Origin of the sequence: Microbacterium sp. CFBP 8801 (assembly GCF_014839455.1) — a bacterium.
GTDB lineage: Bacteria > Actinomycetota > Actinomycetes > Actinomycetales > Microbacteriaceae > Microbacterium.
Genome location: NZ_JACYNU010000009.1, coordinates 57,069 through 113,927 on the forward strand (window position 1 = coordinate 57,069; position 56,859 = coordinate 113,927).

58 protein-coding genes (2 of these 58 running past the window's edge) are annotated in these 56,859 nt (G+C 70.0%); 44 read left to right on the forward strand and 14 right to left on the reverse strand.

Annotated features, from left to right (window positions below):
* Positions 1-420 carry the 3' portion of a lysophospholipid acyltransferase family protein gene (locus IFR11_RS11655; RefSeq protein ID WP_070408134.1) on the forward strand. It extends 294 nt beyond the left edge of the window, so 420 of the gene's 714 nt are visible here — the last part of the coding sequence; its start codon lies beyond the left edge, outside the window; the stop codon is at positions 418-420.
* 9 nt (positions 421-429) lie between these two features.
* Entirely contained in the window at positions 430-1,767 is a 1,338-nt protein-coding gene (locus IFR11_RS11660; protein ID WP_191916268.1) for a class II 3-deoxy-7-phosphoheptulonate synthase, read from the forward strand.
* A 109-nt stretch (positions 1,768-1,876) separates the two neighbouring features.
* Here IFR11_RS11660 and pknB read toward each other — a convergent pair whose 3' ends face one another.
* Together pknB and IFR11_RS11670 are read right to left on the reverse strand one after the other, a co-directional pair.
* Positions 1,877-3,826, reverse strand: a complete 1,950-nt coding sequence (gene pknB / locus IFR11_RS11665; RefSeq protein WP_191916269.1) for a Stk1 family PASTA domain-containing Ser/Thr kinase — start codon at positions 3,824-3,826, stop codon at positions 1,877-1,879.
* Between the two features lie 54 nt (positions 3,827-3,880).
* Positions 3,881-4,903 (reverse strand): lytic transglycosylase, encoded by a 1,023-nt coding sequence (locus tag IFR11_RS11670; protein WP_191916270.1) that lies wholly within the window; start codon positions 4,901-4,903, stop codon positions 3,881-3,883.
* Between the two features lie 149 nt (positions 4,904-5,052).
* Between IFR11_RS11670 and IFR11_RS11675 the strand changes: the two genes are divergently transcribed.
* The gene (locus IFR11_RS11675; RefSeq protein WP_055835502.1) at positions 5,053-5,397 is read left to right on the forward strand and encodes an Rv2175c family DNA-binding protein; all 345 of its coding nucleotides are present in this window, start codon (positions 5,053-5,055) and stop codon (positions 5,395-5,397) included.
* A gap of 35 nt (positions 5,398-5,432) precedes the next feature.
* Here IFR11_RS11675 and IFR11_RS11680 read toward each other — a convergent pair whose 3' ends face one another.
* Positions 5,433-6,524, reverse strand: a complete 1,092-nt coding sequence (locus tag IFR11_RS11680) for a polyprenyl synthetase family protein (protein ID WP_191916271.1) — start codon at positions 6,522-6,524, stop codon at positions 5,433-5,435.
* Between the two features lie 64 nt (positions 6,525-6,588).
* On the opposite strand from IFR11_RS11680, the gene IFR11_RS11685 reads away from it, so the two are divergent.
* The 24 genes from IFR11_RS11685 (at position 6,589) to IFR11_RS11800 (ending at position 33,616) form a co-directional block, all read left to right on the forward strand.
* Positions 6,589-6,975 carry a DUF3040 domain-containing protein gene (locus tag IFR11_RS11685; RefSeq protein WP_055937361.1) on the forward strand — a complete coding sequence of 129 codons (387 nt, stop codon included), beginning with the start codon at positions 6,589-6,591 and terminating at the stop codon, positions 6,973-6,975.
* A 331-nt stretch (positions 6,976-7,306) separates the two neighbouring features.
* Positions 7,307-7,738: a division/cell wall cluster transcriptional repressor MraZ gene (gene mraZ / locus IFR11_RS11690; protein ID WP_055835511.1), complete on the forward strand. Its 432-nt coding sequence runs from the start codon at positions 7,307-7,309 to the stop codon at positions 7,736-7,738.
* Between the two features lie 99 nt (positions 7,739-7,837).
* Positions 7,838-8,791: a 16S rRNA (cytosine(1402)-N(4))-methyltransferase RsmH gene (gene rsmH / locus IFR11_RS11695; RefSeq protein ID WP_055835514.1), complete on the forward strand. Its 954-nt coding sequence runs from the start codon at positions 7,838-7,840 to the stop codon at positions 8,789-8,791.
* Entirely contained in the window at positions 8,788-9,441 is a 654-nt protein-coding gene (locus tag IFR11_RS11700; RefSeq protein ID WP_191916272.1) for a hypothetical protein, read from the forward strand. The genes rsmH and IFR11_RS11700 overlap by 4 nt, the downstream gene beginning before the upstream one ends.
* A gap of 5 nt (positions 9,442-9,446) precedes the next feature.
* Positions 9,447-11,240 (forward strand): peptidoglycan D,D-transpeptidase FtsI family protein, encoded by a 1,794-nt coding sequence (locus IFR11_RS11705; protein WP_070408129.1) that lies wholly within the window; start codon positions 9,447-9,449, stop codon positions 11,238-11,240.
* A 64-nt stretch (positions 11,241-11,304) separates the two neighbouring features.
* Positions 11,305-12,717, forward strand: a complete 1,413-nt coding sequence (locus IFR11_RS11710) for a UDP-N-acetylmuramoyl-tripeptide--D-alanyl-D-alanine ligase (RefSeq protein ID WP_055835523.1) — start codon at positions 11,305-11,307, stop codon at positions 12,715-12,717.
* The gene (gene mraY / locus IFR11_RS11715; protein WP_055835525.1) at positions 12,714-13,820 is read left to right on the forward strand and encodes a phospho-N-acetylmuramoyl-pentapeptide-transferase; all 1,107 of its coding nucleotides are present in this window, start codon (positions 12,714-12,716) and stop codon (positions 13,818-13,820) included. Before IFR11_RS11710 ends, mraY begins: the two co-directional genes overlap by 4 nt.
* Positions 13,817-15,337: a UDP-N-acetylmuramoyl-L-alanine--D-glutamate ligase gene (gene murD / locus IFR11_RS11720; RefSeq protein WP_055835528.1), complete on the forward strand. Its 1,521-nt coding sequence runs from the start codon at positions 13,817-13,819 to the stop codon at positions 15,335-15,337. The genes mraY and murD overlap by 4 nt, the downstream gene beginning before the upstream one ends.
* A gap of 10 nt (positions 15,338-15,347) precedes the next feature.
* Positions 15,348-16,610, forward strand: coding sequence for a putative lipid II flippase FtsW (ftsW, locus tag IFR11_RS11725; protein ID WP_055835531.1), 1,263 nt, complete (start codon positions 15,348-15,350; stop codon positions 16,608-16,610).
* 192 nt (positions 16,611-16,802) lie between these two features.
* Entirely contained in the window at positions 16,803-17,876 is a 1,074-nt protein-coding gene (locus tag IFR11_RS11730) for a glycosyltransferase (RefSeq protein ID WP_191916273.1), read from the forward strand.
* A gap of 62 nt (positions 17,877-17,938) precedes the next feature.
* A complete protein-coding gene (murC, locus tag IFR11_RS11735) occupies positions 17,939-19,345 on the forward strand; it encodes a UDP-N-acetylmuramate--L-alanine ligase (RefSeq protein ID WP_055835535.1) in 1,407 nt (468 codons plus the stop codon).
* 2 nt (positions 19,346-19,347) lie between these two features.
* Positions 19,348-20,325 carry an FtsQ-type POTRA domain-containing protein gene (locus IFR11_RS11740; protein WP_191916274.1) on the forward strand — a complete coding sequence of 326 codons (978 nt, stop codon included), beginning with the start codon at positions 19,348-19,350 and terminating at the stop codon, positions 20,323-20,325.
* A 215-nt stretch (positions 20,326-20,540) separates the two neighbouring features.
* Positions 20,541-21,740 (forward strand): cell division protein FtsZ, encoded by a 1,200-nt coding sequence (gene ftsZ, locus IFR11_RS11745; protein WP_055835541.1) that lies wholly within the window; start codon positions 20,541-20,543, stop codon positions 21,738-21,740.
* Between the two features lie 64 nt (positions 21,741-21,804).
* Positions 21,805-22,488, forward strand: a complete 684-nt coding sequence (locus tag IFR11_RS11750; RefSeq protein WP_191916275.1) for a YggS family pyridoxal phosphate-dependent enzyme — start codon at positions 21,805-21,807, stop codon at positions 22,486-22,488.
* 31 nt (positions 22,489-22,519) lie between these two features.
* Positions 22,520-22,990 (forward strand): cell division protein SepF, encoded by a 471-nt coding sequence (locus IFR11_RS11755; RefSeq protein ID WP_055835547.1) that lies wholly within the window; start codon positions 22,520-22,522, stop codon positions 22,988-22,990.
* A gap of 6 nt (positions 22,991-22,996) precedes the next feature.
* Positions 22,997-23,299: a YggT family protein gene (locus IFR11_RS11760; RefSeq protein ID WP_055835550.1), complete on the forward strand. Its 303-nt coding sequence runs from the start codon at positions 22,997-22,999 to the stop codon at positions 23,297-23,299.
* A 121-nt stretch (positions 23,300-23,420) separates the two neighbouring features.
* A complete protein-coding gene (locus tag IFR11_RS11765) occupies positions 23,421-24,053 on the forward strand; it encodes a DivIVA domain-containing protein (protein WP_055937393.1) in 633 nt (210 codons plus the stop codon).
* 9 nt (positions 24,054-24,062) lie between these two features.
* Entirely contained in the window at positions 24,063-24,650 is a 588-nt protein-coding gene (lspA, locus tag IFR11_RS11770) for a signal peptidase II (protein WP_055835556.1), read from the forward strand.
* A gap of 1 nt (position 24,651) precedes the next feature.
* Positions 24,652-25,575 carry an RluA family pseudouridine synthase gene (locus IFR11_RS11775; RefSeq protein WP_191916276.1) on the forward strand — a complete coding sequence of 308 codons (924 nt, stop codon included), beginning with the start codon at positions 24,652-24,654 and terminating at the stop codon, positions 25,573-25,575.
* Between the two features lie 170 nt (positions 25,576-25,745).
* A complete protein-coding gene (gene dnaE, locus IFR11_RS11780) occupies positions 25,746-29,210 on the forward strand; it encodes a DNA polymerase III subunit alpha (RefSeq protein WP_070408123.1) in 3,465 nt (1,154 codons plus the stop codon).
* A gap of 105 nt (positions 29,211-29,315) precedes the next feature.
* A complete protein-coding gene (locus IFR11_RS16385) occupies positions 29,316-30,698 on the forward strand; it encodes a hypothetical protein (RefSeq protein ID WP_244630740.1) in 1,383 nt (460 codons plus the stop codon).
* 76 nt (positions 30,699-30,774) lie between these two features.
* Complete coding sequence (hisD, locus tag IFR11_RS11790; RefSeq protein WP_191916277.1) at positions 30,775-32,076, forward strand: histidinol dehydrogenase; 1,302 nt, start codon at positions 30,775-30,777, stop codon at positions 32,074-32,076.
* A 12-nt stretch (positions 32,077-32,088) separates the two neighbouring features.
* A complete protein-coding gene (nrdR, locus tag IFR11_RS11795) occupies positions 32,089-32,580 on the forward strand; it encodes a transcriptional regulator NrdR (protein WP_055835570.1) in 492 nt (163 codons plus the stop codon).
* A 10-nt stretch (positions 32,581-32,590) separates the two neighbouring features.
* Complete coding sequence (locus IFR11_RS11800; RefSeq protein ID WP_191916278.1) at positions 32,591-33,616, forward strand: quinone-dependent dihydroorotate dehydrogenase; 1,026 nt, start codon at positions 32,591-32,593, stop codon at positions 33,614-33,616.
* Between the two features lie 137 nt (positions 33,617-33,753).
* Here IFR11_RS11800 and IFR11_RS11805 read toward each other — a convergent pair whose 3' ends face one another.
* Positions 33,754-34,326 (reverse strand): DUF3043 domain-containing protein, encoded by a 573-nt coding sequence (locus IFR11_RS11805; RefSeq protein WP_191916279.1) that lies wholly within the window; start codon positions 34,324-34,326, stop codon positions 33,754-33,756.
* A 46-nt stretch (positions 34,327-34,372) separates the two neighbouring features.
* Here IFR11_RS11805 and IFR11_RS11810 point away from each other — a divergent pair, with 46 nt between their 5' ends.
* The 8 genes from IFR11_RS11810 to IFR11_RS11845 all read left to right on the forward strand — a co-directional run bounded on the left by IFR11_RS11810 (position 34,373) and on the right by IFR11_RS11845 (position 41,193).
* The gene (locus IFR11_RS11810) at positions 34,373-35,767 is read left to right on the forward strand and encodes a dipeptidase (protein WP_191916280.1); all 1,395 of its coding nucleotides are present in this window, start codon (positions 34,373-34,375) and stop codon (positions 35,765-35,767) included.
* 70 nt (positions 35,768-35,837) lie between these two features.
* The gene (locus IFR11_RS11815; RefSeq protein ID WP_055835582.1) at positions 35,838-36,203 is read left to right on the forward strand and encodes a HesB/IscA family protein; all 366 of its coding nucleotides are present in this window, start codon (positions 35,838-35,840) and stop codon (positions 36,201-36,203) included.
* Between the two features lie 164 nt (positions 36,204-36,367).
* On the forward strand, positions 36,368-37,249 hold the full coding sequence (gene ctaC, locus IFR11_RS11820; protein WP_082509361.1) for an aa3-type cytochrome oxidase subunit II: 882 nt from the start codon (positions 36,368-36,370) through the stop codon (positions 37,247-37,249).
* 2 nt (positions 37,250-37,251) lie between these two features.
* Positions 37,252-39,015, forward strand: a complete 1,764-nt coding sequence (gene ctaD / locus IFR11_RS11825; RefSeq protein ID WP_055835588.1) for an aa3-type cytochrome oxidase subunit I — start codon at positions 37,252-37,254, stop codon at positions 39,013-39,015.
* Between the two features lie 2 nt (positions 39,016-39,017).
* Positions 39,018-39,434 (forward strand): cytochrome c oxidase subunit 4, encoded by a 417-nt coding sequence (locus IFR11_RS11830; protein WP_191916281.1) that lies wholly within the window; start codon positions 39,018-39,020, stop codon positions 39,432-39,434.
* A gap of 4 nt (positions 39,435-39,438) precedes the next feature.
* A complete protein-coding gene (locus IFR11_RS11835; protein ID WP_191916282.1) occupies positions 39,439-40,230 on the forward strand; it encodes a protein phosphatase 2C domain-containing protein in 792 nt (263 codons plus the stop codon).
* A 94-nt stretch (positions 40,231-40,324) separates the two neighbouring features.
* Positions 40,325-40,657 carry a hypothetical protein gene (locus tag IFR11_RS11840; RefSeq protein ID WP_206755304.1) on the forward strand — a complete coding sequence of 111 codons (333 nt, stop codon included), beginning with the start codon at positions 40,325-40,327 and terminating at the stop codon, positions 40,655-40,657.
* A gap of 179 nt (positions 40,658-40,836) precedes the next feature.
* A complete protein-coding gene (locus IFR11_RS11845; protein ID WP_191916284.1) occupies positions 40,837-41,193 on the forward strand; it encodes a hypothetical protein in 357 nt (118 codons plus the stop codon).
* A gap of 218 nt (positions 41,194-41,411) precedes the next feature.
* Here IFR11_RS11845 and IFR11_RS11850 read toward each other — a convergent pair whose 3' ends face one another.
* The 5 genes from IFR11_RS11850 to ctaE all read right to left on the reverse strand — a co-directional run bounded on the left by IFR11_RS11850 (position 41,412) and on the right by ctaE (position 46,514).
* Positions 41,412-41,819: a rhodanese-like domain-containing protein gene (locus tag IFR11_RS11850; RefSeq protein WP_191916285.1), complete on the reverse strand. Its 408-nt coding sequence runs from the start codon at positions 41,817-41,819 to the stop codon at positions 41,412-41,414.
* A gap of 258 nt (positions 41,820-42,077) precedes the next feature.
* The gene (qcrB, locus tag IFR11_RS11855) at positions 42,078-43,919 is read right to left on the reverse strand and encodes a cytochrome bc1 complex cytochrome b subunit (protein WP_055835604.1); all 1,842 of its coding nucleotides are present in this window, start codon (positions 43,917-43,919) and stop codon (positions 42,078-42,080) included.
* On the reverse strand, positions 43,916-44,974 hold the full coding sequence (gene qcrA / locus IFR11_RS11860) for a cytochrome bc1 complex Rieske iron-sulfur subunit (RefSeq protein ID WP_191916286.1): 1,059 nt from the start codon (positions 44,972-44,974) through the stop codon (positions 43,916-43,918). Before qcrA ends, qcrB begins: the two co-directional genes overlap by 4 nt.
* A gap of 39 nt (positions 44,975-45,013) precedes the next feature.
* Positions 45,014-45,826: a cytochrome bc1 complex diheme cytochrome c subunit gene (gene qcrC / locus IFR11_RS11865; protein WP_191916287.1), complete on the reverse strand. Its 813-nt coding sequence runs from the start codon at positions 45,824-45,826 to the stop codon at positions 45,014-45,016.
* Between the two features lie 16 nt (positions 45,827-45,842).
* On the reverse strand, positions 45,843-46,514 hold the full coding sequence (gene ctaE, locus IFR11_RS11870) for an aa3-type cytochrome oxidase subunit III (protein ID WP_055835614.1): 672 nt from the start codon (positions 46,512-46,514) through the stop codon (positions 45,843-45,845).
* 133 nt (positions 46,515-46,647) lie between these two features.
* On the opposite strand from ctaE, the gene trpD reads away from it, so the two are divergent.
* Both trpD and IFR11_RS11880 read left to right on the forward strand, forming a co-directional pair.
* Entirely contained in the window at positions 46,648-47,709 is a 1,062-nt protein-coding gene (trpD, locus tag IFR11_RS11875; protein WP_055835617.1) for an anthranilate phosphoribosyltransferase, read from the forward strand.
* Between the two features lie 6 nt (positions 47,710-47,715).
* A complete protein-coding gene (locus IFR11_RS11880; protein WP_191916288.1) occupies positions 47,716-48,708 on the forward strand; it encodes a PHP domain-containing protein in 993 nt (330 codons plus the stop codon).
* A gap of 3 nt (positions 48,709-48,711) precedes the next feature.
* Here the strand turns inward: IFR11_RS11880 and IFR11_RS11885 are convergent, their stop codons facing one another.
* Entirely contained in the window at positions 48,712-49,623 is a 912-nt protein-coding gene (locus IFR11_RS11885) for a 5'-3' exonuclease (protein WP_055835621.1), read from the reverse strand.
* Between the two features lie 48 nt (positions 49,624-49,671).
* Between IFR11_RS11885 and IFR11_RS11890 the strand changes: the two genes are divergently transcribed.
* From IFR11_RS11890 to IFR11_RS11900, 3 genes are all read left to right on the forward strand, one after another.
* A complete protein-coding gene (locus tag IFR11_RS11890; RefSeq protein WP_191916289.1) occupies positions 49,672-50,070 on the forward strand; it encodes a YchJ family protein in 399 nt (132 codons plus the stop codon).
* Positions 50,071-50,154: 84 nt separating this feature from the next.
* Entirely contained in the window at positions 50,155-50,829 is a 675-nt protein-coding gene (locus IFR11_RS11895) for an SDR family oxidoreductase (protein ID WP_191916290.1), read from the forward strand.
* The gene (locus tag IFR11_RS11900; RefSeq protein WP_191916291.1) at positions 50,826-51,602 is read left to right on the forward strand and encodes an isocitrate lyase/PEP mutase family protein; all 777 of its coding nucleotides are present in this window, start codon (positions 50,826-50,828) and stop codon (positions 51,600-51,602) included. The genes IFR11_RS11895 and IFR11_RS11900 overlap by 4 nt, the downstream gene beginning before the upstream one ends.
* Before the next feature lie 103 nt (positions 51,603-51,705).
* On the opposite strand, the gene IFR11_RS11905 is transcribed toward IFR11_RS11900, so the two are convergent.
* From IFR11_RS11905 to IFR11_RS11915, 3 genes are all read right to left on the reverse strand, one after another.
* The gene (locus IFR11_RS11905) at positions 51,706-52,356 is read right to left on the reverse strand and encodes an LON peptidase substrate-binding domain-containing protein (protein WP_055835636.1); all 651 of its coding nucleotides are present in this window, start codon (positions 52,354-52,356) and stop codon (positions 51,706-51,708) included.
* Positions 52,357-52,435: 79 nt separating this feature from the next.
* Entirely contained in the window at positions 52,436-53,467 is a 1,032-nt protein-coding gene (locus tag IFR11_RS11910; protein WP_191916292.1) for an FUSC family protein, read from the reverse strand.
* A 27-nt stretch (positions 53,468-53,494) separates the two neighbouring features.
* Entirely contained in the window at positions 53,495-53,863 is a 369-nt protein-coding gene (locus IFR11_RS11915; RefSeq protein ID WP_191916293.1) for a winged helix-turn-helix transcriptional regulator, read from the reverse strand.
* A 92-nt stretch (positions 53,864-53,955) separates the two neighbouring features.
* On the opposite strand from IFR11_RS11915, the gene IFR11_RS11920 reads away from it, so the two are divergent.
* Positions 53,956-54,816: an SDR family oxidoreductase gene (locus IFR11_RS11920; protein ID WP_191916294.1), complete on the forward strand. Its 861-nt coding sequence runs from the start codon at positions 53,956-53,958 to the stop codon at positions 54,814-54,816.
* Positions 54,817-54,889: 73 nt separating this feature from the next.
* Here IFR11_RS11920 and IFR11_RS11925 read toward each other — a convergent pair whose 3' ends face one another.
* Positions 54,890-55,243 carry a DUF2834 domain-containing protein gene (locus IFR11_RS11925; protein WP_055835647.1) on the reverse strand — a complete coding sequence of 118 codons (354 nt, stop codon included), beginning with the start codon at positions 55,241-55,243 and terminating at the stop codon, positions 54,890-54,892.
* 52 nt (positions 55,244-55,295) lie between these two features.
* Here IFR11_RS11925 and IFR11_RS11930 point away from each other — a divergent pair, with 52 nt between their 5' ends.
* The 3 genes from IFR11_RS11930 to IFR11_RS11940 all read left to right on the forward strand — a co-directional run.
* Entirely contained in the window at positions 55,296-55,649 is a 354-nt protein-coding gene (locus IFR11_RS11930; RefSeq protein ID WP_191916295.1) for a TraR/DksA family transcriptional regulator, read from the forward strand.
* A 9-nt stretch (positions 55,650-55,658) separates the two neighbouring features.
* Positions 55,659-55,874 carry an SCO4848 family membrane protein gene (locus IFR11_RS11935; RefSeq protein WP_191916296.1) on the forward strand — a complete coding sequence of 72 codons (216 nt, stop codon included), beginning with the start codon at positions 55,659-55,661 and terminating at the stop codon, positions 55,872-55,874.
* Between the two features lie 122 nt (positions 55,875-55,996).
* Positions 55,997-56,859: the 5' portion of an MFS transporter gene (locus IFR11_RS11940; protein ID WP_191916297.1), read on the forward strand. It continues 427 nt past the right edge of the window; only the first 863 of its 1,290 coding nucleotides appear in the window; it begins with the start codon at positions 55,997-55,999; its stop codon lies beyond the right edge, outside the window.

The following is a 56,859-nucleotide window of genomic DNA, read 5'->3' on the forward strand; positions in this document are numbered from 1 at the left end:
GCATCGCTCAACACCGGTCTCGGCGTGCTCGGCCGGGGCGAGCTGCTCGGCATCTACCCCGAGGGCACCCGCAGCCCCGACGGCACCCTGTACCGGGGTCGCACGGGCATCGCGCGCATGGCGCTCGAGGCGCGCGTCCCCGTCGTCCCGGTCGTCATGGTCGACACCGGCGCCGTCATGCCCATCGGTCAGCGCCTGCCGCGGGTGGGACGCGTCGGCATCGTCATCGGCGAGCCGCTCGACTTCTCGCGTTTCGAGGGCATGGAGGGCGATCGCTACGTGCTGCGGTCGGTCACCGACGAGATCATGGTGGCGCTGCAGCGCCTCGGCGAACAGCGGTACGAAGACGTGTACGCGTCGACCGTGAAGGACCGCCTGGCCACCGCGCAGGCGGCGAAGGCGCCCGCGGCGCGCCACTAGACTTCAGGGGTGAATCAGCAGCTCCACGACCTCGACCACTGGCGAACCCTGCCCATCAAGCAGCAGCCCCGGTGGTATGACGAGGCCGCGGTCGACGCGGCATCCGCAGAGCTGGCGACCCTCCCGCCGCTGGTCTTCGCCGGCGAGGTCGACAATCTGCGCGATCGCCTCGCGCGCGCCGCCGCCGGTCAAGCGTTCCTCCTGCAGGGCGGTGACTGCGCCGAGACGTTCGCCGGCGCGACCGCCGAGCAGATCCGCAACCGCATCAAGACGGTCCTGCAGATGGCCGTCGTGCTCACCTACGGGGCGTCGATGCCGGTGGTGAAGATGGGCCGCATGGCGGGCCAGTTCGCCAAGCCCCGTTCGAGCGACGTCGAGACGCGCGGTGACGTGACGCTGCCCGCCTACCGCGGCGACATCGTCAACGGGTACGACTTCACCGAGGAGTCCCGCAAGGCCGACCCGGCGCGGCTGCTCAAGGGCTACCACACGGCCGCCTCGACGCTGAACCTCATCCGCGCGTTCACGCAGGGCGGCTTCGCCGACCTGCGCGAGGTGCACAGCTGGAACAAGGGCTTCGCCAGCACCCCGGCCAACCAGGCCTACGAGAGCATGGCGACCGAGATCGACCGCGCGATCAAGTTCATGGAGGCCGCCGGCGCCAACTTCGACGAGCTCACGCGCGTCGAGTTCTACACCGGCCACGAGGGTCTGCTCATGGACTACGAGCGCCCCATGACGCGAATCGACTCGCGCACGGGCATGCCGTACAACACCTCGTCGCACTTCCAGTGGATCGGTGAGCGCACGCGCGAGCTCGACGGCGCGCACGTCGACTACTTCTCGAAGATCCGCAACCCCATCGGGGTGAAGCTCGGCCCCTCGACCACGCCCGAGACGGCGCTCGCCCTCATCGACAAGCTCGACCCCGAGCGCGAGCCCGGTCGCCTGACGTTCATCACGCGCATGGGCGCGGGCAAGATCCGCGACGCCCTGCCGCCGCTGCTCGAGGCCGTCCGCGATTCGGGCGCCACACCGCTTTGGGTGACCGACCCGATGCACGGAAACGGCATCACCACGCCCACCGGGTACAAGACGCGTCGCTTCGACGACGTCGTCGACGAGGTGCGCGGGTTCTTCGAGGCGCACCGCTCCGTCGGCACGCACCCGGGTGGCATCCACGTCGAGTTGACCGGCGACGACGTCACCGAGTGCCTGGGCGGCTCCGAGATGATCGACGAGGCCACCCTCGCGACCCGCTACGAGAGCCTGTGCGACCCGCGTCTGAACCACCGGCAGAGCCTCGAGCTGGCGTTCCTCGTCGCCGAGGAGCTCGAGAAGCGCTGAGCCGCGTCTCTGTCGCCTCGACGCCCCCGATCCGCTGTGGTCGGGGGCGTCGTGCGTGTGCGTGTGGTGTCGCAGCCCGCGCGCGCCGATCAGCGCACGGACCCGCGCGCTACAGCGTCGGGGTCAGGGTGATCGTCGAGCCCTGGGGCGCGGTGCCGCCGGCCTTCGGGTTCGTCGCGCGCACCTTGTAGATGTCCCAGTACTTGAACCCGAGCGGCAGTGTGCCGTCGTCGATGCCCGCGTTGACCTGGAATCCGAGGTTCTCGAGCGCGTTCACCGCGTCGCGGATCGTCATGCCCACGATGTTGCCGGGGATCTCCACTGGGCGCGGCCCGATCGAGACACTCAGGGGAACGGTGTCGCCGGGGCGCCAGTTGCCGCCGCCGTCGCGGTCGCCGATGCCGATGATGTTCCCGGATGCCACGGAGTTGCTGTACTCCTCGGTCGTCGACGTCTCGAGTCCCACGGCGTTGAGCGCCCGCTCGGCCTGCGACTGCGAGCGGCCGGTGACGTCGGGGATCGGCCCGAGCGAGACGACCAGTGAGGCCGCGTCGCCTTCGTAGACCGTGCAGCCCGAGGTGCAGTCGATCGCGTTCGCGCCGGAGCGGGGGATGACCGACGCCGATAGCACGGTGCCGTCGCCGGCATCCGCGAACTCCCGCGTCGGGTCGCCGACGCCCACGACGGCCGCCTGGAGGATGCCGGTGACCTCGTCGGCGCTCTTGCCGGCCAGTTCGGGAATCTGATGGGTCGCGGGCCCGATCGACACGAAGACGGTGACGACCGTGTCTTTGTCGAGTCGTTCTCCCGCGGCCGGGTCGGTTCCGACGGTCGTTCCCGCCGGGATCTCACGATCGGTGACCTCTTGCGCCTGTCCGCGCAGGTGCTCCTGCACGAGTAGCGCCTCGGCGTCGGCGAAGCTGCGCCCCGAGACGTCGGGCACGGCGACGAGCGATCCGGGGCCGGAACCGAAGTACCAGCCCGTGCCGGCGGCGCCCGTGGCGAGCAGCAGCACGAGCATGAGCATCCAGATGCCGCGGGCGGTGCGGCGGCGGGTCTTCGTGCGGAGCCGGGCGGCGTTGTCGGGCTCGTCGGCGGGCGCCGACGGCAGGGACGCGGTCTGGGGCAGCACCTTGGTGAGCTCTCGAGACTCCGCCGCGGTCGCCGGGCTCGTCGTGCCGACCGAGACGGCGCGGGCCACCTGCGGGGCGAGGCCCAGCTCCTTCTCGACGGCGCGCAGGCGCTCGAGCATCACGGCGGCGTCGAGCGGCCGGTCGTCGGGCTCGCGCTCGGTCGACCACAGCACGAGCTCGTCGAGCTGCTCGGGGACGGAGGGGTTCTTCGCGCTCGGGCGGGGCACGGAGTCGGTGGCGTGCTGGTAGGCGATCTGCATCGGCTGCTCGCCCTTGTAGGGCTGCTCGCCGGTGAGCATCTCGTACAGCATGATGCCGAGCGAGTAGATGTCACTGCGGGCGTCGGCGGTGCCGCGCGTGACCAGCTCGGGAGCCAGGTAGGCGATCGTCCCCATCAGCTGGGCGCCGCTGGCGGTGTTCGCCGTGGTGGCTCGGGCGAGACCGAAGTCGCCGATCTTGATGCGGCCGTCCTCGGCCAGCAGCACGTTCTCGGGCTTCACGTCGCGGTGCACGATGCCGGCGCGGTGCGCGGCGGCCAGCCCCGAGAGGATGGCATCCATGATCGTCAGGGTCTGATCGACCGTGAGGCGCTTGTGCTCGCGCAGAAGCTCGCGCAGCGTGATGCCGGGCAGGTACTCCATGACCAGGTAGGCCATCTCGCCGTCCTGGCCCTGGTCGAAGACGTTCACCACGTGCGGGTCGCTCAGGCGCGCCGCCGAGCGGGCCTCCTGGATGAACCGGCTCTGGAACACGGTGTCGTCGCTGAGGTGCCCGTGCATGACCTTCAGCGCGACGCGGCGCTCGAGGCGCAGATCGGTCGCGACGTACACGGTCGCCATGCCGCCGCGCGCAATGCGCGCGCGGACCCGGTACCGGCCGTCGACGAGACGGCCGATCAGCGGGTCGGCCTGCTGACTCGTGCTCACGGGTCGAGTCTACGGAGCGCCCCCTGGGAGCCCGGGCAACGGCTCACCGCCACCTCAGCCGAGAACGGCGAGCCAGGTGGTCGCGGGCTGCTCCCATTGCGCGTAGCGATCGGGGTAGGCCGAGATCTGCACGGCCTGAGCCGCGTCGGCGTACGACAGCTGCTCCCAGCCCTCGATGTCGAGCAGTCCGCGCGTGTCGGAGCCGTTGGGGTCGGCGGATCCGCCGTAGAAGGCCCGGGTCGACCGGTCGGGGTCGAGGATCTGCTCGGGCGAGCCCCACCCCGTGCTGGGCCGCTGCTGGAAGAGACCGCGCGAGTCGCGGTCGCCCCCGTCGAGGTTGCGCAGCCACGACTCCTGCATCGCGGTGCCGAGGGCGATCCGGATGCCGTGATCCGACACGCCGAGCTCCCGCCCGATCCGGATGATGAGGCGCGCGTTCTCGGACTGCTCGGCGTCGAGTCCGGGAGCGGTCGCCGGGGGGAGCGCCGCCGGGGCGGGAGCCGCCGGAGCGGAGCCGGAGGGGATCCGCAGCACCTCGCCGGGGTAGATGATCGACGAACGCGTGAGGTCGTTGGCCGCGAGGACGGCGTCGATCGAGACGCCGTGGGCGGCGGCGATCGCCGAGACGGTGTCTCCCGGTCGCACCTCGTAGGTGGGCGTCGGGGCGTCAGCGGGAGCCGCCGGTGGCGCGATCGCGGCGACGAGGGCGAGGACCTGCCCGGGGCGGATGACGGCGGAGGCGTCGAGCCCGTTGGCCGCGAGCACCGCCGCGGTGTCGAGGCCGTGGGCACGGGCGATGCCCCAGACGGTGTCGCCCGGCTGCACGGTGTAGGTGGCGGATGCCGCGAGCGCGGCCGTGGCGGGAACGTCGAGCGCGCGGGGCGCCGGCGGCAGCGCCGCGAGGGGCGGGGCGGGTGGTGCCGCGTGCGCGGCGTGCTCGCCCGTGAGGGCCAGGGCGATGGAACCGGCCACCGCGGCCGGCCAGATCGCGGCGACCCGCTTTGCCGTGGAGATCTTCGCGGTGGGCGGCGTCGACGCGGCCGGGGCCGGCGCGGCGAGAGAGGGGAGTCGTTGCATGGTGGGGGATGTCCGTTCTTCCGACTTCCTTCGACGCTCGCACGGGCTGTGAGAGATGTCAACGCGTGGGGCTCGTGTGACGCGTGTGACCCGCCCGGGCCTGGCGGCGCTGGCACTCCTGCCCGCGCGGAGGGTGAGATAGTGGCATCGTGACCGACACTTCCCCCTATGAGACCGCCTGGCTGACCCTCCCCGATCTGGTGGAGATCCTGGACGAGCCCCTCGGCCGGGTGCGTCGTCTGCTCGACGAGAACTACCTGGTCGGCTCGCGTCGGCACGGTGCGCTGCGTGTTCCCGAGGTCTTCCTGGTCGACGGTCGTCCCCTCGCGTCGCTGCGCGGCACGATCATCGTGCTGCACGACGCCGGGTACGACGAGGACGAGACGATCGACTGGCTGCTGACGCCCGAGGACAGCATCGGCGTCGCCCCCATCGAGGCGCTGCGCGCCGGTCGCAAGAGCGAAGTGCGCCGCGTCGCGGCGTCGCTCGCCTGAGCCCACCGCCCGCTCGGGCGCCGGATGTCGCCGCGTCAGGCGGAGCGTTCGGTGGCCGCCCGCGCCAACGCACGCAGTTCGCCGACGGCCGAGGCGCCCAGGCGCGTGTCGGTCAGGGCGGCGTCGGCCCGACGGGCGTAGTCCGCGATGAGCTCCTCGGTGCGAGCCAACGCGCCGGTGTCGACGATCGTGCGCTGCAGGCCCGCGATCCGGTCGGCGTCGAGGGTGGCGTCGCCGAGCAACGCGTCGATCTCGCGGCGTTCGGCCTCGGGCAGCGATTCCCGGGCGTAGGCGACGAGCACGGTGCGCTTGCCCTCGCGCAGGTCGTCGCCGACGGGCTTGCCGGTGACGGCGCTGTCGCCGAACACGCCCAGCACGTCGTCGCGCAGCTGGAATGCCATTCCCACGTCGTGCCCGAAATGCCCGAGGGCCTCGAGCTGCGCGTCGTCGGCCCCGGCGAGTTCCGCGCCGATGAGCAGCGGCTGCTGGATGCTGTAGCGCGCCGACTTGTACGACGCGATGCGCAGTGCCCGCTCGGCGTGGGTGTCGTCGGGGTAGACGACGTGGGCCGACTCCTCGGTGACGTCGAGGAATTGCCCGATCGTGACGTCGCGGCGCATCCGCGCGTAAGCCCGCCGGGTGGCGCCGGCGGTCGCGGCTCCGTCGAGTCCTTCTTCGAGCAGGTCGTCGCTCCAGGCGACGAGGAGGTCGCCCAACAGGATGGCGCCCGAGCGTCCGAAGGTCTCGGGGTCGCCGGTCCACCCGGCTTCGCCGTGCGCGTTCTGCAGGGCGCGGTGCGCGGCGGGCTGACCCCGTCGCGTGTCGGAGTTGTCGACGAGGTCGTCGTGCACGAGGGCCGCGGCGTGGAACACCTCGAGCGAAGACGCCACCGCGAGGGCGGCGTCGTCGAGGCCGTGCGCGTCGGGGTGGTCGAGCTCGTCGACCGCGCGCCAGCCGGTGAGGCAGAAGCGCGCGCGCAGGCGCTTTCCACCGCGAAGGGCGGCTGCACCGGAGCGGGTGAGCGCCTCGGCCTCGGGGCCGAGCATGGCCGCGTACGATAGCTGATCAGAGAGGAACTTGTCGAGTCGCTGGGAAACAGCTTCGATCGGTTCCGGGGAGGCTGGCACGGGCCTAGCCTAGTGATCCACGCCGCGCGTAGAATCGTCCGCACCGAACAACAGAGGGGGATGCATGCCACTCTCCGAACAGGAGCAGCGTCTGCTGGATGAGATGGAGCGCCATCTCATGAGCAACGACACCGATGTCGTCACCGCCCCCAGTCGCGCCCTGAGCTATCGCAACATCGTCCTCGGCTCGATCCTCGTTCTCGCGGGGCTCGGAGCGCTGGTGGTCGGTGTGTCGATCGGCTTCAACACCGGGTTCCTCGGCATCGCCATCGGGGTCGTCGGATTCCTGCTCATGGTGGGCGGCGTCGTCTTCGCCGTCACGCCGATGCGCGGCTCCGCTCCCACGGCGCCCGTCGCCTCCGCACCGGGTGCTCGCGCCCCTCGCGCGGCGAGCACGTCGTTCATGGACCGCATGAACGATCGGTGGGACCGCCGCCGCGAAGGGCACTGACCCTCCCGCATCCTGAATCAGCACCGGCTCTTCCGAGCCGGTGCTTTTTCGTGCGCCCGGGGAGCGGGTTGCGACGGAATGGGGCGAGTGGGGGAGTGCCCCTTTTTCGCCGTGCCCCCTCCCTTTTGCTCCACCGGCCGTCTTCACACGGTGTTCGACCGTTCTCGAGCCGCGGAAAGACGCGGATCTCGTCGCGCCGTCGAGGGAGGGCCAGCAACAGTACACGGCGGCATTCCTTCGCGGAAGATCGCAGGATTCGATAGCTAAGTGGAGGGCAGTGGAGTAAAGTGGGGGAAACTTCGCTGGCCGGACGAAGGGGGTGGACGCTCGGATGCTGCTCGGAACGCACAGCCCCAAGCTCGACGACAAAGGGCGCGTCATCCTGCCCGCGAAGTTCCGTGACGATCTCGGAGCCGGAGTGGTGATCACCCGGGGGCAGGACCGCTGCCTCTACGTGTTCAGCACCGAGGAATTCGAGCGCGTGCACGAGCGGATCCGCGAGGCCCCGCTCAGCAACAAGCAGGCCCGCGACTTCCTGCGCATGTTCCTCTCGGGGGCCAGCGCCGAGAAGCCCGACAGCCAGAACCGCATCACCGTTCCCCCGGCGCTGCGCGCCTACGCCGGGCTCGGTCGCGAGCTGGTCGTCACGGGTGTCGGCGCCCACGCCGAGATCTGGGATGCCGAGGCCTGGAACGCCTACGCCGAGAGCAACGAAGACACGTACGCCGAGATGGAGCAGGAGGTGATCCCGGGACTGTTCTGACCCTCCGGCTGTGATGTCCAGCCGCACGCCCTGACGCACTTCCCCGGCGCCAGGTCCTGCGGATGGGCATCAGAGCCCGAGGATTCGGAGCCCGACATCATGGACATCCGCGACATCCACACCCCCGTTCTTCTCGAACGCTGCGCCGAGCTGCTGGCGCCCGCGCTCCAGCGCCCCGGCTCCGTCTTCGTCGACGGCACGCTGGGCATGGGCGGGCACTCCGAGGCCTTCCTCGAGCGCTTCCCGACGACCCGCCTGATCGGCCTCGATCGCGACACCGACGCCCTGCGCATCGCGGGGGAGCGGCTGGCCCGCTTCGGCGACCGCGTCACCCTCGTGCACACCGTCTACGACGGCATCGCCGAGGCCGTGGCATCCGCGGGGGTGAAGAAGGTCGACGGCATCCTCTTCGATCTCGGAGTCTCGTCGCTGCAGCTCGACGAGGCCTCCCGCGGCTTCGCCTACGCGCAGGACGCCCCGCTCGACATGCGCATGGACCAGACCAGCGGCATCACCGCCGCGCACGTGGTGGCCACCTACGGCGAGGGCGATCTGCGTCGCATCTTCGAGCGGTACGGCGAAGAGAAGCTCGCCGGCCGCTACGCCCGGGCGATCATCGCCGCTCGCGCCGTCGCGCCCCTGGAGCGCTCGGGTCAGCTGGTCGACGTGCTGCAGGCCGCGACCCCCGCCGCCGTGCTGCGTGAGCGCCACCCCGCCAAGCGCGTCTTCCAGGCGCTGCGCATCGAGGTCAACGCCGAGCTGTCGGTCCTCGAACGCACGATCCCCGCGGCCCTCGGCACCCTCTCGGTCGGCGGGCGCATCGTCGTGCTGTCGTACCAGTCGCTCGAGGATCGCCTCGTCAAGCGCGTGTTCGCCGACGCCTCGACCTCGACCGCCCCCCGGGGGCTTCCCGTCGAGCTGCCCGAGCACGCGCCGAAGTTCCGCCTGCTCGTCCGCGGAGCCGAGCTCGCCGGAGACGACGAGCGGGCCGTCAACCCCCGTGCCACCCCGGTGCGTCTGCGCGCGGCCGAGCGAATCCAGGAGGACGCATGAGTGCCACCCAGACCGTCGATGCGGACTTCCTCCCGGATTTCCCGGCGCCGGTGCGCGAACCGCGCCGACTCCACGTCGTCGCCCCCGCGCGTCGCCGCGCTCCGCGCCGCCTGTTCGGCGTGATCGCCGTCACCGGCGCGCTGGCCATCGTGCTCGTGCAGATGGGTCTCGGCATCCTGACCACTCAGAGCTCGTTCGAGATCGCGTCGCTCACCCAGCAGCAGCGCGACCTGACGTACCAGAAGCAGATCCTCGCCGACGACAACGCCGGGCTCAGCTCGCCCCAGTACCTCGCGGCCAACGCCGCCGCCCTCGGCATGGTCATCGACGAGTCGCCGACCTACCTGCGCCTGAGCGACGGCGCCGTCATCGGTAGCGACAAGCCCGCGGACGCCGTCTCGTCGGTGGATGCCATGGGCCGAGGTTCGGTGCGCAACGCCCTGATCGCCGACAAGCCGCTCGTGACCAACCCGCAGGCGCCCGTCGCCCCCGCGGCCGCGGCGCCGACGGACCCCGCGGCGGCGGCGCCGACGGACCCGGCGGCGGCGGCGCCGACGGACCCGGCGGCCCCCACCGACGCCACGCCCCCCGCCGAATCGGCGACACCCCCGTCGATCAGCGACGGTCTGCCGACTCCCGCGACACGATGAGACCCATGACGACGACTACCCACCGGTCCCCTCGGCGTCGCACCGTCGTCGCTCTCGCGATCGTCCTCACCGTCCTGCTCGCCTTCGTGGTGCGCCTCGTCGACATCCAGGTCGTCAACGCGAAGGAGCACGTCGACGACTCGCTCGCCATGGGGCTCCAGAACTCCCGCGTCGAGTACGCCTCGCGCGGCTCGATCGTCGACGAGAACGGCGTGATCCTGGCGTCGAGCGTGAACCGCTACGACGTGCAGGTCGACCCCATGCTCGCGATCAAGGGCGTGACCACCCGCGACGACGACGAGAACGAGACCACGACGGGATGGCCCGAGATCGCCGCGAAGATCGCGGCCGTCACGGGGCAGGATGCCGCCGACGTCGAGGCCAGCGTCACCGACGCCGTCGCCGAGAACCCCGACTCGCGCTACGCGATGATCACCAAGAACGTCTCGACCGAGCAGTACCGCGCGCTGGTCGCCCTCGGTCTGCCGTTCCTGAGCTTCCCGCCCCAGGCCGGCCGCGTGTACCCCGACGGCGCCGTCGGCGGAAACCTCATCGGCTTCGTCGGCAGCGACGGTCAGCCCCTCGCCGGGCTGGAGGCGGCCGACAACGACTGCCTCGCCTCCACCAACGGCAAGGTCGTCTTCCAGCAGAGCCGTGACGGCGTGGTGCTGCCGGGCACCGAGACCGTGGCCGAGCCCGCGGTCGACGGCGGCACGCTCAAGCTCACCGTCGATCGCGACCTGCAGTGGTACATGGGCCAGCTCATCGCCGAGCAGGTGCAGAACACGGGATCGCTGCGCGGCACGATCACCGTCGTCGAGGCCAAGACGGGCAAGATCCGCGCGCTGGCGGAGTACCCCACCGTCGACCCGAACAACCCCACCGCGACCCCGTCGGAAGACCGGGGGAGCCGGGCGTTCTCGAGCCCCTTCGAGCCGGGCTCCACGTTCAAGGCGCTCACCACCGCGATCGGTCTGGACAGCGGCTCGTACACGCCCGAGACGACCGTCACCGCGTCGTCGCGCGAGGTGCTCGGCGGCGACGCCCGCGTCTCCGACGCGTTCTCGCACGGCCCCAACGTCTACACGCCCGCGGGCGTGCTCATCGACTCCTCGAACGTCGGCATCTCGAAGTTCGGCGAGATGATCCCCAAAGAGACGCGCTACGACTACCTGCAGAAGTTCGGCATGGGCTCGCTCAGCGCGATCGACTTCCCGGGCGAATCCGGCGGCATCCTGCACCCGGCCCAGGACTGGGACACGCAGACCTTCTACAACACGACCTTCGGTCAGGGCCTGTCGGTCACCGTGCCGCAGCTCGTGGGCGCGTACCAGACCATCGCCAACGGCGGGCTCAAGATGCCGCTGTCGTTGGTCGAGGGGTGCACCGCCGCCGACGGCACCGTCACCGACGTCCCGTCGACCGAGGGCACGCAGGTGGTCTCCACCGACACCGCGCGGGCGGTGTCGCTCATGCTCGAGAACGTCGCTACCCAGGGGGAGCTGGCCTCGAAGATCGCCATCCCCGGCTACCGCATCGCGATCAAGACCGGAACCGGCGAGAAGGTCGACGAGAACACCGGGGCGTACAAGCCCGACGCGTATTTCACGACCATGATCGGCTTCGCCCCCGCCGACGACCCGCAGTACGTCGTCGCGGTCAACCTCGACGAACCGCGGACGGTAAAATCGTCGGCGGCCACCGCCCCCGCGTTCCAGAAGGCCCTCACGCAGGTTCTCAAGACCTACCGCGTGATCCCGTCCGGAACCACGACCCCCGAACTGCCCAAGTTCGGCTGAGACACCGCCGACGCCGGTCTCGTCTCGGTAACGAATGCGACACGGAAAGGGCGTCCGCACAGCAATGATCTCCACCAGCCTCTCCCACCTCGCCGACGTCCTCGGCGGGCGCCTCGTCGTCCGCGGCACCGACACCCCCGACACCACCGTCTCGGGCGACGTCGACACCGACTCGCGCCTGATCGAGCCCGGCGGCATCTTCGTCGCCAAGCCCGGCGAGGCCACCGACGGCCACCTGTTCGTCGCCGCCGCGGTCGAGCGCGGGGCGGCGCTGGCGATCGTGGAACGCGAGCTCGACGACGCGGTGAGCCAGATCGTCGTCGCCGACGCCGTGGCCGCGCTCAGCGACCTCGCCCGCGACGTCGTGGGTCGCGTGCGCGCCGGGGGAGACCTGCGGATCGTCGGCATCACCGGCTCCAACGGCAAGACGACGACCAAGAACCTGCTGGCCCGCATCCTCTCCGACGAGGGCGACACCGTCTCGCCCCGCGCCTCGTTCAACAACGAGGTCGGCGCTCCTCTCACGATGCTCCGCGTCACCGACGACACCCGCTACCTCGTGAGTGAGTTCGGCGCGAGCGGCCCCGGGGCCATCGCCCACCTCGCCGGCCTCGTCACCCCCGACATCGGCGTCGTGCTGATGGTCGGCATGGCGCACGCCGGGGGCTTCGGCGGCATCGAGTCGACCTTCCACGCCAAGAGCGAGCTCGTGCGGGCGACGCGTCCCGGCGGCCTCGCCGTGCTCAACGCCGACGACCCCCGGGTCGCCGCGATGGAGCCGATCGCGCGCGAGCGCGACCTCGAGGTGCGGTGGTTCGGCCGGGGCGAGCGCGCGCAGGTGCGGGCCGTCGACGTCGAGGTCTCGGCATCCGGCACCCGCGCCGATCTGCTGGTCGACGGCGAGCCCCACACCCTCACCCTGCACGTGCTCGGCGAGCACCACGTCATGAACGCTCTCGCGGCCCTCACGGCGGCCATCGCCCTGGGCGTGTCGGCGGCCGACGCGATCGCGCGTCTCGAGACCGTCGAGATCGCCGAACGGTGGCGCATGCAGCCGCTCGGCTCCGACCGGGTGCGCATCATCAACGACGCGTACAACGCCAGCCCCGACTCCATGGCGGCGGCTCTTCGCACCCTCGCGCAGATCACCGGGCCCGACGAGCGCACGGTCGCGGTCCTCGGAGCGATGAGCGAGCTCGGCGAGTACGCCGACGAAGAGCACGATCGCGTGGGTCTGCTCGCGGTGCGCCTGCGCATCCAGCGCATCGTCATCGTGGGGCCCGAGGCGCGGCGCATGTTCCTCGAGGCCATCGCCCAGGGGTCCTGGGACGGCGAGGCGGTCTTCTTCGCCGACGCCGACGCCGCCTACGACTACCTCTCGACCGAACTGCGCGACGGTGACCGCGTGCTGGTGAAGTCGTCGAACTCGGCGGGGCTCCGGCATCTCGGCGACCGTCTGGGAGACTTGTTCGCGTGAGATCACTTCTGACGTCGGCGGCGATCTCGCTGGCCTTCACCCTCTTCCTCACCCCGGTGTTCCTCCGGTGGTTCCGGAAGTGGGGCTGGGGCCAGGTCATCCGCACGCCCGAGAACGTGCACAACCCCTCGCACGGGGCCAAGCGCGGCACGCCCACCATGGGCGGCACGATCTTCATCCTCGGCACGATGATCGGCTACTTCATCGGCTCGTACGCGGGCAACAACCCGCCCACGATCTCGGGCCTGCTCGTGCTGTGGCTCATGCTCGGCTTCGGCGTGGTCGGCTTCATCGACGACTACATGAAGATCCGCCAGCAGCGCAGTCTCGGCCTCTCGGGCTGGCGCAAGATCGCCGGCCAGGTCATCGTCGTCGTACCCTTCGCGATCGTGGCGCTGAACGCCCGGAACGCCTTCGGCCAGGCCCCCGCGTCCGAGTACATCTCGGTCTTCCGCGACATCCAGGTGCTGTCGCTGTTCGCCCTCGGCCCGATCCTCGGGTGGCTGCTGTACCTCGCGTGGATCTCGCTCATCGGCACGGCGGCGTCGAACTCCGTCAACGTCGCCGACGGCCTGGACGGGTTGGCCGCGGGATCGGGCATCTTCGTCGTCGGCGCGTACAGCCTGATGGCCTTCTGGCAGAACAAGCAGATGTGCGCCGACGTGCTCGACGCCTCGGTGCAGGCCGGATGCTATGCCGTCCGCGACCCGTTCGACCTCGCCATCGTCTCGGCGTCGTTCGTGGGCGCCCTGGTCGGATTCCTCTGGTGGAACGCCCCCAAGGCCAAGGTCTTCATGGGCGACTGCGGGTCGATGGCCATCGGCGGCGTCATCGCCGCGATGGCGATCTTCACCCGCACCGAACTGCTGCTCGTGCTCATCGCCGGCGTCTACGTCATCGCGTCGGGGTCGGTCATCCTGCAGCGCGCGTACTTCAAGATCACGCGCGGCAAGCGCCTGTTCCTCATGAGTCCGCTGCACCACCACCTCGAGATGAGGGGGTGGCCCGAGGTCACCATCGTGGTGCGCATGTGGATCATCGCGGGGCTCCTCGCCGTCTCCGGCATCGGTTTCTTCTACGTCGAATGGCTCGCACGCGTATGACCTCTCTCGCCTCCCTCACCAGCTGGCACGCCGACTGGAAGGGCCTGCGCGTCGTCGTGCTCGGCCTGTCGGTCACCGGGTTCTCGGCCGCCGACACGCTCAGCGAGCTCGGCGCCGACGTGCTCGTGGTGACCGAGCGGGCGGATGCCGAGTACTCGCGGTTGCTGCCCGTGCTCGGCGTGCGGCTGCACGAGGGCCCGCTCGACACCGTCCCGCACGAGCTCACCGCGTTCGCGCCCGACGTGGTCGTGGCCTCGCCCGGATTCGCGCCCCACCACCCCGTCATCCGGTGGACTCAGGAGCAGGGCATCGCGCTCTGGGGCGACGTCGAGCTCGCGTGGCGCGTGCGCGACAAGGTGGTGCGTCCCGACGGCCGCCCCGCCGACTGGGTGCTCATCACCGGCACCAACGGCAAGACCACCACGACCCGGCTCACGGCCGAGATGCTCGTGGCGGCGGGCCTGCGCGCCGCTCCCGTGGGCAACATCGGCACCCCGGTGCTCGATGCCGTGCGCGATCCCAACGGGTTCGACGTGCTCGTCGTCGAGCTGTCGAGCCACCAGCTCTGGTACCTCAACCTGCAGACCGGCGACGACGCGCTGTCGCCGCACGCGGCGGTGTGCCTCAACCTCGCCGACGACCACCTCGAGTGGCACGGCGGGGCCGACGCCTACCGCGACGCCAAGGCCGGCGTCTACGCCCGCACGCGCGTGGCGTGCGTCTACAACAAGGCCGACGATGCCACCCGCGAGATGGTCGAAGACGCCGAGGTCGTCGAGGGCGCCCGCGCCGTCGGCTTCGACCTGGGCGTTCCGGGGCCGAGCGACGTCGGTGTGGTCAACGGCATCCTGGTCGACCGCGCCTTCCTCGAGGAGCGCGCCACCTCGGCCCTCGAGCTGACGACCGTCGCCGACCTGGCCGCCCGCGGCCTCGCCGCCCCCCACGTCGTCTCCAACATCCTCGCCGCGAGCGCCCTCGCGCGCTCGCTCGGCGCGACGCCGGCGCAGATCCACGACGCGCTCGAGCGGTTCCGTCTCGATCCGCACCGCATCCAGGTCGTCGGCGCTCACGCGGGCGTCACCTGGGTCGACGACTCGAAGGCGACCAACCCGCACGCGGCGGCCTCGTCGCTCGCCGCGTACCCGGGCTCGGTCTGGATCGTCGGGGGTCTGCTGAAGGGCGTCGACCTCGGCGAACTCGTCCGCGCCCGCGGTGGTGCGGTGCGCGCCGCGATCGTGATCGGCACGGTGCGCGACGATATCGTCGCGGCGTTCGCGCGACACGCCCCCGCGGTGCCGCTGTTCGAGGTCGACCACGCCGAGACTGAAGACGTCATGGCGCAGGTCGTGGAACTGGCGGCGGCCGTCGCCCGGGACGGAGACACGGTTCTCCTCGCCCCGGCAGCGGCGTCGTTCGATCAGTTCTCGTCCTACTCCGACCGCGGCGAACGCTTCGCCGACGCGGTGCGGACGTGGATCTCGCGGCACGACGACGGAGCATCTCGATCGCAGGACTGAGGGGACACGCGTGACCACGACGGCGCCTCGTTCCCGGCAGACCCCCGACGAGCCCGCCCGCGCGGGTCTCGCGGCGCGGGTGTCGCTCGGTCGGGCCTTCCGGCCGGTGCCGAGCGAGTTCCTGCTCATCACGTCGGCGGCGCTCCTGCTCACCGGCTTCGGCCTGGTGATGGTGCTGTCGGCCACCTCGGCTCTCGACGGTGCGCAGAGCCCGTTCGAGCACGTGCTCAAGCAGGGCGTGTTCGCCGTCATCGGCATCCCGCTCATGTTCGTGCTCAGCCGCGCCCCGCTGAAGTTCTGGAAGCGCATGGCGTGGCCGGCGTTGATCCTGGCCACGATGTTCCAGCTGCTGGTGTTCACCCCGCTGGGCATCTCGGCCAACGGAAACCGCAACTGGATCAACCTCGCGGGTATCCAGGCCCAGCCCGCGGAGTTCCTCAAACTCGCGCTCGCGCTGTGGCTGGGCTACGTGCTCTTCCGCAAGCAGACGCTGCTCGGCAACTGGCGCCACGTCTTCATCCCCATCGTTCCGGTGGGGGCGCTCGTCATCGCCACCGTCATGGGGGGCAAAGACCTCGGTACCGCCATGATCCTCGTGCTCGTGCTGCTCGGGGCGCTGTTCTTCTCGGGGGTGCGACTGCGCATCTTCCTGCTGCCGGCGATCGGGGCGATCGGGGCGGTGGCGATGCTCGCCATCACCAGCGCCGACCGCATGCGGCGCATCATGAGCTTCCTCGACCAGGACTGCATCGCGAACTACCTCGGCGACTGCTACCAGCCGCTGCACGGCATCTGGGGTCTGGCCGCCGGGGGAGTGTTCGGGGTGGGCCTGGGCAACTCGGCCGAGAAGTACGACTGGCTCCCGGCCGCGGCCAACGACTACATCTTCGCCATCGTCGGCGAGGAGCTCGGTCTGATCGGCTGCATCGTCGTGCTCGCGCTGTTCGCGCTCTTCGCCGTGGGGGCGTTCCACATCATCCGCCGCACCGACGACCCGTTCGTGCGCATCGTGTGCGGCGCGATCACCATCTGGATCATCGGCCAGGCCCTGATCAACGTCGCGGTCGTGCTGCGCGTGTTCCCCGTGCTGGGTGTGCCGTTGCCGTTCATGTCGCAGGGCGGAACCTCGCTGCTGTCGGTGCTGATCGCCTGCGGTGTGCTGCTGTCGTGCGCGCGCACGCTGCCCGACCGGCGCGCCGTCGCCGAGCTTCCCGCGCGTGCCCCGCGGCGCCGTGCGGCGACCGCCCCGGCGACGAAGACCCGCACGCGCTGAGACGCGGGGAGCCGGCGCCGGGCTGCACCGGGTCGCCCGAAACGCGCTCCCGCGTCGCTGAGTAGGCGAACAGCGCACCCGGCGTCCGCCCCACGCCGCCCGGAACGCGCTCCCGCGTCGCTGAGTCGGCGAACCAGCGCACCCGGCGTCCACCCGCGCGGAACGCTCCGCGGTTCTGGCTAGGGTCGTACGGTGACGACTTACCTCCTCGCCGGCGGCGGTACCGCCGGGCACGTGAACCCCCTCCTCGCCGTCGCCGACGGTCTGCGCGCGCGCGATGCGTCGGCCGACGTGCTGGTGCTGGGCACCCGCGAGGGTCTCGAGGCCCGCCTCGTGCCGCTTCGGGGCTACGAGCTGCTCACGGTGGCGAAGGTGCCGTTCCCGCGTCGACCCAACCGGGCAGCGGCCGTGTTCCCGGCCCAGTTCCTCCGGGCGGTCGCGGTGGTGCGCCGCCTGATCCGCGAGCGTGGTGTCGACGTCGTGGTGGGCTTCGGCGGCTATGCCGCAGCCCCCGCGTACGTCGCGGCGCGCCGCGAGCGGGTGCCCTTCGTGGTGCACGAGGCCAACGCCAAGCCGGGGCTGGCGAACGTGCTCGGAGCGCGGGGGGCGGCGGGGGTGGGCGTGGCCTTCGAGGACACACCGCTGCGCGGCGCGCGCGTGGTGGGCATGCCGCTGCGGCGCGAGATCGTCGAGCTCGACCCTGCGGCCCTCCGCGACGAGGCCGCCACCCATTTCGGGTTGGATGCCGCCCGCCCCACGCTCCTCGTCTTCGGCGGCTCGCTCGGGGCGTTGCGACTGAACGCGGCGTTCGGAGAGGCATGGCGAGACGTGCTCGACGCCGGTTGGCAGCTGCTGCACGTCACCGGACAGAACTCCGACCTGCCCGACCCCGGCGTCGACGGGTACGCCGTCGTGCGGTACGTCGACCGCATGGACCTCGCGTTCGCCCTCGCCGACTTCATCGTCTCTCGCTCGGGTGCGGCCACCGTGAGCGAGATCAGCGCTCTCGGCATCCCCGCCGTGTACGTGCCCTACGCCGTCGGCAACGGCGAGCAGCGGCTGAACGCCGCGGCGGCGGTCCGCGCGGGCGCCGCTCTGCTCATCGACGACGCGGACCTCACCCCCGAGCGCGTGCGGAGCGAGGTGGTGCCGCTGCTGCGCGACGACGAGCGCCGCAACACCATGCGCTCCGCGGCCGCACGCACCGGCATCCGGGTCGGGACCGAGAACGTCATCGCCCTCGTCGACGAGGCGCTCGCCCGCTGACGCACGCTCCCGGGCGCGCCGAGGCCTGGGCCCCGGGTGGGCGACGTAAACTCGCATTCGCCATGATCAGACCCGACCTGAGTCTCCCCCTCCCCGAGTCCATCTCCTCCGCGCACTTCATCGGTGTCGGCGGCTCGGGCATGTCCGGACTCGCGCGCATGTTCCTCGACCGCGGCATCCGGGTGTCCGGGTCCGATCGCTCCGACAGCGCGGCGCTGCGCGACCTCGCCGCGCGCGGAGCCACGGTGCACGTCGGCCACGACGCGGCGCACCTCGGCGACGCCGACACGGTCGTGCACACGGGGGCGATCTGGCCCGAGAACCCCGAGTTCGTCACGGCGAAGCAGCGGGGGCTGCACGTCATCCACCGCTCGCAGGCGCTGCACTGGCTCATCGGTGGTCGCCGTCTCGTGTCGGTCGCCGGCGCGCACGGCAAGACCACGTCGACCGGCATGATCGTCACGGCGCTGCGTGCCCTCGACGAGGACCCGACGTTCGTCAACGGCGGCGTGATCGCCGACCTCGGCGCCTCCAGCGGCACGGGGGGCGACGAGCTGTTCGTGATCGAGGCCGACGAGTCCGATGGCACGTTCGAGCTGTACGACACCTCGGTGGCGCTCATCACCAACGTCGACCCCGACCACCTCGACCATTACGGCTCGCGCGATGCGTTCGACGCCGCCTTCGCCCGCTTCGCCGATGCCGCGCGCGAGGCCGTCGTCATCTCGTCCGACGACGCCGGCGCCCGCGCGGTGCGCGAGCGCATCACGCATGCCCACGTCGTCACCTTCGGCGAGGATCCCTCCGCCGACGTCCGGCTGACCGGCATCCGCACCGACGGCCCCGTCGCCTTCACGCTCACCGCCGACGGCGAGAGCGTCGAGGTGCAGCTGCGCGTCCCCGGTGCGCACAACGCGGTCAACGCCGCGGGTGCCGTCGCGGTGCTGCGCGTGCTCGGCCACCCGCTCGCCGCCGCTGCCCGCGCCGTCGAGGGCTTCGGCGGCACGGTGCGTCGCTTCGAGTTGCACGGGGTGTCGCAGGGCGTCAGCGTCTATGACGACTACGCGCACCACCCCACCGAGGTCGCCGCGGCCCTCTCCGCCGCGCGCACGGTCGTGGGAGAGGGGCGCATCATCGCGATCCAGCAGCCGCACACGTACTCGCGCACGCAGGAGATGTACCGCGAGTTCGCCGAGGTGCTCGAGACGCACGCCGACCACACCGTCATGCTCGACGTCTACGGCGCCCGGGAAGACCCGGTGCCGGGAGTGACGGGCGAGCTCGTCAGCGGCGCCTTCGCCGATCCGGCGCACGTGCACTATGTGCCCGACTGGCAGGCGGCTGCCGACTACACGGCCGACATCGCCCGCCCCGGCGACTACGTCATCACCCTCGGGTGCGGCAACGTCTACCAGATCATCCCGCAGGTGCTCGAGGCGCTCTCCCGCACCGAGGCCGCGGCGGTCTGAGCGTGCGCCGGCCGTCGCCCCTGCCCCCGCCCCCGGCGTCGGAGCAGCCCTCCCGCCGCCGGGTCGAAGAGCCCGTCTCCGCACCGCCGACGCGGCATCCCGATCCCGCCGACGAGACCGCGCCCGTGGTGCCGCTCGTGCGGCCGAGCGTCTCGGATGCGAACGGTTCCGAGCCGACCGGCTCCGCGTCGTTCGCGGCGACTCCGGATGCCGAGGGCGCGAGCCTGCGCGACGTCTGGCGTGCCTCGCGCGCCCGTCGTCGTGCGCTCTCCGCCGAGGTGCGGCGCTTCACGGTGCGTCAGCGTCGGCGCCGGCGCGTGTGGATCGGGGTGGCGGCGGCGTTCCTCGTCATGGTGCTCGGCACGGCGGGCGCGGCGTACAGCCCCCTGTTCGCGGTCGAGCGCATCGAGGTCGTGGGCGCGTCCCAGCTCGATGTCGCCGCGGTCACCGACGCCCTCGACGGGCAGGTCGGTACGCCCCTGGCGCTGGTCGACGACAGCGCCGTGAAGGCGGCGCTGGTGCGCTTCCCGCTCGTGGAGTCGTACACGCTCGAGGCGCGGCCCCCGCACGACCTCGTCGTGCGGGTGGTGGAACGCACTCCCATCGGCGTGCTGCAGAGCACCGCCGGCTTCACGGTGGTGGATGCCGCGGGCGTCGCCCTGTCGACCACGCCCGACGCGCCCGCGGGCCAGCCGTTGCTCGAGATCGCCGGCGGCACCGATTCCGACGCGTTCCGCGCGGCGGGGCGCGTCATGCGGGCGTTGCCCGATGCCGTGCGCGCGCAGGTGACCGGGGTGTCGGCCTCGACCCCCGACGACGTCACACTGACGCTCGGCGCGACCGGATCGCGTGTGGCCTGGGGCAGTTCCGACCGCTCGGCCGAGAAAGCCGTCGTGCTCGACCGACTGATGGCGAAGAGCCCGCCCGACCGCACGAAAGAGTACGACGTGACCTCGCCCGAGGCGGGCGTCGTCCGCTGATTCCGCCTCGGTCTCCGCGACCGTCTGCGCGCGACCGCTGCCGCGTCCGCGCGCGCCGAAGGGATTTTCCCGATGATCGTCGGGCGCCCCGCGTGTCGCCCCGGTGGCGTCGGGCTGGCCGCATACCTTCGAGCTAAGGAATTGCATACCGGGCAATTCTTTAACCCTCAACATGAGGTTTAAAGTTTCGGGTTCGGGGACAAACGGAGGCCGGCATGAGCCACAACCAGAACTACCTCGCTGTGATCAAGGTCGTCGGCGTCGGCGGTGGCGGCGTCAACGCCGTCAACCGCATGATCGAGCTCGGCCTGCGCGGCGTGGAGTTCATCGCGATCAACACCGACGCGCAGGCGCTGCTGATGAGCGACGCCGACGTCAAGCTCGACGTCGGACGCGAGCTCACGCGCGGCCTCGGTGCCGGCGCCGACCCCGAGGTCGGCCGTCGCGCCGCCGAGGATCACGCGGAAGAGATCGAAGAGGCGCTGCGCGGCGCCGACATGGTCTTCGTCACCGCGGGCGAGGGCGGCGGCACGGGCACCGGCGGTGCGCCGGTGGTCGCCAAGATCGCCAAGTCGATCGGCGCCCTCACCATCGGTGTGGTCACCAAGCCGTTCTCCTTCGAGGGGCGTCGCCGACAGAGCCAGGCCGAGGCCGGCGTCGGACGCCTGAAGGAAGAGGTCGACACCCTCATCGTCGTCCCCAACGATCGTCTGCTCGAGATCAGCGACCGCGGCATCTCGATGATCGAGGCCTTCGCGACCGCCGACCAGGTGCTGCTCGCCGGTGTGCAGGGCATCACCGACCTCATCACGACGCCCGGTCTCATCAACCTCGACTTCGCCGACGTGAAGTCGGTCATGCAGGGCGCGGGATCGGCCCTCATGGGCATCGGCTCGGCGCGGGGAGCGGATCGCGCCATCAAGGCCGCCGAGCTCGCCGTCGAATCGCCCCTTCTCGAAGCCTCGATCGAGGGTGCGCACGGCGTGCTGCTGTCGATCCAGGGCGGATCAAACCTCGGCATCTTCGAGATCAACGACGCCGCCCAGCTGGTGAAGGAGGCCGCGCACCCCGAGGCCAACATCATCTTCGGAACGGTCATCGACGACACCCTCGGCGACGAGGTGCGCGTCACGGTCATCGCCGCCGGATTCGACGGGGGAGAGCCCTCGCTGCGTATCGACGCCGTCGGAGCGCAGCGCTCGGTCGCCGCCCCCGTGGTGCCCGTGATCCCGAGCGACGACGTCGCGCGCGATCTCGACGCCGCCGAGGAGCAGAAGGCCTCGACCGATCGCCCCGCCGAGCGCGCCCCCGAGCGTCGCCCGGAGCCGGCCCCGGTCGCCGCCCGCGTTCCCGAGACGTCGTACGACAGCGGTTACGCCGACGACGACCTCGACGTGCCGGACTTCCTCAAGTAAGCACGAGCGTTAGATGCAGCGGGTCCGGTGATCACCGGGCCCGCTGCGTCGTCGAAGGAGCACCATGGATGCCGCCCTGTCCGATCGCCTCGCCGCCGTCGACGCCCGCATCGCGGATGCCGCCCGCGCGGCGCATCGTGACCCGCACGAGATCACGCGGATCGTCGTGACGAAGTTCCATCCCGTGTCGCTCATCGCCGACCTGTACGCCCTCGGGGTACGCGACGTGGGGGAGAACCGCCAGCAGGAGCTCACCGCCAAGCGTGCCGAGACCGGCGGGCTCGACGGTCTCGTCTGGCATTTCATCGGCCAGGCGCAGACGAACAAGGCCCGCGCGGTGCGGGCGGCGTCGCACGCCGTGCACTCCGTCGACCGGACGCGGATCGCCGACGCCCTCGACGCGGCCGAGGGCGACGGCATCCTGGACGTCCTGTTGCAGGTGAACCTCACCGACGACGCCGGTCGCGGAGGGGTGGCACCCGACGGGGTCGAGATGCTCGCCGCCCATGTCGCGGGGCTCGAGACGGTGCGCCTGCGGGGTGTCATGGCCGTCGCCCCGCTCGACGAAGCGGCCGCTCGCGCCTTCGAACGTCTGCGCCGCTCGTCCGACGTCGTGCGTCGGGTGGTCGACGACGCGCACTGGATCTCGGCCGGAATGACCGGTGACTTCCCCGAAGCCGTCGCAATGGGCGCGACACACCTGAGGATCGGTTCCGCAATCACGGGCCCGAGGCCCCCGCGCGACTAGCCTCGGATCAGACGAGCGAACGGAGGATGCGATGTCGAACCCCCTCAAGAAGACGATGGTGTACCTGGGCCTCGCCGACGAGGAAGAGACCTATGAGGAGACTGCGCCGCAGCCCATTGCGCGGAAGCAGCCTCAGCAGACGGCTCCGGTCGAGAAGGCTGCTCCGGTGACCCCGCTGCACCGTCCCGCCGTGGTGCGTCAGCCCTCGGTGGGCCCCGTCAGCGAGATCCTCACCGTGCACCCCAAGCAGTACCGGGATGCGCAGACGATCGCCGAGAATTTCCGCGAGGGAATCCCGGTCATCATCAACCTGTCGCAGATGAGCGACGCCGACGCGCGTCGCCTGATCGACTTCGCGAGCGGCCTGTCGCTCGGGCTGTACGGCCGTATCGAGCGGGTGACGAGCAAGGTCTTCCTGCTCTCGCCCGAGAACATCGCCGTCTCCGGCGATGGAGCGATCGCGCAGGCCGACCCCGAGGGTGCGCCCTTCGCGCCCCAGTAACCCCTCGTGGCCGTACTGAGCCTGGTCGGCTCGATCCTCAGCGCGATCCTGTTCATCTACATCGTCCTGCTTCTCGCGCGCCTCGTGCTCGAGTACATCCCGATGTTCAACCGGGAATGGCGTCCGCGTGGCGCCACCCTGGTGGCCGCAGAGATCGTCTACACCGTGACGGATCCGCCGATCAAGCTGATCCGCCGCATCATTCCCCCCCTGCGCATCGGGGGTATCGCGTTCGATTTCGGTTTCGCGATCACCCTGTTCGTCTGCTTCATGCTTCTCAGCGTCACCCGGTCGCTCGCGGCCGCCTGACATCCATAGCCGTCGCCCTTCGACACCGACGAAGGGCGACGGCTATGCTGTTCCGAAGCGGTACGCCCCGGTGCGACACCCTTAACAGTTCCGACTCAGAGCTCTCGAAAGAGGAAACACCATGGCACTGACCCCCGATGACGTCGTCACCAAGCAGTTCCAGCACGTCCGCTTCAAGGAGGGCTTCGACCCCGACGAGGTCGACGACTTCCTCGACGAGATCGTCGTCGAGTGGCGCAAGACGATCGCTGAGAACGAAGAGCTGAAGACGAAGCTCGCCGCTCTCGAGTCCGGTGAGGCCGCGCCCGCCGCTGCCGCTCCGGTGGCCGAGACCGCCCAGGTCGAGGAGCCCGTCGTCTCCGAGGTGCCGGCTCCGGCTCCCGTCGCCGCCGCGCCCGCAGCCTCCACCGCCGACGACGCGGCCCCCGTGGCCCAGAGCGCCGGCATCATCGAGCTCGCTCAGCGTCTGCACGACGAGCACGTCGCCGAGGGTAAGGCCCAGCGCGACCAGCTCATCGGCGAGGCGCAGGCACAGGCGGCGTCCATCGTCGCCGAGGCCGAGCAGAAGGGCCGCGAAGAGCGCGCCCGTCTCGAGAAGGAGCGCACCACGCTCGAGGGACGCATCACCGAGCTCCGCAACTTCGAGCGCGACTACCGCTCGCAGCTGCGTTCCTACATCGAGGGTCAGCTCCGCGACCTCGACACCACGGCATCGTCCTCGGGCTCGACGCCGGTGTCGGCGATCGGTCTGTAGGACCACTCTTTGCGCAGTCGATCTCCTCTGCGTCCGGCGGCGGCCGGCATCGTCATCGCGATCCTCGCGGTGGTGGTGCTGGCCGCCGACCAGTTGGCGAAGACCGTCGCCATCGACAACCTCCCCCCGGAGCGCGTCGTCCCGGTGATCGGTGAAGCCCTGCAGTTCTACCTCGTCCGAAACCCCGGAGCCGCCTTCTCGCTCGGCGAGAGCGTGACCTGGGTGTTCACCATCGCTCTGGCCGTGGTCGCGGTGGTCATCGCGTACCTCGCGGTGCGACGGGTGCGCTCGCGCCTGTGGGCCGTCGTGCTCGGCCTGCTCCTCGGCGGTGTCCTCGGCAACCTCACCGACCGCCTGCTCCGCGAGCCCGGCTTCCCGGTCGGTCACGTCGTGGACTTCATCTCCACCCCGTGGATGATGCCGGCCATCTACAACGTCGCCGACATCTTCATCGTGTCGATGATGATCTCGGTGGCGATCCTCGTCCTCTCGGGTCTGCGACTCGACGGCACCCGTGAAACCCGCGCGTCGCGCGCCGCCGAGGCGGCTGCCGACGACGGCGTCGTCGACGCGTCGACCGACACGGGCGCGCGCTGACATGGAGTCGCGGAGCCTGCCCGTCCCCGACGGGCTCGACGGAACGCGCGTCGACCAGGCGCTCGCCAAGATGCTGGGGTTCTCCCGCACCTTCGCCGCCGACGTGGCCGACGCCGGGGGAGTGAGCGTCGACGGTCGCCCCGCCGGCCGGTCCGACCGCCTGCGCGCGGGCACCTGGTTGAGCGTCGAATGGGAGCCCAAGCGCGACCCCGAGATCATCCCGGTCGCCGTGCCCGATCTGGGGATCGTCCACGACGACGACGACATCGTCGTGGTCGACAAGCCGGCGGGCGTCGCCGCGCACCCCTCCGTCGGGTGGGACGGGCCCACGGTGCTCGGCGCCCTGGCCGCGGCGGGCTTCCGCATCGCCACCAGCGGCCCGGCCGAGCGCCGGGGCGTCGTTCATCGTCTGGACGCCGGTACGAGCGGGCTCATGGTCGTCGCCAAGACCGAGCGCGCGTACACACTCCTCAAGAGCGCCTTCAAAGAGCGCGAGGTCGAGAAGATCTACCACGCGGTGGTGCAGGGGCACCCCGACCCCCTCGCGGGAACGATCGACGCACCCATCGGGCGGCATCCGCACCACTCGTGGAAGTTCGCCGTGACCCCCGACGGAAAAGATTCCGTCACGCACTACGAGACCCTCGAGGCGTTCCCCCGCGCGTCGCTGCTCGAGATCCATCTCGAGACCGGACGCACGCATCAGATCCGTGTGCACATGGCCGCGCACCGGCATCCGTGCGCGGGGGATCCGCTCTACGGCGCCGACCCGACCCTGTCGGCGCGCCTGGGGCTGACGCGGCAGTGGCTGCACGCGCATCGGCTGGCCTTCAGCCACCCCGGTACGGGGGAGTGGGTGTCGTTCGAGTCGCCGTACCCCGCCGACCTCGCGAGCGCGCTCGAGATCCTCTCCGACTCGATCTGATCTCGACATCGGGCGCGAACAGGATGCCGGACCCCGGCGACGCGCCCGGGGACGACATGCGAACTGGGCGTCCGCCGCGAACTTCCGGAACCGATGTCGGAGGCCGAACGTACACTCGGTACGTGGCAGCAGACTCCTTCGTTCACCTTCATGTTCACAGTGAATATTCGATGCTCGACGGTGCGGCCCGCATCGGACCGATGGTCCAAGAAGCGGCGAAGCAGGGCATGTCGGCCATCGCCGTCACCGACCACGGCAACACCTTCGCGGCCTACGAGTTCTACAAGACCGCGAAAGACGCCGGCATCAAGCCGATCATCGGCATCGAGGCGTACGTCACGCCGGGCACCCATCGTTCCGACAAGACCCGCGTGCGCTGGGGCACCCCCGAGCAGCAGGGCGACGACGTCTCGGGCTCCGGTGCGTACACGCACATGACGCTGCTGTCCGAGACCACCGAGGGCATGCACAACCTGTTCCGGTTGTCGTCCAAGGCGAGCATGGAGGGCTACTACTTCAAGCCCCGCATGGACCGCGAGCTGCTGCAGACCTACGGCAAGGGGCTCATCGCCACCACCGGGTGCCCCTCGGGCGAGGTGCAGACGCGTCTTCGACTCGGGCAGTACGAGGCCGCGCGCGCCGCGGCGGCGGAGTTCCAGGACATCTTCGGCAAAGAGAACTACTTCGCCGAGATCATGGACCACGGACTCTCGATCGAGCGTCGCGTCATGAGCGATCTGCTCAAGATCTCCAAGGACCTCGACATCCCCCTGGTCGGCACCAACGACCTCCACTACACCCACCAGCACGACGCCACGAGTCACGCGGCGCTGCTGTGCGTGCAGTCGGGATCGACGCTCGACGATCCCAAGCGCTTCCGCTTCGACGGCGACGGGTACTACGTCAAGTCGCCCGCCGAGATGCGGCAGGTGTTCCGCGACAACCCCGAAGCCTGCGACAACACGCTGCTCATCGCCGAGCGGTGCGAGGTCGAGTTCAACACCTCGGCCAACTACATGCCGCGCTTCCCGGTCCCCGCGGGCGAGACCGAAGACAGCTGGATGATCAAAGAGGTCGAGAACGGCCTCCACGACCGCTACCCGGGCGGTATCCCCGACGCCGTGCGCAAGCAGGCCGAGTACGAGACCGGCGTCATCCTGCAGATGGGGTTCCCGGGCTACTTCCTCGTCGTCGCCGACTTCATCAACTGGGCCAAGGACCACGGCATCCGCGTCGGCCCCGGCCGTGGATCCGGCGCGGGCTCCATGGTCGCCTATGCGATGAAGATCACCGACCTCGACCCGCTGCAGCACGGCCTCATCTTCGAGCGCTTCCTCAACCCCGACCGCGTCTCGATGCCCGACTTCGACGTCGACTTCGACGACCGTCGTCGTGGCGAGGTGATCCAGTACGTCACCGAGAAGTACGGCGACGAGCGCGTCGCGCAGATCGTCACGTACGGCACGATCAAGGCCAAGCAGGCGCTGAAAGACGCCGGGCGCGTGCTCGGTTTCCCCTTCAGCATGGGCGACCGGCTCACCAAGGCCATGCCCCCCGCCGTGATGGGCAAAGACATGCCGCTCGACGGCATGTTCAACCCCGAGCACCCGCGATACAAAGAGGCGAGCGAGTTCCGCACGCTGATCGAGACCGACGCCGAGGCGAAGACGGTCTTCGACACCGCCCTGGGCCTCGAGAACCTGAAGCGCCAGTGGGGCGTGCACGCGGCCGGCGTCATCATGTCGAGCGAGCCGCTGATCGACATCATCCCGATCATGCGCCGCGAGCAGGACGGCCAGATCGTCACGCAGTTCGACTACCCCGCGTGCGAGTCCCTCGGCCTGATCAAGATGGACTTCCTGGGGCTGCGCAACCTCACCATCATCAACGACGCCCTCGACAACATCGAGGCCAACCGCGGGCACCCCCTCGTGCTCGAAGACCTCGAGCTCGACGACGTGGCCTCGTACGAGCTGCTCGCCCGCGGCGACACGCTCGGCGTGTTCCAGCTCGACGGTGGTCCCATGCGCTCGCTTCTGCGGCTCATGCGCCCCGACAACTTCGAGGACATCTCGGCGGTGCTCGCGCTGTACCGCCCCGGCCCCATGGGCGTGAACTCGCACATCAACTACGCCCTGCGAAAGAACCGGCAGCAAGAGATCGAGCCGATCCACCCCGAACTCGAGGAGCCCCTCGCCGACATCCTCGACACGACGTACGGGCTGATCGTCTATCAGGAGCAGGTGATGGCCGTCGCGCAGCGCGTGGCCGGGTACACCCTGGGCCAGGCCGACCTGCTGCGTCGCGCGATGGGCAAGAAGAAGAAGAGCGAGCTCGACAAGCAGAAAGAGACGTTCTTCGGTGGCATGACCGAGCGCGGGTTCGGCGACGCCGCGCAGCAGACCCTGTGGAAGGTGCTCGAGTCGTTCGCCGACTACGCCTTCAACAAGGCGCACACCGCCGCCTACGGTCTGGTCTCGTACTGGACGGCCTACCTCAAGGCGCACTACCCGGCCGAGTACATGGCCGCGCTGCTGACGAGCGTCGGCGACTCGAAAGACAAGATGGCGGTGTACCTCAACGAGTGCCGTCGCATGGGCATCAAGGTTCTGCCGCCCGACGTCAACGAGTCGATCCGGTTCTTCGCGGCCGTCGGCGAAGACATCCGCTTCGGCCTGGGCGCGATCCGCAACGTCGGCACCAACGTCGTCGACGGCATCGTCTCGGCGCGCCAAGACGCCAAGTACACCTCGTTCCACGACTTCCTGTCGAAGGTGCCCGTGCACGTGGCGAACAAGCGCACCGTCGAGTCGCTCATCAAGGCCGGGGCCTTCGACACGCTCGGGTCGACGCGACGGTCGCTCATCGAGGTGCACGAGGACGCCTGCGAGGGCGCCGTGCTCGACAAGCGGCGAGAAGCCAACGGCGAGGTCGGGTTCGACTTCGACTCGCTCTGGGACGAACCGCAGCAGGTGCAGAAGGTTCCCGAGCGGCCGGAATGGACGAAGAAGGACAAGCTCGCCTTCGAGCGCGAGATGCTCGGCCTGTACGTGTCCGATCACCCGCTCGCCGGGCTCGAGGTGCCGTTGGCCAAGCACGCGTCGACCTCGATCCACGACCTGCTGGCCTCCGAAGACGTCCAGGACGGCGACCAGGTCACCGTCGCGGGTCTGCTCACGAGCGTGCAGCACCGCGTCGCGAAGCAGAGCGGCAACCCCTACGGCATGGTCACCATCGAGGACTTCAACGGTGAGGTGACCGTGATGTTCATGGGCAAGACGTACGCCGAGTTCTCGCCGGCGCTCGTGGCCGACGGCATCATGGTCATCCGAGGGCGCGTATCGCGACGCGACGACGGTCTCAACCTGCACGCCCAGAGCGCCTTCGCGCCCGATCTCGAAGGTCTCGACGAGACCGGCGGGCTCACGCTGATGGTGCCCGAGCAGCGGGCGAGCGAGGCGCTGGTCGGAGAACTGGCGCAGATGCTGCGTCGCCACTCAGGCAGTACAGAGGTCGTTCTCAAACTCCACAAGGGCAGCACCGCCAAGGTCTTCGAGGTGCCTATGCCGGTGCGGGTGACCGCCGACCTGTTCGGGGAGCTCAAGGGTCTGCTCGGCCCCAACTGCCTCGGCTGACGACCACTTCGCGCGCCGAAACGCGCGCGCCGCAATCCCCGGCGGTGCCGAACCCCCGCTGGTTACGATGACCGGGCGTTCCGCCGCCCTTCGGAAAGGACCACCGTGACCGATCACACCCCCCACGACCGCGCGACGGCGCCGGGTACTCCCGGCACCGCCCGCGACGTCGACGAGATCTTCGCGCCGGACGCCCCGGCGTACGACGCGTCCGCCTCCGCCGACACGGCTTTCTCCGACAGCGCCTTCACTGCCGACGCCTCCTCCGAGAACGTCTCCCTCGACCACGCTTCCCCCGACGCCGCGGACCACGCGCGGGATGGGGCGGCGAACCCCTCATCCGACGGCGACGACCCGCACGGCGACGCCGGGCGTGCCTCCACCGGCGACCGCGTCGACGAGGGCGCGCCGCGCCACGCGTCCGCCGTCGGCGGCACCGCGCACCCGGGCGACGCACCGCAGTTCGGTGTCGGACCGTTCTCGGTCCGCGAAGTCGCACTGCTGGGCACGTGGATCCTCGCCTTCTTCGTCTCGTTCTTCCGCACCAACATCCTCGATTCGCCGTCGGGAGTGCTCGTCGGCGGGGTCAACGTGTGGTCCTCAGGGCTGTGGTGGATCCCGGCGATGGCTCTGCCGACGGCGGCCGTCGGTCTGATCGCGCTGCGTCGCCTGTCGCCCCAGGGCATCCGCCGTGTGGGTTCGCTCGGGATCGACCAGTTCGCCTCGGTGGCGTTCTCGATCTCCGCCCTCGTGTGGGTCGCGTGGGTGTGGGACACCGTCGCGGTGTTCGGTGACACGGGCATCTGGACGCGCTCCTGGGTGGTCTGGGTCGAGGCCGTGCTCCTTCTCGCGGGTGTGGTGCTCACCGTGGCGGGTCCGTGGATCCCGCCGTTCTCGCGCGACTTCCGCGGTCGTGACGAGGTCGCCGCGCACCGCAACGCGCGCCCGATCCGCCCGGTCGTGCCGCGCCCGCGCACCCCGCGGCCCGTGCACGTCGCCGCCGGTGCGCCCGTGACCGACGACCACGACGGGTCGCGCCCCGACTCCGTGTCGGCGCACGACGAGGCGCCGGTGCCCGGCAGCTACACCGGTTCGACCGACCTGACGCACGAGGGCGCCCCGGCCACCAGCGTGCTCCCCACGCACGCCGACGACCACAACGACACCGACGTCTTCGCTCCCCTCCGCGGCGACGACCACGATGGCCGGGGAGTCCGCGACGAAGATCCCCGGCACGATCACGCGTCCGACGCGCCGAGCCACGACGCTCAGGACGACCACCGGCACGCACCCCACCACGCCCAGGCCTTCTGGGCGCTGGCCCCGGTCGAGCGCGAGGTCGTCGACGACTACGGCACGCCCATCTTCCGGGTCGGGCCGACCGCCTGGGCCCTGGTGGTCGAGGACCGCGGCGAGACCTTCGTCATCCGTCACGACGACGGTCGCATCGGCTACCTCCACGACGTCTCGGGCGTCACCCGCGGCTGACCCGCGCGGCTGAGGACCGCCTGCGAGCCGCCCGCCGCGCGCGGAGCGGCTCGCAGGCGGCCGGTAGCCTGGACTCATGCTTCGCACGATCGATCTCCGCGGCCGCGTGCTCTCGCCGGCCGAGCTCCTCGCTGTGGTTCCGCGCGCCGAGGCCGCCCGCGATGAGGCCCTCGCCACCGCCGCCCGTCTGGTCGACGATGTCGCACGACGCGGCGAAGAGGCGCTCCGCGAACAGGCCGCCCGTTTCGACCGCGTCAGCGACCACGTCATCCGCGTGCCCGCCGCGCACCTCGACGAGGCCCTGCGCGATCTCGACCCGGCGATCCGGGCCGCCCTCGATGAGGCGATCTCGCGTGTGCGCGCGGCATCCGCCGCTCAGATTCCGGCCCCCGTGGTCACCGAGCTGGGCGCGGGCGCGCGTGTCGCGCAGCGGTGGCAACCCGTGCGCCGCGTCGGTCTCTACGTTCCGGGCGGGAAGGCCGTCTACCCGTCGAGCGTGGTGATGAACGTCGTTCCCGCGCAGGTCGCGGGCGTGCGCGAGGTGGCGCTGGCCTCTCCCGCGCAATCGGCCTTCGGGGGGCGTGTGCACCCCGTGATCCTGGCCGCCGCGCGTCTGCTCGGCGTCACCGAGGTGTACGCGATGGGCGGGGCCGGTGCCATCGGCGCCTTCGCGTACGGCGTGGCCGAGATCGGTCTCAACCCGGTCGATGTCGTCACCGGACCGGGCAACAACTTCGTGGCCTCGGCCAAGCGCGCGGTCGCCGGCCGGGTGGGAACCGACTCCGAGGCCGGTGCGACCGAGATCCTCGTCGTGGCCGATGCCTCGGCGCGCCCCGATCTGGTCGCCGCCGACCTCGTCAGCCAGGCCGAGCACGACGAGCAGGCCTCGGCCGTCCTCGTCACCGACTCCGTCGTGCTCGCCGATGCCGTGCGGGCGGCGCTGCCGGACCGGGTCGCCGCCACCCGTCACACCGACCGGGTCATCGCCGCGTTCGACGGTCCGCAGTCGGCCGTGGTGCTCGTCGACGACATCGCCCAGGCCACCGCGTTCAGCAATGCTTACGCGCCCGAGCACCTCGAGCTGCAGTTGTCCGACCCCCGCCCCGAGGACTTCGTCAACGCGGGTGCCGTCTTCGTCGGCCCCTACACGCCGGTGAGCCTCGGCGACTACCTGGCGGGCAGCAACCACGTGCTGCCGACCGGGGGACAGGCCCGGTACGGAGCCGGGCTGTCGGCGTCGACGTTCCTGCGACCTCAGCAGGTCATCGAGTACGACCGCGCGGCGCTCGCCCAGGTGCGCGACGCCATCGTCGTCCTCGCCGAGGCCGAGGCGCTGCCCGCGCACGGCGAGGCCGTGACCGCGCGTTTCGACGCGTAGTCTGGCTCCGTCATGCACTGCCCGTTCTGCCGCCACCCCGACTCCCGCGTCATCGATTCGCGCACGAGCGACGACGGTCTCAGCATCCGTCGTCGTCGTCAGTGCCCCAACTGCGGAGGGCGCTTCTCGACGGTCGAGACGGCCGGCCTGAACGTCATCAAACGCTCGGGCGTGGTCGAACCCTTCAGCCGCGAGAAGGTCATGTCGGGTGCCCGAAAGGCCTGTCAGGGTCGACCCGTCACCGACGCCGACCTCGCCGTGCTCGCCCAGAAGGTCGAAGAGGCCATCCGCCAGACGGGGTCGTCGCAGATCGAGGCCAACGAGATCGGCCTCTCGATCCTCGGACCGCTCCGCGAGCTCGACGAGGTCGCCTACCTGCGCTTCGCCAGCGTCTACCAGGCGTTCGACTCGCTCGACGACTTCGACGCGGCCATCGCGCAGCTGCGCGCCGACCACGCGGCACGACCGACAGCGGCGCCCGACGACAGCGACGACGTCCAGTAACCTGGCGGGGATGTATCCCCTTCTCTTCCGCACGGTCCTGACCCGCCTCGACCCCGAGTTCGCCCACCACCTGGGTGCGCTCGTGATCCGTGTCGCGGGCGTCGAGCCGGTGGCATCCGTCGTCCGTCGTTTCACGGCGCCCCCCGCGGGCCACGGAGTGGATGCGCTCGGACTGCACTTCGATTCGCCGTTCGGAGTCGCGGCGGGCTTCGACAAGAACGTCACCATGGTGCGGGGACTCGGCGCGCTCGGGTTCGGACACGTCGAGGTCGGAACGGTCACGGCGCTGCCGCAGCCCGGCAACCCCCGTCCGCGTCTGTTCCGCCTCGTCGCCGACCGTGCGGTCATCAACCGCATGGGGTTCAACAACGACGGCGCGGCGGCGGCGGCGGCGAAGCTGCGGCGGCTGCGTCGTGCGCGGCGTCGTCCGGTGATCGGCGTCAACATCGGCAAGAGCCGCGTGGTCGCCGTCGACGACGCCACCACCGACTACGTGCGCAGTGCCCGCCTGTTGGCGCCGCTGGCCGACTACCTCGTGGTGAACGTGTCGTCGCCGAACACCCCCGGCCTGCGCGGACTGCAAGCGGTCGAGACGCTCCGCCCCCTGCTGACGGAGGTTCGGGATGCCGCGGGCGACACCCCGCTGCTGGTGAAGATCGCTCCGGATCTCGACGACGCCGAGGTGCAGGACATCGCGCGCCTCGCGGTCGATGCGGGACTCGCCGGGATCATCGCCACCAACACCACCATCTCGCGTTCGGGGCTCTCCACCGATGCCGCGAAGGTCGAGGCAGCGGGAGCGGGTGGCCTGTCGGGGGCGCCCCTCAGAGCGCGTGCCGCCGAGGTGCTTCGACTCGTGCGGGCCGCCGTCCCGGCCGAGTTCGTGGTCATCTCGGCCGGGGGAGTAGAGACCGCCGACGACGTGCGCGACCGCCTCGCCGCCGGCGCGACGCTGGTGCAGGGCTACACGGGCTTCCTGTATCGCGGTCCGCTGTGGGCCCGGCAGATCAGCCGCGGTCTCGCCGCGCGACGCTGACCCGGAGCGCGCCGGTCCGATTTCCCGACCCGGAGTGCGCGGGCTGCGATTCGCTGACCCGGAGCGCGCCGGTGGCAGCCCCGGAAACGACGAAGCGGCACGCCCGGAGGCGCGCCGCTTCGAGGAGATCGGTCGTGTCAGACGGGGTACTGCCCGCGCTTGACCTGCGGCTTGGGCAGACGCATGAACCGCATCTGCACGGTGCGCATCGCCGCGTACCAGCCGAGACCCTTCTCGAGCTTGCTCTCGCCGAACTTCTCTTTCGCGGCGCGCTTGACGCGGATCGAGGTGATGATCATGTCGCCGACGACGAACAGGATGAAGATCCACAGCGCCACTAACGACCAGTACTGGAAGAACGCGACGGGGATCAGCGTCGCCACGATCACGAGGACCATGAACGGCATGACGCCCTCACCGAGGTGCCAGCCCGCGTCGACGAAGTCGCGTCCGAAGCGGCGCTGCGGACCGCGGTCGCGCACCGGGAGGTAGCGCTCCTCGCCGGCGGCCATGCCGACGCGGGCCTTCTCGCGCTGGGCGGCGAGCTCGGCTCGGGCGCGGGCCTTGGCCTCTTTGGTGTCGGGGACGAGCGGGCGCTTGCGGGCGGCCTCTTGCTCGGCGCGCGACGGGGTCGCGCGACCCTTGCCCGATCCGAGGACCGTCGGCTCGACGGGGGTGTCGTTGGGGGCGGGGGCGGGGGACTTGGCCACGGGTTACCTCGGCAGTTCGCGGATCGGGAGATCTAAGATTACCCGCATGACCCCCGACCTGTCCCGGCACGAGGCTGTGCATCGCGCAGCCGACGCCGGCATCCCCGCCGCCCTGTCCGATCTCGGCTCCCTCGTACGCATCCCGTCGATCGCGTGGCCGTCGTTCGATCAGTCCACCCTCGTCGAGAGCGCCGACGCCGTCGCCGCCCTGTTGAGGGGCACCGGCGTCTTCGATTCCGTCGAGGTCGCGCGTGCCGCGATCCCCGGCACCGACGAGATGGGACAGCCCGCCGTGCTGGCGTCGCGAGCCGCTCGCAACGGTCGGCCCACCGTTCTTCTCTATGCGCACCACGACGTCCAGCCTCCCGGCGACGAAGCCCTGTGGGACTCACCGCCCTTCGAACCCACCGTTCGCGACGGCCGCCTCTACGGCCGCGGCGCCGCCGACGACAAGGCGGGGGTCATGGCCCACGTCGGTGCCATCCGCGCAGTCAGCGAAGTCCTCGGAGACGACCTCGACCTGGGCATCGCGGTGTTCATCGAGGGCGAAGAGGAGTACGGCTCGCGCTCGTTCGGGCAGTTCCTCTCCGACAACGCCGAGGTGCTGCGCTCCGACGTGATCGTCGTCGCCGACTCGGGCAACTGGGACGACCGCACCCCCGGTCTCACGGTGTCGCTCCGCGGGAACGCGCGCTTCACGCTCACCGTGCGCACCCTCGAGCACGCATCGCACTCCGGCATGATGGGCGGCGCCGTCCCGGATGCCATGCTCGCCACGGTGAAGCTGCTCGCGACGCTGTGGGACGACGACGGTGCCGTCGCCGTCGACGGTCTCCTCGAGCGCGACGCCCCCACGCCCGACTACAGCGAAGAGACCCTGCGCGCCGAGGCGGGACTGCTCGACGGGGTGCGGCCGATCGGCCGCGACGCCATCCTCAGCCGGATCTGGAACAAGCCGTCGGTCACGATCACCGGCTGGGACGCCACGCCCGTCGACTCGGCGTCGAACACCCTCGCCCCGCAGACCCGCGTGGTGATCAGCGCCCGCGTCGCCCCGGGGCAGGACGCCCACGAGGCCTACCGGGCGATCGAGGCGCACTTGCGCGCCCATGCGCCGTTCGGCGCGCAGCTGGAGTTCACCGACGTCGACTGCGGCGACGCGTTCCTCGTCGACACGAGCGGATGGGCCGTCGAAGACGCTCGCGCCTCGTTCGCCGACGGGTATGGCGTGGACTCGGTCGACGTCGGCGTCGGCGGATCGATCCCCTTCATCGCCGACCTCGTCCGCGAGTTCCCGAGCGCCCAGATCCTCGTGACCGGTGTCGAGGATCCGCACGCCCGCGCGCACAGCCCGAACGAGTCGCTGCACCTCGACACGTTCCGCAACGCCCTGGTGTCGGAGGCCCTCCTGCTGACGCGTTTGAACGAGCGCACCGTCTGAGCGGACCGCGGGGCCGTGGCGGGCGTAGACTCGTCACGTCCCCGCGACCGATCAACCGAAGGGCATCGCCATGACCGACACCACACTGTCGTCCTCCGCCGAGACCCGCGAGCACGGTGTCGGCCTCACCGCCGCCGCCTCCGACAAGGTGAAGAGCCTGCTCTCGCAGGAGGGTCGCGACGACCTTCGTCTGCGCGTGGCCGTTCAGCCCGGCGGATGCTCCGGACTCATCTACCAGCTCTACTTCGACGAGCGCTACCTCGACGGTGACAAGGTCGCCGATTTCGACGGCGTCGAGGTCATCGTCGACGACATGAGCGTTCCGTACCTCGACGGTGCGAACATCGACTTCAAGGACACGATCTCGGAGCAGGGCTTCACGATCGACAACCCCAACGCCGGCGGTTCCTGCGCCTGCGGCGACAGCTTCCACTGATCTCAGCCGCCGTTTCACGGCGCCCCATCGAGAACCCCCGGACCCCGGATCACACCGCGGAACCCGGGGGTTCTCGATGTCTCGGCACTGGACGAATGGCCTGAGAACGGTGAGAGGTTGCCGTAGACTGTCAAAGCTTCATCCACGACCCGGAAAGGTGCACTGTGCCCTCCAAACGTCGCCTTCGCTGGGCTGCGCTCCCCGTCGGGATCGCCTCGGTTGCGCTCCTGTCCGGCTGCACCACGACACAGCTCCACGGCTTCCTGCCCGGCTTCGTCGATGACGGTACGCCCGCCACCAACCACACCGACATGGTCGCCGGTCTGTGGGTCAACTCGTGGATCGTGCTCCTCGCCGTGGGTGTCGTCACCTGGGGCCTCATGCTGTGGTCGGTCATCGCGTACCGCCGTCGCAAGGGGCAGTCTGGTCTGCCGGTCCAGCTGCGCTACAACATGCCGGTCGAGATCTTCTACACGATCGTTCCTCTGATCCTGGTCGTCGGCTTCTTCGCCTTCACGGCGCGCGACCAGAACACGCTCGAGACGCAGTACGACGACCCCGACGTGTCGATCACGGCGTACGGCAAGCAGTGGGCGTGGGACTTCCAGTACAACGGCACGCAGGAAGACAACTCCGACGCCGTCTACTCGATGGGTGTCCAGGCCAAGGCCACGTCCGACGGCTACGACCTGCAGGACGTGCCCACCCTGTACCTGCCGGTGAACAAGACGGTCAAGATCGACCTCCGCTCGCGCGACGTCATCCACTCGTTCTGGATCATCGACTTCCTCTACAAGAAAGACATGTACCTCGGCCGTGACAACGAGTGGTCGTTCACGCCCACCCGTGAGGGCACGTACGAGGGCAAGTGCGCCGAGCTGTGCGGTGAATACCACTCCGCCATGCTCTTCAACGTCAAGGTCGTCAGCGACGCCGAGTACGAGGACTACCTCGACTCGCTGCGCTCGGCCGGCGACGTGGGCGACATCAGCGACCTGTCGCGCCTGCAGAACCTGAGCACGGCCGGCACCGAAGGGAACGAGTGATCATGGCCACGACGCTTCCGCTCCAGGAGAAGGGGGCCTCGCGCCCCACGACTCTCCCGCCGCGTCAAGCCGCACTGCTGAGCACCACGCGTGTTGAGCAGAAAGGCAACCTGGTCGTCAAGTGGATCACCTCCACCGACCACAAGACCATCGGGTACATGTACCTGATCGCCTCCGTCATGTTCTTCATGCTCGGTGGCGTCATGGCGCTGATCATCCGCGCCGAGCTCTTCGAGCCCGGCATGCAGATCATCCCGACGAAAGAGCAGTACAACCAGCTCTTCACCATGCACGGCACGATCATGCTGCTCATGTTCGCGACGCCGCTGTTCGCGGGCTTCGCCAACGCGCTGCTGCCGCTGCAGATCGGAGCGCCCGACGTGGCGTTCCCGCGTCTGAACGCCTTCGCCTTCTGGCTGTTCCTGTTCGGATCCACGATCGCCGTTTCCGGCTTCCTCACCCCGCAGGGTGCGGCTGGCTTCGGATGGTTCGCCTATCAGCCGCTCGCCAATGCGAGCTTCTCGCCGGGCGTCGGTGGAAACCTCTGGATGCTGGGACTCGGCATCAGCGGTTTCGGCACGATCCTCGGCGCGGTGAACTTCATCACGACGATCCTCACGATGCGCGCGCCCGGCATGACCATGTGGCGCATGCCGATCTTCTCGTGGAACACGCTGATCACGAGCATCCTGATCCTGCTGGCGTTCCCCGTGCTCGCCGCGGCCATCTTCGCCGCCGCGTCGGACCGCGTGCTCGGCTCGCACATCTACAGCCCCGAGAACGGCGGCGTCCTGCTCTGGCAGCACCTGTTCTGGTTCTTCGGTCACCCCGAGGTGTACATCATCGCGCTGCCGTTCTTCGGCATCGTCTCCGAGATCTTCCCGGTCTTCAGCCGCAAGCCGATCTTCGGGTACAAGACCCTCGTCTACGCCACGATCGCGATCGCCGCGTTGTCGGTGGCCGTGTGGGCCCACCACATGTACGTCACGGGGGGCGTGCTGCTGCCGTTCTTCGCCCTGATGACGATGCTGATCGCGGTGCCGACCGGCGTGAAGATCTTCAACTGGATCGGTACGCTCTGGCGCGGCTCGGTGACCTTCGAGACCCCGATGGTTTTCGCCCTGGGCTTCCTGGTCTCGTTCGTCTTCGGCGGTCTGACCGGTGTCATCCTCGCGTCGCCCCCGCTCGACTTCCACCTGTCGGACTCGTACTTCGTCGTCGCGCACTTCCACTACGTCGTCTTCGGAACCGTCGTGTTCGCGATGTTCGCGGGCTTCTACTTCTGGTGGCCGAAGTGGACCGGCAAGATGCTCAACGAGCGTCTCGGCATGGTGCACTTCTGGATGCTGTTCGTCGGCTTCCACATGACCTTCCTCATCCAGCACTGGCTGGGCGTCGACGGCATGGTGCGTCGTTACGCCGACTACGCGGCCGCAGACGGATGGACGTGGGAGAACCAGCTGTCGACGGTGGGATCGATGATCCTCGGTGCGTCGATGATCCCGTTCCTGCTGAACGTCTGGATCACCGCGCGCAAGGCGCCGCGCGTGACGGTCGACGACCCGTGGGGCTACGGAGCGTCGCTCGAGTGGGCCACCTCGTGCCCGCCGCCGCGTCACAACTTCACCTCCATCCCGCGTATCCGTAGCGAGCGCCCCGCCTTCGACCTGAACCACCCCGAGGCCGGCATTCCGGTCGGTGTGGGTCCGGCCAAGGATGCCCCCGACGCGCCTGTCGTCGACGCCGCTGCCGGAGAGGTCAAGTAACGATGCGTACCAATGTCGGACTCTGGTGGCTCCTGGCCGTCTTCGCGTTCGTGATCGCCGGCGTCTACACCGCGTGGAGCTTGCTCCAGCACGGTGGCGTCGAGTGGGTCGGAACGGTCGCCCTGGCCTTCCTCGGCCTCATGTCGACCATGATCGCCTTCTACATCGGCCGCGTGCTCAAGGCACAGAACGGCGAGCTGCCCGAGGACACTCTGACGGCCGACATCGACGACGGTGACCCCGAGATGGGCGAGTTCAGCCCGTGGTCGTGGTGGCCCATCGTCCTGGCCGGTTCCGCCGCGATCGCCGTGATCGGTCTCGCTGTCGGTAGCTGGCTCGTCCCCGTCGGATTCCTGGTCTTCGTCATCGCCATCGTCGGATGGGTGTACGAGTACTACCGCGGGTACTTCGCACGCTGATCCTGTGCCCGTTCGGCTGATCGCGGCCGCCGTCTCCGACGCCGGCTCCCACCGTCCCACCAACCAGGACGCCGCCTTCGCGGCGTCCTGGGGTGCGGCGGTGGCAGACGGCGTCGGGGGAGGCCCCTCGGGAGACCTCGCCTCCGCGGCGCTCCTGCATAGACTCGTCGCGACTCGGGGCGGTGGCCTCGACGCCGATGGACTCCTGGTGCGCATTCGCGAGGCGAACTGGGACATCCGCGCCCATGTCGAGCGTGACCCCGCGCTCCAGGGCATGGCGACGACCTTCACGGGTCTGTTCCTCAGCACGGGCGGCGACCTGCTGCTGGCGCACACCGGCGACTCTCGCGCCTACCTGCTCCGCGACGGCGAGTTCACTCGCGAGACGCGTGATGACTCGTACGTGCAGGCTCTCGTCGATCACGGCATCATCCCGCCGGAGGCCGCCGCGGCCCACCCGCGTCGTAACATCATCACGGCCTCGCTGGGGGGCGCCGAGGGCGATGTCGTGTCCGTCGCCGAGCGCCCTCCGGTCGTCGGCGATCGCTGGGTACTGTGCAGCGATGGGTTGACCGACTACGTTCCGGAAGCAGACGTCGCCCGGATCATCGCCGAGGCCTCGGATCCCCGCGCCGCGGCCGCCTCCGCCGTCGCGCTCGCTCTCGAAGCCGGAACGCGTGACAACGTGACGGTCGTCGTGTGCGACGTCGTCGACGACAACGAGCCGGTGGCAAGCGAGCCGGTCTTCTCCGGTTCTGCTGCGCGCTGGTTCGCCGAGGACGTCGAGACGGCCTGAGGCGTACAGGCTCTGGCGGGCCTATCGGGCTGATCATGCGATGACGGTGGTGTGATCGGTTCCGCATCGCCCCTCGTCCTGCAAAGCTGTCCAGGTGCGAGGGATCATCTGGGGGCTACTCACTGCGGCAATCGGATTGACCATGATTGTGCTGCTCGTCATCTACGGCACGCAGTACGGTACATGGCTCGACGAGATCGGGTCGTCCCTTGATCTGGAAGACCAGGCGGCGGCACCGACTATCCTGCTGCCGGCCATGATCGGCCTGTTGTCCATCGGGCTGGTGGTCGGCGGGTTGACGGTGGGCCTGACGATCCCGCGTGGAGAACGCTTTCACGACACTGCGCTGTTGCCGCGTGAGGAGGCAACGCGGGATGCAAAGAGGTCGGCGAGGCCGGTCGCGGTCAGCCCGGAACGGAATCCATGAGCACCTCCGCGGGGAAAGCGCGCACGCGGTCGGTCTTGAGATTCGTGGTCGCAGCTGCAGGAGCCCTGTGGTCGGTGGGTGCGGCTGCGGGTCTCTGGTGGGCGGGCATACTCGTGTGGCGCGGGGTGGCACAGTGCAGTTTGCTCGACCCGGTGACGCTCGGAGGCTCCGCGATCGGAGTGAGCGTCCTCGCTGTGTGCGCGGGTGTGATGCCGATGGTGGCCGCCCGCGTTAGCGGGGCGGCGTGGATCGGCGGGTACGCCCTTGTCTGCTCCATCATCGTGCTCGGTCTCTACGGCATGGTGATAACCGCTTCGCTGTCCTTCGGTCTCAGCGGCGGTTCGTCACGGTGGCCGGAAATGATGTCGGGCGCACTCGTCACCGTGGCACCGTCGCTCGCGCTCGTGGGTGCGAACGTGATTGCGCTTCTCGCGACGCGGTCATTGCGGCGCACGGTCGTCTCCTCGCTGGTGTGGACCTTCATTGTGTCGATCATCATCGTCCTGGCAGGTGGAGTTGCCCAGTCGACGTGCTGAGGTAGCTCGGTCAGTACTGCTCATCGCGTCCGCGCGGCTTTTGCGTCACTGACTTTCTGTCAGTTCGGTGGCGAGGAGTGCGGCGGTGACAGCGCCGACGAGACGATGCGGCGATGCTCTCAGAGGCCGTGCGCCGCCTTCCCTGATGGACGCGGCGGCCCGCCCTGGCGCGTTGCGAGGAAACGGGGCCCCGGTCTCCTAGGAGCCGCCGGTCAGTGTCAGCGACGCACCACCACGACGGTCGGGTCGAACACCCGCTCGCACGGACCCTCGTCGTTCTCGAAGGGCTGCCCCTCGCGCACCCAGTACTCGTACCCGCCGATCATCTCGCGGACCTCGTAGCCCAGTCGCGAGAACTCGAGTGCGCCCTTCTGCCCGGCGTTGCACCCGGGACTCCAGCAGTAGACCACGACGGGCATGTCGGCCGGGATCTCGGTGGCGGCCCGCTCGGCGATGTCTCGGTACGGCATGTGGACGGCGCCCGAGACGCGGCCCTGAAGCCACGCGTCATGTCCTCGCACGTCGACGAGAACGAAGCGCTCTCCCGCCTTCTGCGCCGCGTAGACATCGGAGGGGTCCGTCTCGAAGGCGAGGCGTGTCGAGAAGTACTCGTGTGCGAGGGCCATGCCCACACGCTACGGTCGGGAGCCGACGCAGGGGAGGGGTGTATGTGCCAGCCCTCGGCGGCATCCTGCCACGTCGGTCTCGCGCGCCGTCGCGGGTGTGCGGGCCCGCGGATGCCGAAGAACGTGCGTCGCGACGCCGGGTGGGGCACGCGCACGCCGGTGTGCACGTGCGCCGGGATGCGTCCGCCGTGCATCGGAGCATGCTGGCAGAAACGACGAAACCCCGGTGCCGAAGCACCGGGGTTTCGTATCGAGGGTTTACTCGCTCTTGTCACCCTGAGGGCGGTTGCGCTCCTCGAGGCCCTTCGGAGCGGGAAGCTCGACCTCGGTGCGCTCACCGATCGCCATGGGCGGGCGGCCGTCTTCGTCGGCACGGGCGTTGGCTCCGGCGATCTCGTCGGCTTCCTCGTGCGCGATGTGGTCGAGCTCGTGGTGCTGGTGAGCGACCGCGGCGTCGAGCTCGGCCTGCGTCAGCGGCGCGAGACGGTCCTCGAAGAACCAGCGCGACACCGACGCACGAAGGTTCTCGTGCCAGGGGATCTGCCCGTTCGCGTTCGGACGGACGACGAGGGGAGCGTACTCCTCGTTGTCGACCAGCTTCCAGCGCTCGAACTCGTCGACGGGCTGGTGCACCTCGATGTACTCGCCACCGGGGAGGCGCACGATGCGTCCGGACTCGTAGCCGTGCAGTGCGATCTCGCGGTCCTTCTTCTGCAGCGCGATGCAGATGCGCTTGGTGACGAAGTAGGCGAGGATCGGGCCCACGATCAGCAGGGCCTGCAGGACGTGGATGACACCTTCCATCGTGAGGTGGAAGTGCGTGGCGATGATGTCCGACGACGCCGCCGCCCACATGACCGCGTAGAACGTCACACCCGCCGCACCGATGGCGGTGCGGGTCGCCGCGTTGCGCGGACGCTGTGCGATGTGGTGCTCACGCTTGTCGCCGGTGACCCACGCCTCGATGAAGGGGTAGATCAGCACGAGCACGATGAACAGGCCCAGCACGCCGACGGGGATGATGATGTTCCACGAGAACGTGTGGTCGAACAGCACGAACTCGAGGTGCGGCGGGATGAGGCGCAGCATGCCGTCGGCGAAGCCGATGTACCAGTCGGGCTGGGTTCCGGCCGACACCGGCGACGGGTCGTACGGTCCGTAGTTCCAGATCGGGTTGATCGTCACGAGCGCGGCGATCAAGACGATCACACCGAACGTGATGAAGAAGAAGCCACCCATCTTCGACGCGTAGACGGGGAGGATCGGGTAGCCGACGACGTTGCTGTTCGTGCGGGCGGGGCCGGCGAACTGCGTGTGCTTGTTGATGATCATCAACATGAGGTGCACGGCCAGCAGTGCGACCAGGATGGCCGGCAGCAGCAGGATGTGCAGCGTGTACAGACGGCCCACGATCGCGGTGCCGGGGAACTCCCCGCCGAACAGCAGGAACGAGGTCCACGTGCCGATGATCGGCAGTCCCTTGATCATGCCGTCGATGATGCGGAGGCCGTTGCCCGAGAGCAGGTCGTCGGGGAGCGAGTAGCCGGTGAAGCCCTCGGCCATCGCCAGGATGAAGAGGATGAAGCCGACGACCCAGTTGAGCTCGCGCGGCTTGCGGAACGCACCGGTGAAGAACACGCGCAGCATGTGCACGCCGATACCGGCCACGAACACCAGGGCGGCCCAGTGGTGGATCTGACGGACGAGCAGTCCACCGCGGAGGTCGAACGAGATGTGCAGCGCCGATTCCATGGCCGCCGACATCGCGATGCCGCGCATGGGCTCGTAGGCGCCGTTGTAGTGCGTCTCGACCATCGACGCCTGGAAGAAGAACGTCAGGAACGTGCCGGACAGCAGCACGACGACGAAGCTCCACAGCGCGATCTCACCCAGCATGAACGACCAGTGGTCGGGGAAGATCTTGCGACCCATCTCTTTGACGATGCCCGAGATGCTCGTGCGCTCGTCGAGATAGTTCGCGGCGGCACCGACGAAGCGTCCGCCCAGGGGCTTGCCGTCGCGGCCGGCGGTCGCCGGGGCACCTGCGTGCACCGCGGGCGCGGAGGTGACGTTCTCGGTGGGATGGGTACCGGTGCTCATGAGCGCTCCCAGAAGCTGGGGCCGACGGGCTCGTGGAAGTCACTCTGCGCGACGAGGTAGCCCTCGGCGTCGACGGAGATGGGGAGCTGCGGCAGGGGACGGGCGGCCGGGCCGAAGATGACGGCCGCGCCATTGGCGACGTCGAACTGCGACTGGTGGCAGGGGCACAGGAGGTGGTGGGTCTGCTGCTCGTACAGCGCCACGGGGCAGCCGACGTGCGTGCAGACCTTGGAGTACGCGACGATGCCGTCGTACGACCAGTCCATGTTGTTGGTGTCGGGGTTCAGCTGCTCGGGCTGCAGACGCATCAGCAGCACGATCGCCTTGGCCTTCTCTTCGAGGTAGCCCTCGTCGTGGCCGAGGCTGGCGAGCTCTTCCGGGATGACGTGGAAGGCGGAGCCGATGGTGACGTCGGCCGCACGGATCGGACGACCGGACGGGTCGTGCGACAGGCGGGAGCCCTCTTTCCACATGGTGTGGCTGAGGAGCTTCACGGGGTCCTGATCCTGGGGAGCAAGGCCGCGGAACAGCGTGATGCCGGGGATGACGGAGGCGGCGAGAGCGGCGAACAGCGAGTTGCGGATGATCTCGCGACGGCCGAAGCCGGACTCCTTGTCGCCCTCGACGAACACGTTGATGGCGGCTTCGCGCACCTCGTCGCGCCCACGGGTGGCGTGGCGGTCCTCGATGTACTCCTTGTCGGACATGACCGACTTGGACCAGTGGATGGCGCCGATGCCGATCGAGAGCAGCGCGAAGGCGATGCCCAGACCGATGAAGAGGTTGTTGTAGCGGATGTCGATCAACGCGCCCGACTCGATCGGGAAGATGATGTAGGCGATGCTCGCCCAGATGCTCGCCGCGACCGAGAAGTAGAACAGGGTGTAGACCGTGCGAACCGCACGCTTCATCGCCTGAGGGTCCTGATCGGTCATGCGCTGACGGTGCCCCGGGAGGCCGGGGTTCTGAACGGCGTCGGGAACCGCGACGGCGAGCCCCGAGCCGGGCTTCCAGGAAGCCCTCTCGTGCTCGAGTGCGTCGTCCTCGTGTGCCATGGTGCTCCTCGTGCGTTTACGTAATGTCGAGAACGACGGTCAGTTGGACTTCGCCGTGATCCACACGGTGAGGGCGATCAACGCCCCGATACCGAAGATCCAGATGAACAGACCCTCCGAGACCGGACCCAACGACCCGAGGGCGTAACCGCCGGGGGATTCGGACTTCTGGAGGTACATCAGGTACGAGATGACGTCGCGCTTGTCTTCGGGGGTGAGGTTCAGGTCGTTGAAGACCGGCATGTTCTGCGGGCCGGTGACCATCGCGGCGTACATGTTGACCGGGCTGACGGTGTGCAGGTCGGGGGCCCACTTGCCCTCGGTGAGCGCGCCACCGGCGCCGGCGACGTTGTGGCACATCGCGCAGTTGATGCGGAACAGCTCGGCACCGTGCGACAGGTCGCCCTCGCCGTCGACCAGCTCGTCGGTGGGGTACGTCGGGCCGGGGGCCGACGACTGCACGTACGCGGCGATCGCGTTGATCTGCTCGTCGGTGAACTGCACCGGCTTCACGGGAGCCTGGGGACCCTGCGCCTGCAGGGGCATGCGGCCGGTCGACACCTGGAAGTGCACCGACAGCTCACCGACGCCGAACAGCGACGGGCCCTGCTGGCTGCCCTGCAGGTCGAGGCCGTGGCAGGTGGCGCAGTTGGCCTGGAAGAGCTTCTGGCCCTCTTCGACCGCCGTCGCCGAGTTCGCTTCGCTCGTGGGGGCGGCGTTGGTCGCCGCCATCGCGGCCGATGCGCCGGCGTAGACGCCTCCGGTGAGGAGGAGTCCGATGCCGATCAGTGCAGCGGCGGCCAGGGGACTACGGCGTCCGGACGCCCGACGAGTCTTCTTCTCGCGTGCCATGTGAAGTGCAGCTCTCTTACTTGAGGAAGTAGATGACGAAGAACAGGGCGATCCAGACGACGTCGACGAAGTGCCAGTAGTACGACACGACGATCGAGGTGGTCATCTCTTTGCGGCCGAAGTTCTTCACGGCGTAGGCGCGACCGATCACGAGCAGGAAGGCGATGAGGCCACCCGTCACGTGCAGGGCATGGAAGCCGGTGGTGATGTAGAAGGCCGAGGCGTAGGGGTTGGCGCTGATGGGCATGCCCTCGGCGACCAGCGTCGCGTACTCCCACACCTGACCCGACACGAAGACCGCGCCGAGGATGAAGGTGAGGTAGAACCACTCCACCATTCCCCACTTCAGGATGCCGGTGGCCTTGCCGGTGCGGTACGGCTGGTACCGCTCCGCGGCGAAGACGCCCATCTGGCACGTGACCGAGGACAACACGAGGATGATCGTGTTGACGGTCGCGAAGGGGACGTTGAGCAGCTGCGTCTCTTCGGCCCACAGGGGCGCGGAGGTGCTGCGCAGGGTGAAGTAGATCGCGAACAGGCCGGCGAAGAACATGACCTCGCTGCCCAGCCACACGATGGTGCCCACCGCGACCGGGTCGGGCCGCTTCACGGCACGCACGGCCTGGGAATACGTCGCTGAGGTCGTCACCGTTCCATTATGCGCGATGACGGAGCCCGATATTCCCATCCTCAACTTGAGATATTCCATCGTCGAGACTTAGGGAAGCCTCAGAATCTGCAAGGAATCCCCGGTACGGCGTGGGTTCCATCAGACGCGCGGACCGCGCGGATCGGCGACACGCGTGTGGAAGGATCATGGCATGGCTGAACGTTTCACCTGGCCCGATCTGCTCTCGGCGCTGCTGGCCGGCAACGACCTCAGCGTGTCCGAGTCGACGTGGGCCATGCGCAAGGTCATGGCGGGCGAGGCGACGCCCTCGCAGCTGGGCGGATTCCTGATGGCCCTGCGGGCCAAGGGCGAGACGGTCGAAGAGATCGTCGGCTTCCGCGACGCGATCCTTGAGGCGGCCGTGCCGCTTCCCGTGCGCGCCGAGGTGCTCGACATCGTGGGCACCGGTGGCGACAGGTACGGCACCGTGAACGTGTCGACCATGGCGGCGGTGGTGGCGGCGGCGTCGGGAGTCCCCGTGGTGAAGCACGGCAACCGGGCGGCGAGCTCGGCATCCGGATCCTCCGACGTGCTCTCGTCGCTGGGCGTCGCGCTGACGCTGACTCCGGAGCAGGTCGCCGAGACGCTCGAGCGCACCGGCATCACCTTCGCCTTCGCCTCGGCGTTCCACCCGGGGTTCCGCCACGCGGCTTCGACGCGCGCGGAGCTGGGCGTTCCCACCGTCTTCAACTTCCTCGGGCCGCTGTGCAACCCGGCGCGCGCCGAGGCGAACGCCGTCGGTGTCGCGCACCTCGATCGCGTTCCCCTCATCACCGGCGTGTTCCGCACCCGCGGCGCGACGGCGCTCGTGTTCCGCGGCGACGACGGCCTCGACGAACTGACCACGACCGGCCACAGTCGCGTCTGGGAGATCAGTCGCGGCGACGTGCACGAGCACGATCTCGATCCCCGGGATCTCGGCATCCCCCTCGCCGAGATCGACGACCTGCTCGGTGGTTCCCCCGATCACAACGCCGAGGTGGTGCGGCGCGTGCTGGGAGGCGAGACCGGTCCGGTGCGCGACATCGTGCTGCTCAACGCCGCCGCGGGTCTGGTGTCGTACCGACTGTTCCAGGATGCCGCCGAGGTGCAGCGTCCGATCATCGAACGCCTCGCCGAGGCGATGGCCGACGCCGCCGCCGCCGTCGACGACGGCCGTGCCGCAGCCAAGCTCACCGACTGGGTGGACACCACGAAGGCTCTGGCGGAGTAGGCCATCGTGCACCCGCTCGACGCGCTCACCGAGATCGCCTATCTGCTCGAGCGGGAACGGTCGTCGCGATACAAGTCGAAGGCGTTCCGCACCGCCGCGGCCGCGATCGAGGGGCTGAGCGACGACGAGTTGCGCGACCCGGGTCTTCGGCGACGCGCGGGGATCGGCGAGTCGACCTTCGCGGTGATCCAGCAGGCGCTGGCGGGCGGTGTCCCGGAGCGACTGGCGGCCCTGCGGGCCGAGAACGCGCCGGTGGGCGGTGCGGACGTGCGGGCGAAGCTGCGCGGCGACCTGCACAGCCACAGCGAATGGTCGGACGGGCTCACCCCCATCGAGGCGATGGTCGAGGCCGCGCGGGGGCTGGGTCACGAGTACCTGGCTCTCACCGACCATTCGCCGCGCCTCACCGTGGCCAATGGCCTTTCCCCCGAGCGTCTGCGGGCGCAGATGGAGATCGTCCGGGGGCACCGCGGTGACGGTTTCACGCTGCTCACCGGGATCGAAGTCGACATCCTCGACGAGGGCGACCTCGACCAGGAAGACGCGTTGCTGCACGAGCTCGACGTGGTGGTGGCATCCGCTCACTCGAAGCTGCGCATGGAACGCGGTCCGATGACACGACGGTTGGTCGCCGCGGCGGGGGACCCGCGGGTCGACGTGCTGGGGCACGTCACCGGGCGGCTCGTCGAGGGGGCGCGGGGGACGCGTCCGCCGTCGGACTTCGACGCCGAGGCGGTCTTCGCGGCATGCGCGGCCTCGGGGGTGGCGGTCGAGATCAATTCGCGTCCGGAGCGTCAGGACCCGCCCGACGAGCTGCTGGCACTGGCGATCGAGGCGGGGTGCCTCTTCTCGATCGACTCCGACGCGCACGCGCCCGGGCAGCTGTCGCTGCTGGACTACGGAGCCGCGCGCGCGGAGGCGGCGAAGGTGCCCGTCGACCGCATCGTCACGACGTGGCCCCTCGACCGCCTGCGGGAGTGGCTGGAGCGCTCGCGCTGAGACTCAGCGGTCGAGCGCGGTCAGCGCGCGGGTCATCGAGGATCCCAGGTTCCACTTCTCGGCCAGCGCGTGAGCGGCGGTCTCGTCCGCGGCCCCCAGGTGATCGTCGAAGGGCGCGAAGGTGAGGTCGCGGGCGACGCGGACCACGGTGGGCGCGACGTCGAGGTAGTCGGCGGCGGCGGCGATCTTCGCGCGCTGGCTCGGGGTGCCCGCGGAACCGTCGGCGACCGCCGCCCGGATGCCGTCGAGCGAGCCGTGGGCGGTGAGCAGCGACGCCGCCGACTTCTCGCCGATGCCCGAGACACCGGGCAGGCCGTCGGAGGGATCGCCGCGCAGCACCGCGAAGTCGGCGTACTGCGCGGCGTGCACGCCGTACCTGCCGAGCACGGCCGCGTCGTCGACGATCTCGAGGTTGCTCATGCCGCGGGCGGTGTAGACGATACGCACACCGCGCTCATCGTCGATCAGCTGGAACAGGTCACGGTCGCCCGTGACGATGTCGACGGGGACGTCGGCGTGAGTCGCGAGGGCGCCGATCACGTCGTCGGCCTCGTGTTCGGCCGCGCCGACGACGGGGATGCCGAGCACGGCGAGAGCCTCACGGATGAGCGGGATCTGGGCCTCGAGCGGATCGGGGACCTCTTCGACGTCGGCGCCGACGGGAACGGCCTCGACGACGCGGTGGGCCTTGTAGCTCGGGATCAGGTCGACGCGCCACGCCGGGCGCCAATCGTCGTCCCAGCAGGCGACGAGACGCGTGGGTTCGTAGGTGGAGACGAGCTTCGCGATCATGTCGAGCAGGCCGCGCACGGCGTTCACCGAGGTGCCGTCAGCCGCCGTGACCTTGTCGGGAACGCCGTAGAAGGCGCGGAAGTACAGCGACGCGGTGTCGAGGAGCATGATGCGGTCGGTCACGGGAGTCATCCTGGCACGGGGGCACGGCCCTCGTCCTAGGCTGTCGGGATGTCCTTCGGCTCGGCATCCCGTCGTCCTCCCGCGGCGGCACCCTGCCCGTGCGGCGGTGGGATCTTCGCCACGTGCTGCGCGCCGATCCTCGACGGGGGAGCGGCGCCGAGCGCGGAGCGGCTCATGCGTTCGCGCTACACCGCCTTCGCCGTGGGTGACACGACGCACCTGGTGCGGTCGTGGCATCCGCGGACCCGCCCCGACGAGGTCGTCGCCGACGACGGCACCGAGTGGACGGCTCTCGAGGTTGTCGAGGCCCGCGAAGACGGGGATGCCGCGATCGTGGAGTTCCGTGCCCGGTACAGCCACGACGGGCGGGCGGGGGAGCTGCACGAACGCAGCCGGTTCGTCCGCCGCGGGGGCCGCTGGGTCTACGTGGACGGAGACGTCGAGTAAGGGCGTCAACCCCGCCCGCGGCTGTCGGTGGTGCGGCGTACGGTCGATCACGAACGACGATCGACAACGCGGGAGGACAACGACATGGAACGCATCGTGATCATCGGGGGCCACGGAAAGGTGGCCCTGCATCTCGCTCGGCTGCTGGCCGAGCGCGGAGACGAGGCCACCTCGGTCATCCGCAACCCCGACCAGGCGTCAGACATCGAGCAGGCCGGCGCGACGCCGCTCGTGCTCGACGTCGAGAACGCCGACACCGATGAGATGGCCGAGGCCTTCTCGGGCGCCGACGCCGTGATCTGGTCCGCGGGAGCGGGCGGAGGCAGCGCGGAGCGCACCTACGCCGTCGACCGCGACGCTGCGCAGCGCGCCGTCGACGCCGCATCTCGCGCGGGCGTGCGCCGGTTCGTCATGGTGTCGTGGATCGGATCGACCCCCGACCACGGCATCGACCCCGACGACGCGTTCTACGCGTACGCCGACGCCAAGCTCGCCGCCGACGACCACCTGCGCGCGAGCGACCTCGACTGGACGATCCTGGGCCCCGGGACCCTGACCGACGACCCCGCCTCGGGGCGCATCACGACCGCGCCGCAGGGCAAGGCCGAGGTGGGCCGCGCCGATGTCGCCGCCGTCGCCGCGGCGGCGCTCGTGCAGCCCGCCACGATCGGTCGGTTCATCCGGTTCGGCGGGGGAGAGACCCTCATCGCCGAAGCCCTCGTCGACGGCTCGGACAACGACGGGAGCGTGCAGGCATGAGCGCTCTCAGCGACAAGGCGCAGTCGTTCGCGCGGTTGCACACCGCCCCCGAGATCCTGCGGGTCGTGAACATCTGGGACGTCGTCTCGGCGCGGGCGATCGCCGCCCTGCCCGAGACGAAGGCCCTCGCGACGGCCGGTCACTCGATCGCCGCGACCTTCGGCTACGAAGACGGCGAGAACATCCCCGTCGAGCTCATGCTCGACATGGTCGGTCGCATCGTCGCCGCCGTCGATGTGCCGGTCACGGCCGACCTCGACTCCGGCTTCGGCAACCTCGGTGAGACGACCCGCCGCGCCATCGGCGTGGGTGTGGTCGGCGCCAACGTCGAAGACAAGGTGAAGCCGCTGGCCGACGCGGTCGCCGCGGTCGAGGCCGTCATCGCGGCGGGTGAGGCCGAGGGCGTGCCGTTCGTGCTGAACGCCCGCACCGACGTGTTCCTCACGGGCGCCGACCGTCCGCTCGACGACAAGGTGGCGGATGCCATCGAGCGTGGCCGCGCCTTCCTCGCTGCCGGGGCGACCTCGGTGTTCGTGCCCGGACTACTGGATGCCGAGACCACCCGGCGCCTGGTCGAAGGGCTGGGGGAGCGCACGCTCAGCGTCATCGGCGTGCCGGGCGCGCTCACCGCGGCCGAGTACGAGGCGCTCGGCGTCGCCCGCATCTCGTACGGTCCGCAGACCCAGCGCGTCGCCCTGACCGCCCTGCAGGATCTCGCGATCGACCTCTACGGCGACGGCGTCATCCCCTCCTCGGTGCGCGCACTGAACTGACGACTCATCTGTACGGCGAGGTCGGTCCCGAACCCGGGGCCGGCCTCGCCGTCGTCGTGGGGGGTCGCGGTGCCGCGGAGGACGGAGCCCGTCGCGCCGGGGGTCAAAGGCTGTCGTCGTCCTCGTCGTCGACGACGATCACGCCATCGGGCACGGGATCGGCCAGCAGGGGCTCCGCGGCGAGGGTGAGGTCGATCGTGGCGCGCAGCAGACCGCCGAGGGTCGCCGAGCGCAGCAGCTCCATCTGGTCCAGCTCGCCGAGCGGCGCGATCGCGGCGATCTGCCAGGCCCGGGGCAGGGGCTCCTCCGACAGTTCGACTTCGGCATCCCACCGGGTGCCGCCGAACTGCTGAGCACGCCCCAGCACCCGCCGCACGATGCGCTCGGCCTCCTCGAGCAGAGGGGCGAGCGCGTCGTTCCACTCGAGGTCGGGGAGGGCCCGCACATCGGCCCGGGGGTACGGTGCGTCGTCGAGCCACCCCGTGATCTCGAAGCGCTCCGTGCCGCGGGCGACGATCTGCATCTGGCCGGCCTGCGGCACGACGTGGCTCAGCTGCGCCATCGTGCCGACGGCGAAGCGCTGGTCGCCCCCACCGGTCTCGCTGCCGCGCTCGATGAGGACCACGCCGAACGAGGGATCGGTCTCATCGAGCAGCCGACCGAGCATGACGAGGTAGCGCTCCTCGAAGATGCGCAGCGCCAGAGGCGTGTGCGGGAAGAGGACGGCGCCCAGGGGGAACATCGCGGTACCCATGGTTCCAGTCAACCAGCGTGCGTGCGCGTCGGGGCCGCGGCTGCGGCATCCGCGGTGCGAGCAGTCCGCGCGAGCGGGGTCACGCGTCGACGTCGCGCAGGGTCTCGTGGATGCGGTGCAGATCCATGAGCAGCGACCCGACGAGCACCCAGTGCGCCGTCGAGGGCGTGCGGATCTGCAGGGGGCGGGTGAGCGCGGGTTCCTCGACGACCACCCGCTCGGGACCCGCGTCGAGGGCGAACGCGAGGCGGACGTCGTGCGCCGCGCGGTGCAGCTGCTCGGCGATCGCGCGCACGGCGGGCTCGTCGACGATCGTGTTCTCGTACCCGTCGTACACCGCTCGGGTCATGCCGATCGTCTGCGTGACGACGGGGGTGAACCGCTCGAGCAGGTCGCCCATGGCGGCCAGATCGCTGCGGTGACGGCCGCTGCGGGGATTCAGGGCCAGGGAGTCCGCCGCATCGCGGATCGCATCGGCGGCGCCGTCGCGCACGGGGCGCAGCAGACGGGCCTCGAGCAGCAGTTCCTCGAGCGAGCCGGGGGTCTGCGGCGCCTCGAGCGCGTCGGCCAGGCGTTCGAGTGCTTCGGCGAGCTCCCGCCCCAGCACCTCGACCTTCTCGCGCGCGGCGGGGACGAGCACGGGCGGCACGAGCGCGGCGTTGACGACGATGCCGATCGCCGCGCCGATGAGGGTCTCGAGCACGCGGTCGAGGGCGTAGTTGGGGGTCGCCGTCCCGAGGGCGAGCACCAGCAGGGCGCTGATCGCGATCTGGTTGGTGGCTCCGGGCGAGATGCGCGCGGCCCACGCGACGACGAGTGCGACGCCCGCCGACAGCAGCGCCACCCACGGCTGGGAGCCGAACACGAGCCCGAGCAGTGCGGCGATCACGACGCCGACGATCACGCCGACGCTGCGCTCGACCGCGCGGGTGAACGACTGGTTGATGCTCGGCTGCACCACGAGCAGCGCCGCGATGGCGGCGAAGATCGGCGGCGGGCCCTGCACGAGCCACCCGGCCAGCAGCCAGGCGGCCACGACCGCGACGGCCGATTTCGCGACCTGCAGGAGCGGGATGCGCCGGGCGGAGCGGAACGTCAGGCTGTCGCGCATGAATCGAGCCTAGGCGGCGCGCACGCCTCAGCTGCGGCGCGAGACGATGTCGTCGGCGTGCGTGGCGACCCACTGCATGAGCGGGATCACCCGTTCCATCAGATCGCGCCCCCGGCCGGTGAGGCGGTACTCGACGCGCGGGGGCACCTCGGGGTAGGCGGTGCGGTCGACGAGGCCGTCGGCCTCGAGGGTCTTCAGCGTGCTGGCGAGCATCTTCTCGCTGATCCCCGAGACGTTGCGCCGCAGCACGCCCCACCGCTGGGTGCCGTCGGACAGGGCCATCAGCACGAGCACGCCCCACTTGCCCATGACGTGGTCGAGCACCGTGCGGGTGGGGCACCCGTCTTGGAAGACACCCGGTTGTTCGGCGCGGAGATCCGCAAGACTGACGTTCATGTGAGTACCTAACCAGAAAGTGGGTACCTGCATTCCGGAATGCGCTGAACGGATCGACGTTGGCTTCGTCGTACCGATCGAAAGGACACCCCATGACCCTCCTCGTCACCGCCGCCTCCGGACACCTCGGCCGTCTCGTCATCGACGCCCTGCTCGAACGCGGGGTTTCGGCATCCGACATCGTCGCGGGCGTGCGCACCCCCGCCAAGGCCGACGACCTGGCCGCTCGCGGCGTGGGCGTCGTCGAGCTCGACTACTCCCGCCCTGAGACGCTCGCCCCGGCGTTCGAGTCGGTGACCCGTGTGCTGCTCATCTCGGGAACCGATGCGGATCGCGTCGCGGGGCACCGCAACGTCATCGACGCCGCGCGCGCGGCCGGCGTCGAGCGCCTCGTCTACACCAGCGCCCCGCGCGTCGACGAGGTCGACTACGCCCTCGGCGCCGACCACAAGGCGACCGAGGCCGCGATCGCCGCTTCGGGGGTGGAGGCCACGATCCTCCGCCACAACTGGTACACCGAGAACTACCTCGACGCCGTCGCCCGGGCGACCGAGACGGGCGAGATCGTCGCCGCCGTCGGCGAGGCCCTCGTGGCCAGCGCCAGCCGGCGCGACTACGCCGAGGCCGACGCCGTGGCGCTCATCGGCGACGAGTTCCGCGGTCAGACGCTCGAGCTCGGCGGCGACGTCGCCTGGGACTACGACGAGCTGGCGCGGGCGGCATCCGAGGTCGTGGGTCGCCCCGTTACCTACACGTCGGTGTCGGTGGAGCAGCTCACCGCGGGGCTGCAGGCGGCGGGACTGGATGCCGGTACGGCGGCGTTCGTCGCCGGTATCGACGACGCGATCGCCCGGGGCGCGCTGTCGCGCACCGACGGCACGCTCGCGCGCATCATCGGTCGCCCCACGACTCCGCTGGTCGAGGGCCTGCGCGCCGGTCTCGCCGCGCGCTGAGCGCGGTGACCACCGCGTGAGGAGCCGGAATTCGTCGCTTCGCGCCCCCCGCGAAGCGACGATTCTCGGCTCCTCACGCCGTTCTGCGGTCGGGGTGCGCCGTCAGGTGACGCTGGCGCATCGCCAGGAAGAGCGGGAAGGTGAACGCGAACGCCGTCACCCCCGACAGCACGACGTACAGCCAGCCGAAGCGCATTCCGATACGACGCGCCTCGACGATGACGAAGATGCTCCCCGCCACGGCGACGACCAGCAGGTCGACGGTGATCGACGACACGGCCGGTCCGCTCGAGACGAGGTCGCCGACGAAGTCGCGCATCTGCACGATTGCGAAGACGTTGAAGGTCCACGTGCCCACGAGGCCGGCGACGGCCAACGCGAGGAAGACGACGGCGGTCGGGGTCCAGTGACGACGGAGCTCTCTCATGACCCGATCCTCGCGCACCCCGGGTGTCGGAGGTGGGGGCTAGCGTCGGGGGATGGATGCCGAACGAGCCGCCCGCATGCTCGACGAGCGCCAGCGCGAGGTCGACCGCCGGCTGTCGCGCCTGCGCGAAGACGAAGCGAGCCTGCGTCACGACCGCGCCGACGCCACGGCCGACGACGAGCACGACCCCGAGGGCTCGACCCTGTCGGGTGAGTGGGCCCAGGTCGACGCGCTGCGGCGCGGCGCCGAGGCCGAGCGCGACGAGATCCTCGCGGCGCGGGAACGCGTGGCCGCCGCGACGTTCGGCGTCTGCGAGAACTGCGGCCGCCCGATCGCCGAGGCCCGGCTCGAGGCCCGCCCCTTCGCCCGCCGCTGCATCGACTGCGCGAGCGGGCGACGCCCGTAGGCTCGACGCATGGAACCCGTGCTCATCACGCTGCTGTTCGCCAATGCCGTCTTCAACGCGGTCGTCTGGCCGCGCTTCTACGTGCGCGTCGCGAAAGACCCCCGTGCCAAGAACGCCGCGGGCAAGGCCACGCCGTTCCTCGTCGTGCACACCGTGCTGATCGCCCTGGCATTGACCCTCGCGCTCGCCTCCCTGATCGCCGGCATCGCCGCCCTCGTCGGCTGATCGGGGCGGTCATGCGCGCCCCACGGTAGAATCGGGTCGCGGGTTCGCCCGCCGCACATTGTGCAACTACCTACCTCACCGGCAAGGCGGCACGTTCCATCGCCCCCACCGGAGAACGCTCCATGACCACGCCCGTCGCCGCCCATCGCCCGCTGATCCACCACACCGGGTTCTGGTACTTCCCCGTCGCGTTCGTCGCACGACTGCCGTTCGCGATGATGACGGTGGGCGTGCTCGCCCTGGTCGTCGCGATGCGCGGCTCCGTCGCTCTCGGCGGTCTCACCTCGGCGGCCGTGGGCCTGGGCGTGGTGATCGCCGGTCCCGTGCTCGGCGACCTCGCCGACCGCTTCGGGCAGCGGCGCGTGCTCGTGCCGGTCGGTGTGGCCAACGGCATCCTGCTCGCGATCTTCCCCCTGGTCGTGGCGAACGCGGGCGCCGACGCGCTCCTGCTGTCGGCGGCAGCCGCCATCGGCCTGACCGGACCGCAGACGGCGGCGATGTCGCGCAGTCGTGTGATGGCCCTGATCGGCGACCGAGTGGACCCCGCGCGTCGCGAACGCACCTTCTCGCGGGCCATGGCCTACGAGTCCGCCGCCGATGAGACGGCCTTCGTCATCGGACCGTTCGTCGTCGGTGTGCTCGCCGCCCTCATCGCCCCGTGGGCGCCCATCGCCGGTGCCGCGGTGCTGAGTTTCGTCTTCGTCACCGCCTTCGCGCTGCACCCGACCGGGCGGGCCGTGCCCGAACGCTCGGCGCGGGCGGCGATGGCCCCCTTCCGCGAGCTGGTGCAACCGCGCATGCTCGTGCTGGTGGCCGCGGTCTTCGGCGTCGGGCTGTTCTTCGGTTCGACGCTCACCTCGCTCACCGCGTTCATGGAGGCGCAGGGGGCACCCGAGGCGGGGGCACTGCTGTACGGCGTGATGGGGGTGGGGTCGGCCGTGCTCGCGCTGGCCGTCGCCGCGCTCCCCGTGCGGTTCTCACTCCG

Coding starts and splice junctions, on each gene's coding strand:
- IFR11_RS11670 (WP_191916270.1), bottom strand. CDS start 4,903: ATGCAACGACTCCCCTCTCTCGCCGCGCCGGCCCCGGCCGCGTCGACG.
- IFR11_RS11685 (WP_055937361.1), top strand. CDS start 6,589: ATGCCACTCTCCGAACAGGAGCAGCGTCTGCTGGATGAGATGGAGCGC.
- mraZ (WP_055835511.1), top strand. CDS start 7,307: ATGCTGCTCGGAACGCACAGCCCCAAGCTCGACGACAAAGGGCGCGTC.
- rsmH (WP_055835514.1), top strand. CDS start 7,838: ATGGACATCCGCGACATCCACACCCCCGTTCTTCTCGAACGCTGCGCC.
- IFR11_RS11700 (WP_191916272.1), top strand. CDS start 8,788: ATGAGTGCCACCCAGACCGTCGATGCGGACTTCCTCCCGGATTTCCCG.
- IFR11_RS11705 (WP_070408129.1), top strand. CDS start 9,447: ATGACGACGACTACCCACCGGTCCCCTCGGCGTCGCACCGTCGTCGCT.
- IFR11_RS11710 (WP_055835523.1), top strand. CDS start 11,305: ATGATCTCCACCAGCCTCTCCCACCTCGCCGACGTCCTCGGCGGGCGC.
- murD (WP_055835528.1), top strand. CDS start 13,817: ATGACCTCTCTCGCCTCCCTCACCAGCTGGCACGCCGACTGGAAGGGC.
- murC (WP_055835535.1), top strand. CDS start 17,939: ATGATCAGACCCGACCTGAGTCTCCCCCTCCCCGAGTCCATCTCCTCC.
- ftsZ (WP_055835541.1), top strand. CDS start 20,541: ATGAGCCACAACCAGAACTACCTCGCTGTGATCAAGGTCGTCGGCGTC.
- IFR11_RS11750 (WP_191916275.1), top strand. CDS start 21,805: ATGGATGCCGCCCTGTCCGATCGCCTCGCCGCCGTCGACGCCCGCATC.
- IFR11_RS11755 (WP_055835547.1), top strand. CDS start 22,520: ATGTCGAACCCCCTCAAGAAGACGATGGTGTACCTGGGCCTCGCCGAC.
- IFR11_RS11765 (WP_055937393.1), top strand. CDS start 23,421: ATGGCACTGACCCCCGATGACGTCGTCACCAAGCAGTTCCAGCACGTC.
- IFR11_RS11775 (WP_191916276.1), top strand. CDS start 24,652: ATGGAGTCGCGGAGCCTGCCCGTCCCCGACGGGCTCGACGGAACGCGC.
- dnaE (WP_070408123.1), top strand. CDS start 25,746: ATGCTCGACGGTGCGGCCCGCATCGGACCGATGGTCCAAGAAGCGGCG.
- hisD (WP_191916277.1), top strand. CDS start 30,775: ATGCTTCGCACGATCGATCTCCGCGGCCGCGTGCTCTCGCCGGCCGAG.
- nrdR (WP_055835570.1), top strand. CDS start 32,089: ATGCACTGCCCGTTCTGCCGCCACCCCGACTCCCGCGTCATCGATTCG.
- IFR11_RS11800 (WP_191916278.1), top strand. CDS start 32,591: ATGTATCCCCTTCTCTTCCGCACGGTCCTGACCCGCCTCGACCCCGAG.
- IFR11_RS11810 (WP_191916280.1), top strand. CDS start 34,373: ATGACCCCCGACCTGTCCCGGCACGAGGCTGTGCATCGCGCAGCCGAC.
- IFR11_RS11815 (WP_055835582.1), top strand. CDS start 35,838: ATGACCGACACCACACTGTCGTCCTCCGCCGAGACCCGCGAGCACGGT.
- ctaD (WP_055835588.1), top strand. CDS start 37,252: ATGGCCACGACGCTTCCGCTCCAGGAGAAGGGGGCCTCGCGCCCCACG.
- IFR11_RS11830 (WP_191916281.1), top strand. CDS start 39,018: ATGCGTACCAATGTCGGACTCTGGTGGCTCCTGGCCGTCTTCGCGTTC.
- IFR11_RS11850 (WP_191916285.1), bottom strand. CDS start 41,819: ATGGCCCTCGCACACGAGTACTTCTCGACACGCCTCGCCTTCGAGACG.
- qcrB (WP_055835604.1), bottom strand. CDS start 43,919: ATGAGCACCGGTACCCATCCCACCGAGAACGTCACCTCCGCGCCCGCG.
- qcrA (WP_191916286.1), bottom strand. CDS start 44,974: ATGGCACACGAGGACGACGCACTCGAGCACGAGAGGGCTTCCTGGAAG.
- qcrC (WP_191916287.1), bottom strand. CDS start 45,826: ATGGCACGCGAGAAGAAGACTCGTCGGGCGTCCGGACGCCGTAGTCCC.
- ctaE (WP_055835614.1), bottom strand. CDS start 46,514: ATGGGAATATCGGGCTCCGTCATCGCGCATAATGGAACGGTGACGACC.
- trpD (WP_055835617.1), top strand. CDS start 46,648: ATGGCTGAACGTTTCACCTGGCCCGATCTGCTCTCGGCGCTGCTGGCC.
- IFR11_RS11890 (WP_191916289.1), top strand. CDS start 49,672: ATGTCCTTCGGCTCGGCATCCCGTCGTCCTCCCGCGGCGGCACCCTGC.
- IFR11_RS11895 (WP_191916290.1), top strand. CDS start 50,155: ATGGAACGCATCGTGATCATCGGGGGCCACGGAAAGGTGGCCCTGCAT.
- IFR11_RS11900 (WP_191916291.1), top strand. CDS start 50,826: ATGAGCGCTCTCAGCGACAAGGCGCAGTCGTTCGCGCGGTTGCACACC.
- IFR11_RS11905 (WP_055835636.1), bottom strand. CDS start 52,356: ATGGGTACCGCGATGTTCCCCCTGGGCGCCGTCCTCTTCCCGCACACG.
- IFR11_RS11910 (WP_191916292.1), bottom strand. CDS start 53,467: ATGCGCGACAGCCTGACGTTCCGCTCCGCCCGGCGCATCCCGCTCCTG.
- IFR11_RS11915 (WP_191916293.1), bottom strand. CDS start 53,863: ATGAACGTCAGTCTTGCGGATCTCCGCGCCGAACAACCGGGTGTCTTC.
- IFR11_RS11920 (WP_191916294.1), top strand. CDS start 53,956: ATGACCCTCCTCGTCACCGCCGCCTCCGGACACCTCGGCCGTCTCGTC.
- IFR11_RS11925 (WP_055835647.1), bottom strand. CDS start 55,243: ATGAGAGAGCTCCGTCGTCACTGGACCCCGACCGCCGTCGTCTTCCTC.
- IFR11_RS11930 (WP_191916295.1), top strand. CDS start 55,296: ATGGATGCCGAACGAGCCGCCCGCATGCTCGACGAGCGCCAGCGCGAG.
- IFR11_RS11935 (WP_191916296.1), top strand. CDS start 55,659: ATGGAACCCGTGCTCATCACGCTGCTGTTCGCCAATGCCGTCTTCAAC.